The organism is Gellertiella hungarica (assembly GCF_014197145.1).
GTDB lineage: Bacteria > Pseudomonadota > Alphaproteobacteria > Rhizobiales > Rhizobiaceae > Gellertiella > Gellertiella hungarica.
Window position 1 is genome coordinate 1 of the sequence record NZ_JACIEZ010000011.1, and the last position, 56,266, is coordinate 56,266.

Annotated in this window: 52 protein-coding genes and 3 tRNA genes (1 of these 55 cut by a window edge); 38 read left to right on the forward strand and 17 right to left on the reverse strand. The window is 62.6% G+C overall.

What is annotated here, in order from left to right:
* Nucleotides 1-50 precede the first annotated feature (50 nt).
* Entirely contained in the window at nt 51-926 is an 876-nt protein-coding gene (locus tag GGR23_RS19180; protein ID WP_183367940.1) for a DUF6538 domain-containing protein, read from the reverse strand.
* A 94-nt stretch (nt 927-1,020) separates the two neighbouring features.
* Nucleotides 1,021-1,096 (reverse strand) — tRNA-Val (locus GGR23_RS19185).
* 542 nt (nt 1,097-1,638) lie between these two features.
* On the opposite strand from GGR23_RS19185, the gene GGR23_RS19190 reads away from it, so the two are divergent.
* The 26 genes from GGR23_RS19190 (at nt 1,639) to dnaE (ending at nt 29,357) form a co-directional block, all read left to right on the forward strand.
* Nucleotides 1,639-1,715 (forward strand) — tRNA-Asp (locus GGR23_RS19190).
* A gap of 47 nt (nt 1,716-1,762) precedes the next feature.
* Nucleotides 1,763-1,839, forward strand: a tRNA-Asp gene (locus tag GGR23_RS19195).
* Nucleotides 1,840-2,228: 389 nt separating this feature from the next.
* Nucleotides 2,229-2,594, forward strand: a complete 366-nt coding sequence (locus GGR23_RS19200; RefSeq protein ID WP_183367941.1) for an NADH-quinone oxidoreductase subunit A — start codon at nt 2,229-2,231, stop codon at nt 2,592-2,594.
* Nucleotides 2,585-3,160 (forward strand): NuoB/complex I 20 kDa subunit family protein, encoded by a 576-nt coding sequence (locus GGR23_RS19205; RefSeq protein ID WP_183367942.1) that lies wholly within the window; start codon nt 2,585-2,587, stop codon nt 3,158-3,160. The genes GGR23_RS19200 and GGR23_RS19205 overlap by 10 nt, the downstream gene beginning before the upstream one ends.
* 15 nt (nt 3,161-3,175) lie before the next feature.
* On the forward strand, nt 3,176-3,781 hold the full coding sequence (locus GGR23_RS19210; protein WP_183367943.1) for an NADH-quinone oxidoreductase subunit C: 606 nt from the start codon (nt 3,176-3,178) through the stop codon (nt 3,779-3,781).
* A 72-nt stretch (nt 3,782-3,853) separates the two neighbouring features.
* A complete protein-coding gene (locus tag GGR23_RS19215) occupies nt 3,854-5,044 on the forward strand; it encodes an NADH-quinone oxidoreductase subunit D (protein ID WP_183367944.1) in 1,191 nt (396 codons plus the stop codon).
* Nucleotides 5,044-5,337, forward strand: coding sequence for a hypothetical protein (locus GGR23_RS19220; RefSeq protein ID WP_183367945.1), 294 nt, complete (start codon nt 5,044-5,046; stop codon nt 5,335-5,337). Before GGR23_RS19215 ends, GGR23_RS19220 begins: the two co-directional genes overlap by 1 nt.
* A 16-nt stretch (nt 5,338-5,353) precedes the next feature.
* Nucleotides 5,354-6,253, forward strand: coding sequence for an NADH-quinone oxidoreductase subunit NuoE (gene nuoE / locus GGR23_RS19225; protein ID WP_183367946.1), 900 nt, complete (start codon nt 5,354-5,356; stop codon nt 6,251-6,253).
* A gap of 12 nt (nt 6,254-6,265) precedes the next feature.
* Complete coding sequence (gene nuoF / locus GGR23_RS19230; RefSeq protein WP_183367947.1) at nt 6,266-7,570, forward strand: NADH-quinone oxidoreductase subunit NuoF; 1,305 nt, start codon at nt 6,266-6,268, stop codon at nt 7,568-7,570.
* A 7-nt stretch (nt 7,571-7,577) separates the two neighbouring features.
* Nucleotides 7,578-8,261, forward strand: coding sequence for an NADH-quinone oxidoreductase subunit E (locus tag GGR23_RS19235; protein ID WP_183367948.1), 684 nt, complete (start codon nt 7,578-7,580; stop codon nt 8,259-8,261).
* A gap of 193 nt (nt 8,262-8,454) precedes the next feature.
* The gene (nuoG, locus tag GGR23_RS19240; RefSeq protein ID WP_183367949.1) at nt 8,455-10,536 is read left to right on the forward strand and encodes an NADH-quinone oxidoreductase subunit NuoG; all 2,082 of its coding nucleotides are present in this window, start codon (nt 8,455-8,457) and stop codon (nt 10,534-10,536) included.
* A gap of 12 nt (nt 10,537-10,548) precedes the next feature.
* Nucleotides 10,549-11,592 carry an NADH-quinone oxidoreductase subunit NuoH gene (gene nuoH, locus GGR23_RS19245; RefSeq protein ID WP_183367950.1) on the forward strand — a complete coding sequence of 348 codons (1,044 nt, stop codon included), beginning with the start codon at nt 10,549-10,551 and terminating at the stop codon, nt 11,590-11,592.
* A 40-nt stretch (nt 11,593-11,632) separates the two neighbouring features.
* On the forward strand, nt 11,633-12,124 hold the full coding sequence (gene nuoI, locus GGR23_RS19250) for an NADH-quinone oxidoreductase subunit NuoI (protein ID WP_183367951.1): 492 nt from the start codon (nt 11,633-11,635) through the stop codon (nt 12,122-12,124).
* A gap of 147 nt (nt 12,125-12,271) precedes the next feature.
* Nucleotides 12,272-12,886, forward strand: coding sequence for an NADH-quinone oxidoreductase subunit J (locus GGR23_RS19255; RefSeq protein ID WP_183367952.1), 615 nt, complete (start codon nt 12,272-12,274; stop codon nt 12,884-12,886).
* A gap of 28 nt (nt 12,887-12,914) precedes the next feature.
* Nucleotides 12,915-13,223 (forward strand): NADH-quinone oxidoreductase subunit NuoK, encoded by a 309-nt coding sequence (nuoK, locus tag GGR23_RS19260; RefSeq protein ID WP_183367953.1) that lies wholly within the window; start codon nt 12,915-12,917, stop codon nt 13,221-13,223.
* Nucleotides 13,224-13,229: 6 nt separating this feature from the next.
* Nucleotides 13,230-15,236, forward strand: a complete 2,007-nt coding sequence (nuoL, locus tag GGR23_RS19265) for an NADH-quinone oxidoreductase subunit L (RefSeq protein ID WP_183367954.1) — start codon at nt 13,230-13,232, stop codon at nt 15,234-15,236.
* On the forward strand, nt 15,236-16,747 hold the full coding sequence (locus GGR23_RS19270; protein ID WP_183367955.1) for an NADH-quinone oxidoreductase subunit M: 1,512 nt from the start codon (nt 15,236-15,238) through the stop codon (nt 16,745-16,747). The genes nuoL and GGR23_RS19270 overlap by 1 nt, the downstream gene beginning before the upstream one ends.
* A 17-nt stretch (nt 16,748-16,764) precedes the next feature.
* Complete coding sequence (gene nuoN / locus GGR23_RS19275) at nt 16,765-18,207, forward strand: NADH-quinone oxidoreductase subunit NuoN (protein WP_183367956.1); 1,443 nt, start codon at nt 16,765-16,767, stop codon at nt 18,205-18,207.
* The gene (locus tag GGR23_RS19280) at nt 18,204-18,971 is read left to right on the forward strand and encodes a biotin--[acetyl-CoA-carboxylase] ligase (protein WP_183367957.1); all 768 of its coding nucleotides are present in this window, start codon (nt 18,204-18,206) and stop codon (nt 18,969-18,971) included. Before nuoN ends, GGR23_RS19280 begins: the two co-directional genes overlap by 4 nt.
* A gap of 16 nt (nt 18,972-18,987) precedes the next feature.
* Nucleotides 18,988-20,661, forward strand: coding sequence for a ribonuclease J (locus GGR23_RS19285; RefSeq protein ID WP_183367958.1), 1,674 nt, complete (start codon nt 18,988-18,990; stop codon nt 20,659-20,661).
* Between the two features lie 92 nt (nt 20,662-20,753).
* On the forward strand, nt 20,754-21,158 hold the full coding sequence (mce, locus tag GGR23_RS19290) for a methylmalonyl-CoA epimerase (protein ID WP_183367959.1): 405 nt from the start codon (nt 20,754-20,756) through the stop codon (nt 21,156-21,158).
* Nucleotides 21,159-21,283: 125 nt separating this feature from the next.
* Nucleotides 21,284-21,553 (forward strand): DUF1467 family protein, encoded by a 270-nt coding sequence (locus GGR23_RS19295; protein ID WP_183367960.1) that lies wholly within the window; start codon nt 21,284-21,286, stop codon nt 21,551-21,553.
* A gap of 474 nt (nt 21,554-22,027) precedes the next feature.
* Complete coding sequence (gene proS, locus GGR23_RS19300; RefSeq protein ID WP_183367961.1) at nt 22,028-23,350, forward strand: proline--tRNA ligase; 1,323 nt, start codon at nt 22,028-22,030, stop codon at nt 23,348-23,350.
* A gap of 21 nt (nt 23,351-23,371) precedes the next feature.
* Nucleotides 23,372-24,679, forward strand: coding sequence for a lipoprotein-releasing ABC transporter permease subunit (locus GGR23_RS19305; protein ID WP_183367962.1), 1,308 nt, complete (start codon nt 23,372-23,374; stop codon nt 24,677-24,679).
* 15 nt (nt 24,680-24,694) lie between these two features.
* Nucleotides 24,695-25,378: an ABC transporter ATP-binding protein gene (locus GGR23_RS19310; RefSeq protein ID WP_183367963.1), complete on the forward strand. Its 684-nt coding sequence runs from the start codon at nt 24,695-24,697 to the stop codon at nt 25,376-25,378.
* A gap of 472 nt (nt 25,379-25,850) precedes the next feature.
* Nucleotides 25,851-29,357: a DNA polymerase III subunit alpha gene (gene dnaE / locus GGR23_RS19315; RefSeq protein WP_183367964.1), complete on the forward strand. Its 3,507-nt coding sequence runs from the start codon at nt 25,851-25,853 to the stop codon at nt 29,355-29,357.
* Nucleotides 29,358-29,448: 91 nt separating this feature from the next.
* Here dnaE and GGR23_RS19320 read toward each other — a convergent pair whose 3' ends face one another.
* From GGR23_RS19320 to GGR23_RS19335, 4 genes are all read right to left on the reverse strand, one after another.
* Complete coding sequence (locus GGR23_RS19320; protein ID WP_183367965.1) at nt 29,449-30,675, reverse strand: L,D-transpeptidase family protein; 1,227 nt, start codon at nt 30,673-30,675, stop codon at nt 29,449-29,451.
* Nucleotides 30,676-30,874: 199 nt separating this feature from the next.
* Entirely contained in the window at nt 30,875-32,182 is a 1,308-nt protein-coding gene (locus GGR23_RS19325; RefSeq protein WP_183367966.1) for a DNA polymerase IV, read from the reverse strand.
* A 100-nt stretch (nt 32,183-32,282) separates the two neighbouring features.
* Entirely contained in the window at nt 32,283-32,933 is a 651-nt protein-coding gene (locus GGR23_RS19330) for a hypothetical protein (protein WP_183367967.1), read from the reverse strand.
* Nucleotides 32,933-33,232, reverse strand: coding sequence for a DUF3572 domain-containing protein (locus GGR23_RS19335; protein ID WP_183367968.1), 300 nt, complete (start codon nt 33,230-33,232; stop codon nt 32,933-32,935). The genes GGR23_RS19330 and GGR23_RS19335 overlap by 1 nt, the downstream gene beginning before the upstream one ends.
* Nucleotides 33,233-33,357: 125 nt before the next feature.
* On the opposite strand from GGR23_RS19335, the gene GGR23_RS19340 reads away from it, so the two are divergent.
* On the forward strand, nt 33,358-33,729 hold the full coding sequence (locus tag GGR23_RS19340; RefSeq protein ID WP_183367969.1) for a response regulator: 372 nt from the start codon (nt 33,358-33,360) through the stop codon (nt 33,727-33,729).
* A 15-nt stretch (nt 33,730-33,744) separates the two neighbouring features.
* On the forward strand, nt 33,745-35,112 hold the full coding sequence (locus tag GGR23_RS19345; protein WP_183367970.1) for a PleD family two-component system response regulator: 1,368 nt from the start codon (nt 33,745-33,747) through the stop codon (nt 35,110-35,112).
* Nucleotides 35,113-35,657: 545 nt separating this feature from the next.
* On the opposite strand, the gene rpmG is transcribed toward GGR23_RS19345, so the two are convergent.
* The 6 genes from rpmG to topA form a co-directional block, all read right to left on the reverse strand.
* Nucleotides 35,658-35,825, reverse strand: a complete 168-nt coding sequence (gene rpmG / locus GGR23_RS19350) for a 50S ribosomal protein L33 (protein WP_034795357.1) — start codon at nt 35,823-35,825, stop codon at nt 35,658-35,660.
* 94 nt (nt 35,826-35,919) lie between these two features.
* Nucleotides 35,920-37,104, reverse strand: a complete 1,185-nt coding sequence (locus tag GGR23_RS19355) for an MFS transporter (protein WP_183367971.1) — start codon at nt 37,102-37,104, stop codon at nt 35,920-35,922.
* A gap of 10 nt (nt 37,105-37,114) precedes the next feature.
* On the reverse strand, nt 37,115-37,789 hold the full coding sequence (locus GGR23_RS19360; protein ID WP_183367972.1) for an NUDIX hydrolase: 675 nt from the start codon (nt 37,787-37,789) through the stop codon (nt 37,115-37,117).
* Nucleotides 37,790-37,826: 37 nt separating this feature from the next.
* Nucleotides 37,827-38,282 (reverse strand): DUF983 domain-containing protein, encoded by a 456-nt coding sequence (locus GGR23_RS19365; RefSeq protein WP_183367973.1) that lies wholly within the window; start codon nt 38,280-38,282, stop codon nt 37,827-37,829.
* 30 nt (nt 38,283-38,312) lie between these two features.
* Nucleotides 38,313-40,583 (reverse strand): ribonuclease R, encoded by a 2,271-nt coding sequence (rnr, locus tag GGR23_RS19370; protein ID WP_210297027.1) that lies wholly within the window; start codon nt 40,581-40,583, stop codon nt 38,313-38,315.
* Nucleotides 40,584-40,672: 89 nt separating this feature from the next.
* Nucleotides 40,673-43,348 carry a type I DNA topoisomerase gene (topA, locus tag GGR23_RS19375; protein ID WP_183367975.1) on the reverse strand — a complete coding sequence of 892 codons (2,676 nt, stop codon included), beginning with the start codon at nt 43,346-43,348 and terminating at the stop codon, nt 40,673-40,675.
* Between the two features lie 252 nt (nt 43,349-43,600).
* On the opposite strand from topA, the gene GGR23_RS19380 reads away from it, so the two are divergent.
* Complete coding sequence (locus GGR23_RS19380; RefSeq protein WP_183367976.1) at nt 43,601-43,783, forward strand: hypothetical protein; 183 nt, start codon at nt 43,601-43,603, stop codon at nt 43,781-43,783.
* 9 nt (nt 43,784-43,792) lie between these two features.
* Here the strand turns inward: GGR23_RS19380 and dprA are convergent, their stop codons facing one another.
* The 4 genes from dprA to GGR23_RS19400 are packed head-to-tail and all read right to left on the reverse strand — an operon-like array spanning nt 43,793 to nt 47,828.
* Nucleotides 43,793-44,953, reverse strand: a complete 1,161-nt coding sequence (gene dprA, locus GGR23_RS19385; protein WP_183367977.1) for a DNA-processing protein DprA — start codon at nt 44,951-44,953, stop codon at nt 43,793-43,795.
* Nucleotides 44,950-45,567, reverse strand: a complete 618-nt coding sequence (gene plsY / locus GGR23_RS19390) for a glycerol-3-phosphate 1-O-acyltransferase PlsY (RefSeq protein ID WP_343066706.1) — start codon at nt 45,565-45,567, stop codon at nt 44,950-44,952. Before plsY ends, dprA begins: the two co-directional genes overlap by 4 nt.
* Before the next feature lie 18 nt (nt 45,568-45,585).
* Nucleotides 45,586-46,890: a dihydroorotase gene (locus GGR23_RS19395; protein WP_183367978.1), complete on the reverse strand. Its 1,305-nt coding sequence runs from the start codon at nt 46,888-46,890 to the stop codon at nt 45,586-45,588.
* A complete protein-coding gene (locus GGR23_RS19400; protein ID WP_183367979.1) occupies nt 46,887-47,828 on the reverse strand; it encodes an aspartate carbamoyltransferase catalytic subunit in 942 nt (313 codons plus the stop codon). Before GGR23_RS19400 ends, GGR23_RS19395 begins: the two co-directional genes overlap by 4 nt.
* Before the next feature lie 200 nt (nt 47,829-48,028).
* Here GGR23_RS19400 and GGR23_RS19405 point away from each other — a divergent pair, with 200 nt between their 5' ends.
* From GGR23_RS19405 to GGR23_RS19420, 4 genes are all read left to right on the forward strand, one after another.
* Nucleotides 48,029-49,669, forward strand: a complete 1,641-nt coding sequence (locus GGR23_RS19405; protein ID WP_183367980.1) for an acyl-CoA dehydrogenase family protein — start codon at nt 48,029-48,031, stop codon at nt 49,667-49,669.
* A 106-nt stretch (nt 49,670-49,775) separates the two neighbouring features.
* Nucleotides 49,776-50,402, forward strand: a complete 627-nt coding sequence (locus GGR23_RS19410) for a TetR/AcrR family transcriptional regulator (RefSeq protein WP_183367981.1) — start codon at nt 49,776-49,778, stop codon at nt 50,400-50,402.
* A gap of 131 nt (nt 50,403-50,533) precedes the next feature.
* A complete protein-coding gene (locus GGR23_RS19415) occupies nt 50,534-50,683 on the forward strand; it encodes a hypothetical protein (protein ID WP_183367982.1) in 150 nt (49 codons plus the stop codon).
* On the forward strand, nt 50,680-51,006 hold the full coding sequence (locus tag GGR23_RS19420) for a DUF6105 family protein (RefSeq protein WP_183367983.1): 327 nt from the start codon (nt 50,680-50,682) through the stop codon (nt 51,004-51,006). Before GGR23_RS19415 ends, GGR23_RS19420 begins: the two co-directional genes overlap by 4 nt.
* Here the strand turns inward: GGR23_RS19420 and ruvX are convergent.
* Nucleotides 50,964-51,437, reverse strand: coding sequence for a Holliday junction resolvase RuvX (gene ruvX / locus GGR23_RS19425; RefSeq protein WP_183367984.1), 474 nt, complete (start codon nt 51,435-51,437; stop codon nt 50,964-50,966). The two genes, GGR23_RS19420 and ruvX, sit on opposite strands and share 43 nt — an antisense overlap.
* A 110-nt stretch (nt 51,438-51,547) precedes the next feature.
* On the opposite strand from ruvX, the gene GGR23_RS19430 reads away from it, so the two are divergent.
* The 5 genes from GGR23_RS19430 to gatB all read left to right on the forward strand — a co-directional run.
* Complete coding sequence (locus tag GGR23_RS19430; RefSeq protein WP_183367985.1) at nt 51,548-52,252, forward strand: metal-dependent hydrolase; 705 nt, start codon at nt 51,548-51,550, stop codon at nt 52,250-52,252.
* 69 nt (nt 52,253-52,321) lie between these two features.
* Complete coding sequence (gene gatC, locus GGR23_RS19435; protein WP_183367986.1) at nt 52,322-52,609, forward strand: Asp-tRNA(Asn)/Glu-tRNA(Gln) amidotransferase subunit GatC; 288 nt, start codon at nt 52,322-52,324, stop codon at nt 52,607-52,609.
* Between the two features lie 58 nt (nt 52,610-52,667).
* The gene (gatA, locus tag GGR23_RS19440) at nt 52,668-54,149 is read left to right on the forward strand and encodes an Asp-tRNA(Asn)/Glu-tRNA(Gln) amidotransferase subunit GatA (RefSeq protein ID WP_183367987.1); all 1,482 of its coding nucleotides are present in this window, start codon (nt 52,668-52,670) and stop codon (nt 54,147-54,149) included.
* A gap of 169 nt (nt 54,150-54,318) precedes the next feature.
* Entirely contained in the window at nt 54,319-54,828 is a 510-nt protein-coding gene (locus GGR23_RS19445) for a GNAT family N-acetyltransferase (protein WP_183367988.1), read from the forward strand.
* An 81-nt stretch (nt 54,829-54,909) separates the two neighbouring features.
* Nucleotides 54,910-56,266: the 5' portion of an Asp-tRNA(Asn)/Glu-tRNA(Gln) amidotransferase subunit GatB gene (gatB, locus tag GGR23_RS19450; protein WP_183367989.1), read on the forward strand. The gene runs 149 nt beyond the window's last position; 1,357 of the gene's 1,506 nt are visible here — the first part of the coding sequence; it begins with the start codon at nt 54,910-54,912; its stop codon lies beyond the right edge, outside the window.

A 56,266-nucleotide genomic window follows, 5' to 3' on the forward strand; every position in this document is an offset into this window, starting at 1 on the left:
CTTCTCGAAAGTCATGACACGGTTCCTTCTCTGAGTTGCGCAGAATGATCTTAGCATCTCGCGCGACGGGTTCGGAGGGCCGTCCACATCATCAATTTACCCGCGTCTTGAAGGTGTTCCATCCACTGCTTGCCCTCAATCGCTCTAACCGAAAGGGCATTCGTGTCATTGCGCCATTTGCAGAATGATGCGCAATTGTCGCGGTATTTCTTCACGGTTCTCGGGGGCAGGGGTTTGGCGTTCTTCCCCCGCGCTCTTCGTTCCACCTCGTCATCAATAATTCGGTCGAACGAAACCGGCTCTTGAACTTCTTCCGGCGTGTCATCGAAATCGGCCAATAGCGGATGCTCTGGCTTACCGTTAAAAACGCCGTCATTGCGCTCTGCTTGTCGGGCTAGCGCCTCATAGGACGATACACAAAGCGCCATAGCTAATTCACGCCATTCCGGGGAACCGCGCTTAGCATCTGTCAAACCTGCGAGTTGGGCGCGTGCCAAGCGGAATCCGACAAGCTCTTCCAACTGCTCATTCGATAGCTTCCCAGCATAACCTTCCCGGAAGCCCACAACGTCTTCAGCCCCAAGGTCGAACTGCGCATACCGATGATCAAAGGCGCGAAACTCGGTATCGACGCTGATCTGACTAAGGTAATCGCGATGGGCGATTTGCTGAGCGGTCAAAGGGTAGGGCGCTGGCTTAGGTTTTGTGTTTGTGGCTTCGGCTAGCTTATGGCGGGCAATACCGATCTGCCTTTGAAGAGAGGCAACAGCCGCCGCGTGGTTCCTTTGGGCTTCGCGTTTGTCGCCGCCCAACTGAATCTCAAGCTCCGTTTTCCCATCAAGATAGGGCCGAAGCTCTTTCGGAACCACGATTCGCGCCGAATAACGGCCGTTGCGTTCTTTCCAGTGCCGAAGCTTGCCCGCCATGAGAGACCCATTTTTTTGTGACGCGTTTTGTGACGCAAGTATGGGCAAAAAGCCTTGCGGTGCAAGGGATATCAATCAAATCAATGGGAAGGAATGGTGGGCGATGAGAGACTCGAACTCCCGACATCTTCGGTGTAAACGAAGCGCTCTACCAACTGAGCTAATCGCCCGTCCGGGTGGCCGTTTCGGCCCCGCCGTTGCGGTGGCCGTGATCTATGCGGATCGGAGAAAAACCGCAAGAGCGTTTTTGCTGTTTTTGCGAAATTTTTTCATCGGCCAGGCCAAAGCCCCTGATTTTCAGGCCTTCCGCGCGGTGCGAAAAAAATCGCCTGCCGGGTCCTGGACCCTTTGCACCGCGAAGAGCGCAGCGATGCGGCGAATCTCCGCCGGTGTTTCGATTCACGGGGGAGGGAGGCCGTGTTCGAGTCGGTCTCACGTTGTCTCTGTCGCCCCGGCGGGCACAGATGCGAACCCGGATTCTTTTTTGCGCGGTGACCTGTCTCGTATGCGGTGGAGGATGATCCCGGTTCACAGGGTGTTTGGGCTTTTGACCCGGCCGGGTCGTCACAGGATTTTCACATGCCCGTCGATTATGTGCTTGAAACCTGCTTGACACCCACGAACGAACCCCTTAGTTAGCCGCTCATCGAACGGCGCGGGCCGGTCGTGACCGGAGGGAAGCGCTTGTTTCCTTGCGGTGTTCCAGAAAAGTGCGGGTGTAGCTCAGTCGGTTAGAGTGCCGGCCTGTCACGCCGGAGGTCGCGGGTTCGAGCCCCGTCACTCGCGCCACTTTTGGAAAGCCCGGTTGAGCCCCTCCAGGCTCTCCTACAAGATGCGCGGGTGTAGCTCAGTCGGTTAGAGTGCCGGCCTGTCACGCCGGAGGTCGCGGGTTCGAGCCCCGTCACTCGCGCCACTTCTTTTCCCCATGCAAGATGTTGCCATTACCACTTTTCGCCCTTGTGTGGCGGGGGTCGATCCTTACATGTCGACTAAATTCCGCTGGATTTTGAATGTCTTGTGTGCGTTGCACAAGCGTTAACGCCAGCGCCTTCGGTGCCGCAATGGAACGCTTTAAACGCAGCCTTCACCGTGCGTCGTAAGGTCTTAGAATTTAGCAGCATTTTCTCACGGCACGGATTCCCTAAATCGTGATAATCCGGTAGTGGTTGAAAAGCGCGCGCAAGCCTTGCGCTCCCGCGCGTGCTGCGCTAACGACAACCGCATTGTTATATTCTAATCGGCTTGCCGGCTCGTTCGAGTCGCTGGTGCCCGCAGGCACGAAGGCAAGCAGGGATGGACAAAATGACTGGTCTTCTCAGTTCCTACGTTCCGATCGCCATCTTCATAGGCATATCGCTGGTTATCGGCCTTGCCCTGCTGATCGCGCCGTTCGCCGTCGCATACAAGGCGCCCGATTCGGAAAAGCTCTCCGCTTACGAATGCGGCTTCAATGCCTTTGACGATGCGCGCATGAAGTTCGACATCCGCTTCTATCTGGTGTCGATCCTGTTCATCATCTTCGACCTCGAGGTGGCGTTCCTGTTCCCCTGGGCTGTATCCTTCAGCGCCATCGGCTGGTTCGGCTTCTGGTCCATGATGGTGTTCCTGGGCGTGCTGACCATCGGCTTTATCTATGAGTGGAAGAAGGGAGCTCTCGAATGGGAGTGATGGATGGAACCCTGGTTGCCCCGCAGCCCAAGGGCATTCTCGACCCTCGCACCGGCAAGCCTGTCGGCAGCGAAGATGCGTTTTTCGGCGAGATCAACAACGAGCTCGCCGACAAGGGCTTTCTGGTCACCTCCACGGACGAGCTGATCAACTGGGCCCGTACGGGCTCGTTGATGTGGATGACCTTCGGCCTGGCCTGCTGCGCCGTTGAAATGATGCAGATGTCCATGCCGCGCTACGATGCCGAGCGCTTCGGCTTTGCGCCGCGCGCTTCGCCGCGCCAGTCGGACGTGATGATCGTTGCCGGCACGCTGACCAACAAGATGGCGCCCGCGCTCCGCAAGGTCTATGACCAGATGCCCGAGCCGCGCTATGTGATCTCGATGGGCTCCTGCGCAAACGGCGGCGGCTATTACCATTATTCCTATTCCGTCGTGCGCGGCTGCGACCGCGTCGTGCCGGTGGATATCTATGTGCCGGGCTGTCCGCCCACGGCTGAGGCGCTCCTGTACGGCGTGCTTCTGCTGCAGAAGAAGATCCGCCGCACCGGCACGATCGAACGGTAAGGGCAGGGACGATCGATGAGCATTGAAGTGCTGAATACGCTCGCAACGGGGCTGCAGGAAGCAAAAGGCAACCTGATTGCTTCGGCAGACGTGAAGTACGGCGAACTGACGCTGGTCTCCACGCCCGAGAACCTGATTGCACTGCTGACGTTCCTCAGGGATGACGTGCGCTATGCGTTCGTCAACCTGATCGATGTCTGCGGGGTTGACTGGCCGGAGCGCGAAGAGCGCTTCGAGGTCGTCTACCATCTGCTTTCGCCGAAGCTGAACCAGCGGGTCCGCATCAAGGTTTCCGTTGCCGAGGACCAGCCGGTTCCCTCTGCGACGCCGGTCTTTCCGGGCGCAGACTGGTTCGAGCGCGAGACCTGGGACATGTACGGCATTCCCTTCACGGGGCATCCGGACCTGCGCCGCATTCTGACGGACTACGGTTTCGAGGGTCACCCGCTTCGCAAGGACTTCCCGCTGACCGGCTACGTCGAGGTTCGCTACGACGATGCGGCAAAGCGCGTGGTTTACGAACCGGTCGAACTGAAGCAGGAATTCCGTAACTTCGACTTCCTCAGCCCCTGGGAAGGCACCGACTACGTGCTGCCGGGTGACGAGAAGGCGGCGAAGTGACGATTGGCGGGAAGGGTGCCCCGACGGGCGCTCTTTATACGAACAAGATGACAAAGCGCGGGGCGCGTTGACATGAACGAACATAATGTCCGCAACTTCAACATCAATTTCGGGCCGCAGCATCCGGCTGCGCACGGCGTTCTGCGTCTTGTGCTGGAGCTTGACGGCGAAATTGTGGAGCGCGTGGACCCCCATATCGGGCTACTGCATCGCGGCACGGAAAAGCTGATCGAGGCGAAGACCTATCTTCAGGCGCTGCCCTATTTCGACCGCCTCGACTACGTGGCGCCGATGAACCAGGAGCATGCCTATTCGCTGGCGGTGGAGAAGCTGCTCGGCATCCAGATCCCCATCCGCGGCCAGCTGATCCGCGTGATGTACTCGGAGATCGGCCGCATTCTCTCGCATCTCCTGAACGTCACCACGCAGGCCATGGACGTCGGTGCTCTGACGCCGCCGCTGTGGGGCTTCGAGGAACGCGAAAAGCTGATGGTCTTCTACGAGCGCGCATCCGGTGCGCGCATGCATGCGGCCTATTTCCGTCCGGGCGGTGTCCATCAGGACCTTCCGCACGAGCTGGTCGAGGATATCGGCAAGTGGTGCGATCCCTTCCTGAAGACCCTGCAGGACATCGACGATCTGCTGACGCCGAACCGCATCTTCAAGCAGCGGAACGTCGATATCGGCGTCGTTGACCTGAAGGATGCATGGGCATGGGGCTTTTCGGGCGTGATGGTGCGGGGCTCGGGTGCTGCCTGGGACCTGCGCAAGTCGCAGCCCTATGAATGCTATGCCGATCTGGACTTCGACATCCCCGTGGGCAAGAACGGCGACTGCTACGACCGCTACCTGATCCGCATGATCGAAATGCGGGAATCGGTGAAGATCATCAAGCAGTGCGTCAATCGCCTGCTCGGCGACGCGAAGGTCGGCCCGGTTTCGTCGCTGGACGGCAAGGTCGTACCGCCGAAGCGCGGCGAGATGAAGCGGTCGATGGAATCGCTGATCCATCACTTCAAGCTCTACACCGAAGGCTACCACGTGCCCGAGGGCGAGGTTTATGCGGCAGTCGAGGCGCCGAAGGGCGAATTCGGCGTCTACCTCGTCTCCGACGGCACCAACAAGCCCTACCGCTGCAAGATCCGCGCCCCGGGCTATGCCCATCTGCAGGCGATGGATTTCCTGTGCCGCGGTCACCAGCTGGCGGACGTGTCCGCCGTACTTGGTTCGCTCGACATCGTGTTCGGCGAGGTGGACCGCTGATGCACCGGCTCCGCTCCGTCACGATCGGCCTCTGTCTTCTCGCCGCGCCTGCCTTTGCGCAGACGGCGGGCAGCAGCGATGGTGCCGTTCCCGACGATCAGGCCTCTGGCGGATCGACGGCAACGCCCGGCCAGGTCGCGACCATGTCGGAGCTCGTGCAGGATGGTTACGAGATCAAGGCGGCGGTGCCCTCGGGTACCGACAAGCTGATCATCTTTATGCAGAATGACAAGTCGGCCTATGCCTGCGAATTCACCAATCTGGCGAATACGCGGTGTGGATCCATAAATTGACAAGGCGTGAGGAAGAATGTCCGTTCGTCGACTAGCCGAAGACCAGTTCCAGCCCGCGACTTTCGCGTTCAACGCGGAAAACGCCGCCTGGGCTGAGGCCACCATCAAGAAATATCCGGAAGGCCGGGAACAATCGGCGGTCATTCCGCTGCTGATGCGCGCCCAGGAACAGGACGGCTGGGTGACCCGTGCTGCGATCGAGACCATCGCCGACATGCTCGGCATGGCCTATATCCGCGTGCTCGAGGTGGCCACCTTCTATACCCAGTTCCAGCTGAAGCCGGTCGGCACCCGCGCCCACGTGCAGGTCTGCGGCACGACGCCCTGCATGCTGCGCGGCGCGGAAGACCTCATCCGGGTCTGCAAGTCGAAGATCCATCCGGAACCCTTCCACACCAACGCCGACGGCACGCTGTCGTGGGAAGAGGTGGAATGTGCTGGCGCTTGCGTCAACGCGCCGATGGTGACGATCTTCAAGGACACCTACGAGGACCTGACGCCGACCCAGCTCGAGCACATCATCGATCGTTTCGAGGCCGGCCGTGGCGCGGACATCCGTCCGGGGCCGCAGAACGACCGCATCTATTCCGCACCGCAGGGCGGGCTCACCTCGCTGACCGAGGACACGGGCAAGCCGCCGCTGCAGGAAGCGCTTCTTGGCAAGTGGCAGTCCGCACCGGCGGCAGCCGTTTCCGTGCCCCCCGCCAATGCCGGCAAGCCGGACAGCTCGGCGGTGGAGACCAATCCGGCGCTGAAGACGCCCGCCGATGGCGAGACCGCCACGTCGGACGGCGCACCGGTGAAGCGGGCCCGAAAGAGCAAGTCGACCGAGGAGCTGCCCGCAAGCAGCGAGGCCCCCGTCGCCGACAAGCCGAAGGCCACCCGCAAGAAGAAGTCCGAAGACGAGCAGGCGTAACAAGAGGTAAGCATGTTAAAAGATCAGGATCGTATCTTTACCAACATCTATGGCCTCAAGGACAAGTCCCTGAAGGGCGCTATGGCGCGTGGCCACTGGGACGGTACCAAGCAACTGCTCGAGATGGGCCGTGACTGGATCATCAACGAGGTCAAGAATTCCGGCCTGCGCGGCCGTGGCGGTGCAGGCTTCCCGACGGGTCTGAAGTGGTCCTTCATGCCGAAGGAAAGCGACGGGCGTCCGCATTACCTGGTGGTCAATGCCGACGAGTCCGAACCCGGCACCTGCAAGGACCGCGAGATCATGCGCCATGATCCGCACACCCTCATCGAAGGCTGCGTCATCGCGTCCTTCGCGATGGGCGCGCATCATGCCTATATCTACGTGCGCGGCGAATTCATGCGCGAGCGCGAGGCGCTGCAGGCAGCGATCGACGAGTGCTACGAAGCCGGTCTGCTCGGCAAGAACAACAAGCTCGGCTACGATATCGACATCGTGGTTCACCACGGTGCCGGGGCCTATATCTGCGGCGAAGAAACCGCGCTGCTGGAAAGCCTCGAGGGCAAGAAGGGCCAGCCGCGCCTGAAGCCGCCGTTCCCGGCGAACATGGGTCTCTATGGCTGCCCGACAACCGTCAACAACGTCGAATCGATTGCCGTCACCCCGACCATCCTGCGTCGTGGTGCCGGCTGGTACGCCAGCTTCGGCCGTGCGAACAACACCGGCACCAAGCTCTTCTCCATCTCGGGCCACGTCAATCGCCCGTGCACGGTGGAAGAATCCATGTCGATCACCTTCGAGGAACTGATCGAGAAGCACTGCGGCGGCATCCGCGGCGGCTGGGACAACCTGCTGGCCGTGATCCCCGGTGGTTCTTCGGTTCCTTGCGTGCCGGGCGAACAGATCCGCAACGCCATCATGGATTATGACGGTCTGCGCGAGCTCGGCTCCGGTCTCGGCACTGCAGCCGTCATCGTCATGGACAAGTCGACGGATATCGTGAAGGCCATCTGGCGTCTGTCGGCCTTCTACAAGCACGAGAGCTGCGGCCAGTGCACCCCCTGCCGCGAAGGCACGGGCTGGATGATGCGCGTGATGGATCGCATGGTGAAGGGCAATGCCCAGAAGCGCGAGATCGACATGCTCTTCCAGGTGACGAAGCAGGTCGAAGGGCACACCATCTGTGCGCTCGGCGATGCGGCTGCCTGGCCGATCCAGGGTCTCATCAAGCATTTCCGTCCGGTGATGGAAGCGCGGATCGACGAATATACGCGCAACGCCGTGGCCCACGGCGTCGTGATGGAAGCGGCGGAGTAAGTCGGACATGGTCACGGACCGGGCGGACAAGGCTGGGATGGCAGGCGGGGAGGGCGAAGCTCTCAACGCAATGCTGTCCGGCGTTCCGCCCCTGGTCCTGCCGCCGCTGTTTGCGCCCTCCGCCGGAGCCTTCGCCGCAGCGACAGTCATGGGTCTCGGTTTTGCGAACCAGATGGCCGGGGCCTATCTCGGTTTCCTCAAGGGAGCCGTCGAGACGACCCGCCTGATGGCCGAGGTGATGGGGGCTCCCGAGCCGCAGGGCAACCTGCCCGAGGAAGTGCCTGTAGAAGCGTCCAAGGCCGTCGAAAAGCCTGCGAAGACAGCGACGATCCACGCGCTTCAGCCGCGCGCGGCAAAAACGGCAGTCGGTGCTTCGCAGCCGGCAGCGCGCAAGGCTCCGGCAAAGCCCGCTTCGGATAAGAAGGCAAAGCCGGCGAGCGGCAAGGTGACGGCAAAGCCGCCCGTGCGTGCCGATGAGCGGCCGGCGGCAACAGTCCGTGATCTGCGTTCCCTGCCCGGCATCGGCCCGAAGCTGGAAGCGATGCTGAAGGCGAGGGGCCTCGGCACGCTCGAAGCGATTGCGGCGCTGACGCCGGATGCAGCGGCCGCTTTGGACCGCGAACTCGGCCTCGACGGCCGGATCGAACGGGACCGGTGGATTGAAAAGGCCGCCGCTCTCGCGAGGGGATGAAATGGAAGCGGCCTTTCGGGGCCAGTAAGGACAGGCGGCAGGCCCGGAGCGACCGGACCGGCCGGGAACCGGGGACGGTTCAGGACAAGAAATGGTACCGGCTCGGGTCGGGGGCGAAAGCCCGCGGCGCGGGCCTGCTCGAAGATTGCGGCCAGGCCCGGCGGCAACGGCAAACAGGACTGAAGTTGAGACAATGGCAAAGCTGAAAGTTGACGGTAAAGAGATCGAGGTTCCGGATCATTTCACGCTTCTGCAAGCGTGCGAGGAAGCCGGTGCCGAAGTCCCGCGCTTCTGTTTTCATGAACGCCTCTCCGTGGCGGGTAACTGCCGCATGTGCCTTGTCGAGGTGAAGGGCGGACCGCCGAAGCCGGCAGCCTCCTGCGCCATGGGCGTGCGCGACATCCGCGGCGGCCCGAACGGCGAGCTGCCCGAGGTCTACACCAACACGCCCATGGTCAAGAAGGCCCGCGAAGGCGTGATGGAATTCCTGCTGATCAACCATCCGCTGGATTGTCCGATCTGCGACCAGGGCGGCGAATGCGACCTGCAGGACCAGGCCATGGCCTTCGGCATCGACAGCTCGCGCTACACGGAAGACAAGCGCGCCGTCGAGGACAAGTATATCGGGCCGCTGGTCAAGACCGAGATGAACCGCTGCATCCACTGCACGCGCTGCGTCCGCTTCACCACCGAAGTGGCCGGCATTGCCGAGCTCGGCCTCATCGGCCGCGGCGAAGATGCGGAAATCACCACCTATCTCGAGCAAGCGATGACCTCGGAGCTGCAGGGCAACGTCGTCGATCTCTGCCCGGTCGGAGCGCTCACCTCCAAGCCCTTCGCCTTCACGGCGCGCCCGTGGGAACTGGGCAAGACCGAGAGCATCGACGTGATGGACGCCCTCGGCTCCGCGATCCGCGTGGATACCCGCGGCCGCGAAGTCATGCGCATCATGCCGCGCGTCAACGAGCAGATCAACGAGGAGTGGATCTCCGACAAGTCGCGCTTCATCTGGGACGGGCTGAAGACCCAGCGTCTGGACCGCCCCTATGTGCGCCGCGACGGCCGCCTGCAGCCGGCAAGCTGGGCCGATGCCTTCGGCGCGATCAAGGCCGCCGTTTCCGCAACGACGGGTGACAAGATCGGCGCCATCGCCGGCGATCTGGCCTCCGTCGAGGAAATGTATGCGCTGCGCGAACTCATCCGCTCGCTCGGTTCCGAAAACCTCGACTGCCGCCAGGATGGTGCTGCGCTTTATCCGGTCCTCGGCCGCTCCACCTATCTGTTCAATGCGACCATCGAGGGCATCGAGCAGGCTGACGCATTGCTGATCGTCGGGGCAAATCCGCGCTTCGAGGCAGCCGTGCTGAACGCCCGCATCCGCAAGCGCTGGCGCCGTGGCGGCTTCCCGATCGGTGTGATCGGCGAAGGTGGCGAACTGCGTTATGACTACGATTACCTTGGCGCAGGCACCGACACGCTTTCGGATTTCGTCGCCGGAAACGGCAGCTTCGTCGAGAAGCTGAAGGCTGCCTCGCGGCCGCTGATCATCGTGGGCCAGGGCGCACTGACCGGCGTGAATGGCGCCGAGGTGCTTGCAAACGCTGCCAAGCTGGCCGTGGATGTCGGGACTATTACGGAAGGCTGGAACGGCTTCTCCGTCCTTCACACCGCTGCCTCGCGCGTCGGCGCCCTCGATCTCGGCTTCGTGCCGGGTGAGGGAGGCAAGAATGCCGCGGCGATGGTCGCGTCCATGGACGTGCTGTTCCTTCTCGGTGCGGACGAAGTCGATTTCTCGGCAAAGGGTGCGAAGTTCACGGTCTATATCGGCTCGCATGGTGACAATGGCGCCATGAATGCCGACGTCATCCTGCCGGCCGCCGCCTACACGGAAAAGTCGGGTACCTGGGTGAACACCGAAGGCCGGGTGCAGATGGGCAACCGTGCCAACTTCCCGCCGGGCGATGCCCGCGAGGACTGGGCGATCATCCGTGCGTTGTCCGATACGCTCGGCAAGCGCCTGCCGTTCGATTCGCTTCCCGCGCTTCGCAAGGCGCTCTACGCCGCGCATCCGCACTTCGCCGAGATCGACGAGATCGCTGCCGGCAATCCGGAAGACGTCATCGCGCTTTCGAAAAAAGCAGGGAAGATGTCTTCCTCCGGGTTTACCCCGGCGGTCAAAGACTTCTATTTGACGAACCCGATCGCACGCGCCTCCAAGGTGATGGCCGAGTGCTCGGCATTGGCCCGCAACAATTTCAAGGCTGCGGCAGAGTAAGGGCAGAAAAGCATGGATACCTTCGTTTCTACCTATGTCTGGCCGGCGGTCATCATGGTCGCCCAGTCGCTCCTGCTGCTGGTCTGCCTGCTGCTGCTGATCGCCTACTTCCTGCTGGCCGACCGCAAGATCTGGGCTGCCGTGCAGCTGCGCCGCGGGCCGAACGTCGTCGGCCCCTGGGGTCTCTTCCAGTCCTTCGCCGACCTTCTGAAGTTCGTGTTCAAGGAGCCCGTCATTCCGGCAGGTGCCAACAAGGGCGTGTTCCTGCTCGCCCCGCTCGTTGCGGTCACGCTGGCGCTCGCCACCTGGGCGGTCGTGCCGCTGAATGCCGGCTGGGTGATGGCCAACATCAATGTCGGCATCCTCTACGTTTTCGCCATTTCCTCGCTGGAGGTCTACGGCATCATCATGGGCGGATGGGCTTCGAACTCGAAGTATCCGTTCCTGGGCGCGCTGCGTTCCGCCGCGCAGATGGTCTCCTACGAAGTCTCCATCGGCTTCGTGATCGTGACCGTTCTTCTGTGCGTCGGCTCGCTCAACCTGACAGACATCGTGATGGCGCAGCATGACGGTCTCGGCACGCGCCTCGGGCTGCCGGCCTCGTTCCTTGACTGGCACTGGCTGTCGCTGTTCCCGATGTTCATCATCTTCTTCATCTCGGCACTGGCCGAGACGAACCGCCCGCCCTTCGATCTTCCGGAAGCGGAATCGGAGCTGGTGGCCGGCTTCATGGTGGAATACGGCTCCACCCCGTACATGATGTTCATGCTGGGCGAATACTCGGCCATCGTGCTGATGTGCGCCCTCACGACGATCCTCTTCCTGGGCGGCTGGCTGCCCCCGGTCGACGTGTGGTTCCTGAACTGGGTGCCGGGTATCGTCTGGTTCCTGATCAAGGCCTCGCTGGTCTTCTTCATGTTCGCCATGGTGAAGGCATTCGTGCCGCGCTACCGCTACGACCAGCTGATGCGGCTGGGCTGGAAGGTGTTCCTGCCCATTTCGCTCGCCATGGTCATCATCACTGCATTCGTTCTGAAGTTCATGGGCTGGGCATGAAGATGCCCGCTTGCCTGAACTCAAGACTTGGAGGTTTTCGATGGCTGCTCTAGGACGCGCTATCAACTCATTGTTCCTGAAGGAGTTCGTCGGCGCCTTCGTGCTGTCGATGCGCTACTTCTTCAAGCCCAAGGCGACGGTGAACTATCCCTTCGAGAAGGGACCGGTTTCCCCGCGCTTCCGTGGCGAACACGCACTGCGCCGCTATCCCAACGGCGAAGAGCGCTGCATTGCCTGCAAGCTGTGCGAGGCGATCTGTCCCGCTCAGGCCATCACCATCGAGGCCGGCCCGCGCCGCAATGACGGCACCCGCCGTACGGTGCGCTACGACATCGACATGGTGAAGTGCATCTATTGCGGCTTCTGCCAGGAGGCATGCCCCGTCGACGCGATCGTGGAAGGCCCGAACTTCGAGTTCGCGACCGAGACCCGCGAGGAGCTCTACTTCGACAAGCAGCGCCTGCTCGACAACGGCGACCGCTGGGAGCGGGAAATCGCCCGCAATATCGCAAAGGACGCTCCCTACCGCTGAGGCAGGTGGCTTCCAGGCGGCTCTGACCCAGGGTTCAGGGCCGCATCCTAGTCAATAAAGAGGGATGCGCCGGATGGCCGGTGCATGCCCGGCGGGCGAGGGGACCATGGTCTCCGGCACCCGGGGGAAGATGAAAAAGGCACCAACATGGGTCTTCAGGCTCTTTTTTTCTATCTTTTCGCCTTTGTCGCGATTGCGTCGGCGTTCATGGTCATCTGGGCGCGGAACCCGGTCCACTCGGTCCTGTTCCTCATCCTGACCTTCTTCAATGCGGCGGGCCTCTTCCTGCTCACGGGCGCTGAATTCCTGGCGATGATCCTGCTGGTGGTCTATGTCGGCGCGGTGGCGGTTCTCTTCCTCTTCGTGGTGATGATGCTCGACATCGACTTCACGAAGCTGCGGTCCACGGCGCTGGAATATGCCCCGGTCGGTGCCCTGATCGGCCTTATCCTTGCGGCGGAGCTGATCGTGGTCATCGGTGGCAGCGTGATCTCGCCGGAGATCGGCAAGTCGATCGCCAATCCGATCCCGGATCTCGCCACCCGCACCAATACGGCCGCGCTCGGCGACCAGCTCTATACAACCTATGTCTACTTCTTCCAGATCGCAGGCCTGGTACTGCTCGTCGCGATGATCGGTGCCATCGTTCTCACGCTGCGCCATCGCACGAACATCAAGCGGCAGGACATCGCCACCCAGGTCGCCCGCACGCCGGAAACCGCCGTCGAGGTGGTGAAGGTCAAGCCGGGGCAGGGGCTCTGAGGAGCGGAAAGGTCAAGGAAACAAGCACATGGAAATCGGTCTTTCCCATTATCTCACCGTCAGCGCCATTCTCTTCACGCTCGGCGTTTTCGGCATCTTCCTGAACCGGAAGAACGTGATCATCATTCTGATGTCGGTGGAACTCATCCTTCTGTCCGTGAACATCAACATGGTGGCCTTCTCCTCCTTCCTGAATGACCTGACGGGTCAGGTCTTCGCCCTCTTCATCCTGACCGTCGCCGCCGCCGAAGCGGCGATCGGCCTTGCAATTCTCGTGGTCTTCTATCGCAACCGCGGATCCATCGCGGTGGAAGACATCAATATGATGAAAGGCTAACGGCTCATGCTTCTCTACAAGGCTATTGTCTTTCTTCCGCTGATCGGCGCGATCATTGCCGGCCTGTTCGGCCGCGCGATCGGTGCCAAGGCCTCCGAATATGTCACCACCGGCCTTATGATGGTCGTGGCGGTGCTGTCCTGGATCGTCTTCATCAATGTGGGCTTCGGCGCCCATGGCGAAGGCGAGGGCATGATCAAGGTCGACGTGCTGCGCTGGATCCAGTCGGGCGGCATCGACGTCGCCTGGTCGCTGCGCATCGACACGCTGACCGCCGTGATGCTGGTGGTGGTGAACTCCGTTTCGTGCCTCGTCCACCTCTACTCGATCGGCTACATGCATACCGATCCGCATCGTCCGCGCTTCTTCTCCTACCTGTCGCTGTTCACCTTCGCGATGCTGATGCTGGTGACGTCCGACAATCTGCTGCAGATGTTCTTCGGCTGGGAAGGCGTGGGTCTGGCGTCCTACCTGCTGATCGGCTTCTGGTTCAAGAAGCCCTCGGCAACTGCCGCCGCCATGAAGGCCTTCATCGTCAACCGCGTCGGCGACTTCGGCTTCGTGCTGGGCATTTCCGGCGTATTCGTGCTGTTCGGTTCGATCAACTTCGACACCATCTTCTCGGCTGCTGCCACCTATGTCCCGGCAGAAGGCGCCGCGAATGCATCCGACGTGGTGATCAACCTCTTCGGCATGCAGCTGGACAAGGCGCATGCGCTCACCGCGGTCTGCCTGCTGCTGTTCATGGGCGCCATGGGCAAGTCGGCGCAGTTCCTGCTCCACACCTGGCTGCCGGACGCCATGGAAGGCCCGACCCCGGTTTCGGCGCTGATCCATGCCGCGACCATGGTTACCGCCGGTGTCTTCCTCGTGGCCCGCATGTCGCCGATCTTCGAACACAGCCATGACGCGCTCACCGTCGTGACGCTGATCGGAGCAATCACAGCCTTCTTCGCGGCCACCGTCGGCCTGGTGCAGAACGACATCAAGCGCGTCATCGCCTATTCGACCTGCTCGCAGCTCGGCTACATGTTCGTGTCGCTCGGTGTGGGTGCCTATGGTGCCGCCGTGTTCCACCTGTTTACCCACGCCTTCTTCAAGGCGCTGCTGTTCCTCGGTGCCGGCTCGGTCATCCATGCGATGCACCACGAGCAGGACATGCGCTTCATGGGCGGCCTTCGCTCCAAGATCCCGGTCACCTTCTGGACCATGGTCATCGGCACGCTCGCCATCACCGGCGTCGGCATTCCCGGCACGGAGTTCGGCTTCGCGGGCTTCCTCTCGAAGGATGCCATCATCGAAAGCGCCTTCGCGTCCGAGCTGCCGGTTGCCCGCTTTGCCTTCTGGCTGCTGGTGATTGCCGCTCTGTTCACGAGCTTCTACTCCTGGCGCTTGATCTTCCTGACCTTCTTCGGCCATACCCGTGCGGATCACCACACCTTCGATCACGCCCACGAGAGCCCGAAGGTCATGCTGCTGCCGCTCTTCATCCTGTCCGCGGGTGCGATCCTCGCCGGCATGGTGTTCTACGGCTACTTCGTCGGCGAGGAGCAGGCGGAGTTCTGGAGGGGCGCTCTCTTCTACGGTCCGGAAAACCACATTCTCGAGGAAGCGCACCATGTGCCGTTCATCGTGAAGGCCTCGCCCTTCATCGTGATGGTCATCGGCTTCCTGCTGGCCTGGTACATGTACATCAAGTCGCCCTCCACGCCGAAGGTGCTCGCGACCCAGCATCGCGCGCTCTACAACTTCCTTCTCAACAAGTGGTACTTCGACGAGCTCTATGACCTCCTCTTCGTCCGCTCCGCCAAGGCTCTTGGCCGGTTCTTCTGGAAGAAGGGCGATGTGGGCTTCATCGATGCCTACGGTCCGAACGGCGTTGCCGCCCGGGTGGTCGACGTGACCAACCGCATGGTTCGCCTGCAGTCGGGCTACCTCTACCACTATGCCTTCGCAATGCTTGTCGGCATTGCGGCCCTCGTTACCTGGATGATGCTCGGGAGTTCCTTCTGATGACCGATTGGCCCATTCTCTCAACGGTCACGTTCCTGCCGCTCGTCGGCGTGGTGCTGCTGCTTCTCATGCGGGAAGACGGCGCGAACGGTCGCCGCAATATCCTGAACATCTCGCTGCTGACGACGGTGGCGACGTTCCTGCTGTCGCTGCTCATCTGGTACGGGTTCGACAGCAGCAACCCCGGCTTCCAGATGGTGGAAGAGCATGCTTGGCTCGGCACCGGCATCGGCTACCGCGTCGGCGTCGATGGCATCTCGATGCTGTTCGTCATCCTGTCCACCTTCCTCATGCCCTTCTGCGTTCTCGCGAGCTGGAACTCGATCGAGCATCGCCTGAAGGAATACATGATCGCCTTCCTCATCCTGGAAGTGCTGATGGTCGGCGTGTTCGTGTCGCTCGACATCGTTCTCTTCTACGTGTTCTTCGAAGCCGGCCTCATCCCGATGTTCATCATCATCGGCGTCTGGGGCGGCAAGGATCGCGTCTACGCCTCCTACAAGTTCTTCCTCTACACGCTGCTCGGTTCGGTGCTGATGCTGCTTGCCATCATGGCCATGTACTGGGATGCCGGTACCACGGACATCACCAAGCTGCTGGCGCATGACTTCCCGGCGCATATGCAGACCTGGCTCTGGCTTGCCTTCTTCGCCTCCTTTGCCGTGAAGATGCCGATGTGGCCGGTCCATACCTGGCTTCCCGACGCCCACGTGCAGGCACCGACGGCAGGCTCGGTCATTCTGGCAGGCATCCTGCTGAAGCTCGGCGGCTACGGCCTCCTGCGCTTCTCGCTGCCGATGTTCCCGCTCGCCTCGGATTTCTTCGCGCCGATGGTCTTCGCGCTGTCCGTCATTGCGATCATCTACACCTCGCTGGTGGCGATGATGCAGGAAGACATCAAGAAGCTCATTGCCTACTCGTCCGTCGCGCACATGGGCTACGTGACCATGGGCATCTTCGCGGCGAACCAGCAGGGCGTGCAGGGTGCGATCTTCCAGATGATCAGCCACGGCTTCGTCTCCGGCGCGCTCTTCCTCTGCGTCGGCGTGATCTACGACCGCACCCATACCCGCGAAATCGCGGCCTATGGCGGCCTCGTCAACAACATGCCGAAATACGCGCTCGCCTTCATGGTCTTCACCATGGCCAATGTGGGCCTGCCGGGCACCTCGGGCTTCATCGGCGAATTCCTGACGCTGGTGGGTGCCTTCCGCGCCAATACCTTCGTCGCGCTCTTCGCCGCGACCGGCGTCATCCTTTCGGCAGCCTATGCGCTGTGGCTCTACCGCCGCGTCGTGTTCGGTGCGCTCGAAAAGGAAAGCCTGAAGAGCCTGCTCGATCTTTCCGCCCGCGAGAAGCTGGTTCTCTACCCGCTGATCGCTGCAACCATCTTCTTCGGCGTCTATCCGGCGCCCATCTTTGACGCCACCGCCGCTTCGGTCGACCAGCTGGTCAACCATTATGCGGCGGCGGTCGAGGCCGCCCACAAGGTGGCGGCTCTGGTGAATTGAGGACAGGACTTCTGGACATGATTGCTGAAACACTCACCGCTAGTCTGCATCTCACCTCACCGGAACTGATCCTCGGCATCGGCGCTCTGGTGCTGCTGATGATCGGCGTCTTTGCCGGACCGAAGTCTGCCGGACTGGTCAATACCCTGGCCATCCTCCTGCTGGTCGGCGTGATGGGCTGGATCTATGTCACGCCGCTCGAGGGACTTGCCTTCGGCGGGGTGTTCAAGGCCGACGCCTTCGCCCGCTACATGAAGATTGCCGCGCTCTTTGCAGCGGCGGTCTCGCTCTTCATGGCCGCCGTGCGCGCAAAGGCGGAGCAGCTCGACCAGTTCGAGTTTCCTGTCCTCGTCGTCCTGGCGACGCTCGGCATGATGCTGATGATCTCGGCCAACAACCTGATCTCGGTCTACATGGGGCTCGAGCTCCAGTCGCTGGCGCTCTACGTCCTTGCCGCGATCAACCGCGACAATGTCCGCTCCACGGAGGCCGGCCTCAAGTACTTCGTGCTGGGTGCGCTGTCTTCCGGCATGATGCTTTACGGCATGTCGCTGGTCTATGGCTTCACCGGCAACACCGGCTTCACCGAAATTGCGGCGGCCCTCTCGTCCGAAACCCGCTCGCTGGGCTTTGTCTTCGGTCTCGTCTTCGTGCTGTCCGGCTTTGCCTTCAAGATCTCTGCCGTGCCGTTCCACATGTGGACGCCCGACGTCTATGAAGGTGCGCCGACCCCGGTCACCGCCTTCTTTGCCGGCGCACCGAAGATCGCGGCCATCGCCATGCTCACCCGCATCGTGCTGTCCGCCTTCGATCCGGTCTTCCACGACTGGCAGCAGGTCATCGTCTTCATCTCGATCGCCTCGATGATCCTCGGCTCCTTCGCAGCCATCGGGCAGAAGAACATCAAGCGACTGATGGCCTATTCCTCGATCGGCCACATGGGCTATGCGCTTGTTGGCCTTGCCGCGCACAATCAGACCGGTGTGTCCGGCCTGGTCATCTACATGACGATCTATATCGCCATGACGCTCGGCACCTTCGCCATCATCATGTCCATGCGGAACGCAGAAGGTCAGCCCTCGGAGAACATCGACGATCTCGCCGGTCTGTCCTCCAGCAATCCCTTCATGGCGCTCATCCTGACGCTGCTGATGTTCTCGCTCGCCGGTATTCCGCCGCTCGCAGGCTTCTTCGCGAAGTACTTTGTCTTCGTGGCTGCCATCGAGGCAAAGCTCTATGCGCTTGCGATCATCGGCGTGCTGGCATCCGTCGTGGGTGCCTACTACTACCTTCGCGTCATCAAGGTGATGTGGTTCGATCAGCCGAGGGGCGGCTTTGCCCCCGCGTCTGCCGGCCTCAAGCTGGTCTACGGCCTCTCCGGCCTGTTCGTCACGGCCTACGTACTGTTCGGCGGCATGCTGGGCACTGCGGCTGACGTAGCGGCAAAAGCACTGTTTTGACAGGCTTTCACGGATATCGACGGGACCCGCTCGGCGGGTTCCGTCATGAAGCGCTCGCGGAGGTCGGCTCGACCAACTCGGAGTGCATGGCACGCGCGCGGGAAGGCGATCCCGGCAAGCTGTGGATCACGGCGGACCGCCAGACGGGCGGTCGTGGCCGCCGCGGGCGCAGCTGGGTCTCCGAGCCCGGAAATCTCTACGCTTCCCTGCTTCTCATCGACCCTGCGCCCCTGCCGGCCCTTGCATCCCTGCCACTGGCCGTCGCCGTCGCCGTCCACGAGGCGGTTCGTCGGGCGATGAAGCCGGGCGGCGAGGCGCTGGAGATCAAGTGGCCGAACGACCTTCTCATCGGACGCAAGAAGACGAGCGGCATTCTTCTCGAGGGCGAAAAGCTTGCCGACGGGCGCTACGCGCTTGTCATCGGCATCGGGGTCAATATTGCCTTCAAGCCGGAGGGCACGCCTTATCCGGCGACTTGCCTTGCGGATCACGGCATCCATATCTCCCCCGCAGAGCTGTTTGCCTATCTTTTCGAGTCCATGGCCTCTATGCTGGCGATCTGGGATCAGGGCGCGGGGATAGCCGCAGTCGTGTCGCGATGGCGCGAGCATGCATGCGGCATCGGCGAACGGATAACGGTCAACCTGCCCGACCGGTCCCTGGCCGGCGTTTTCGCCGGCATCGGTGCGGATGGCGTGTTGATGCTCGATACCGGGGCGGGCGGCACGATACCGGTCGCGGCCGGTGATGTATTTTTCGGATGACAGGATTGAAACGCGGATGAGTGGTCAGGACGAACTGGTTTTCGTGCCTCTGGGCGGCGTTGGCGAAATCGGCATGAATCTCGCGCTTTATGGCTATGGCCCGGCGGCTAACCGCAGCTGGATCATGGTAGATTGCGGCGTGACCTTTGCCGGACCGGATCTTCCCGGCGTCGATCTCGTCCTGCCGGATATCGGCTTCCTCGCCAAGGAGCGCAAGAACCTCAAGGGCATCGTGATTACCCACGCCCACGAGGATCACTATGGTGCCCTCAACGATCTCTGGCCTGGCCTCAACGTGCCGGTCTATGCGTCCGCCTTCACGGCAGGCCTGCTGGAAGCCAAGCGGGATTACGACGGCAAGCGTGCGGAAGTCCCGGTGACACCGTTCAAGGCCGGCGACCGTATCAATCTAGGCCCCTTCGAGATCGAGGCGATCGCCGTCAACCACTCCATTCCGGAGCCGATGGCGCTGGCAATCACCACGCCTCTCGGGACGGTGGTGCATACGGGGGACTGGAAGATCGATGCCAATCCCTCTCTCGGGCCGCTGACAGACGAAAAGCGCCTCCGCGAAATCGGCGACAAGGGTGTGCTGGCGCTTCTCTGCGACAGCACGAATGCGCAACGCGAAGGCGTCTCGCCCTCCGAGGAGGAGGTCTCCAAAAGCCTCCAGCAACTGATCGAGACGGCGGAAGGGCGCGTGGCAATCACCACGTTCTCCTCGAATGTCGGTCGCATCCGCTCGGTCGCCAAGGCGGCCGAGGCGGCGGGCCGCGAGGTCCTGTTGCTGGGCAGCTCGCTGAAGCGGGTTGTCAACGTGGCGGCGGATATCGGCCTGATGGAAGGCGTGAAGCCGTTCATCGCCGAAGACGAGTATGGCTATATCCCGCGCGACAAGATCGTCGTGATCCTCACCGGCAGCCAGGGTGAGGCGAGGGCAGCCCTTGCCAAGCTTTCCCGCGACGAGATGCGTCATGTCGCGCTTGCCGCCGGCGATACGGTTGTTTTCTCCTCGCGCGCCATTCCCGGCAACGAGAAAGCCCTGCAGGACATTCGCAACGCACTGATCGAACAGGGCGTGAGGATCGTGACGGACAGCGAGGCTCTGGTGCATGTCTCCGGCCACCCCCGTCGCAGCGAGCTGGTGCAGATGTACGAATGGGTACGGCCGCGGATTCTCGTGCCGGTCCATGGCGAAGCCGCACATCTGACGGCCCAGGCGGAACTGGCAAGAAGCTTTGGCATCCCCGAAGTGCCGAAGGTGCGCAACGGTGATGTCCTGCGCCTCGCGCCCGGTCCCGCCGAAGTGATCGGCGAAGTGCCGCATGGCCGTATCTTCAAGGACGGCAAGCTGATCGGCGAGTTCGACGAACTCGGGATCGGCGAGCGGCGGAAGCTCTCCTATGTCGGGCATGTCGCCGTGAACGTCCTGCTGGATTCGCGCTACGATTTCCTGGACGATCCGGAAGTGGTCTCGACCGGTCTGCCCCTCTACGACGACGAGGGCGAGGAGCTGGACGACAGCCTGTATGATGCCGTCGTCGGTGCCATAGAGAGCATCCCCCGTGCCCGCCGCAAGGATCTGGAAATGGTGCGGGAATCTGTTCGCCGTGCGGTGCGCGCCGCCACCAACGAGATGTGGGGCAAGAAGCCCATGGTCACCGTCTTCCTGACCAAAGTCTCACTTTGACGGCGGCGATGGCGCGGCTAAAGAGAGGCGGTTGCAATCCGCCTCACCGTGCAGCCGTTTGCGGGTGAGGCGCCGTTTCAGGAGGGTCCATCATGCTCGGCCGCGTCAATCATGTCGCCATTGCAGTTCCGGATATGGAAAAGGGTATTGCCGCCTATCGCGATACGCTGGGGGCGACGGTATCCGAGGTCCAGAAGCTGCCGGAGCATGGGGTCAGCGTCGTTTTCGTCGAGCTTCCGAACACCAAGGTGGAGCTGCTCGAGCCTCTCGGCGAGAATTCTCCGATTGCGGCCTTCCTGGAAAAGAACCCTTCGGGCGGCATGCACCACATCTGCTACGAAGTCGAGGACATCCTGGCGGCCCGAGACCAGCTGAAGGCAACGGGCGCCCGCGTGCTGGGTGACGGAACGCCGAAAATCGGGGCGCACGGTAAGCCCGTGCTGTTTCTCCATCCCAAGGATTTCTTCGGCACACTCATCGAACTCGAGCAGGTGTGACGGCCTGGTGACCCGTTGCGGTTGCGCCCAAATGGCGCAGCCATGCGATTGGGGCGCGGTGCCACTTTACCGCCGCCTTCGCTCGCCATAGGAAGGGGCGTCAGCGCCAATCGGGGAGGACGCCCATGAACTTCTTTTCGATGTTCGCCATCTACTTCGTCGTATGGTGGATAACGCTCTTTGCCTGCCTTCCGGTCGGCTTGCGCACCCAGGCCGAGGCGAACGAAATCGTGCCAGGCTCGGTGGAAAGCGCTCCCCACCGTTTTCAGGCAAAGAAGGTCCTGCTGCTGACCACTGTCATCTCGGCAATCATCTGTGCGGTCTGGTGGATTGCGGTGAGCCGCTTCGGCTTCAGCCTCGACTCTCTACCCGTGCCGATGCCGGGCAACGGCTGATCGCGAACCGGAGGATCTTGCGGAAGGGCAAAAAAAAACAAGGCGCGGAGCGCCTTGTTGCGAAGTTTCGCGTGACCTTTTCACCGTTTCCGGGGCTGCGATAAACGCGCCTAAGATCCAATCCTCCCAAGACTTGACCGCGAGATAGGCAGGGATTGAACTCCCTTGCCTGTTTTGTGGGCAGAAACTAGCCCAAGGTTCGGCGTTTGTCGACACCTATTTCTACATTTTTGCATCACTCCAAGAAAATTTTCCGGTTGACAAATTTCTGCCATACAGGCGAGCGAACGCTCGTGCGTCTGCCGCAATTGCGCCTTCCGGAAGCGGCTTGAGGCATTTCTCCCCGACAATTCTGTGCGCACGCCGCAGGCGGGTTTTCTTCCCTGCGCGAAGCGGTTATGAACACAGCCAGTTCCCTCACGGTCGCGCCGATTCCGCCTCAAGGCCGGGGTCGCCATTTTCCTGGAAGTCGTCATGCGCCTGTCTCGCTATTACCTGCCCATCCTGAAAGAAAATCCCAAGGAGGCGGAGATCGTCTCGCATCGCCTGATGCTGCGCACGGGCATGATTCGCCAGCAGTCCCAGGGCATCTACAGCTGGCTGCCGCTCGGCAAGCGGGTGCTGGACAAGGTGAACCGCATTATTCGCGAGGAGCAGGACCGTTCGGGTGCCATCGAGCTCCTGATGCCGACGCTGCAGTCGGCGGAGCTGTGGCAGGAATCCGGGCGCTACGATGCCTATGGCAAGGAAATGCTGCGCATCAAGGACCGTCAGGACCGGCCGATGCTCTATGGCCCCACGAACGAGGAGATGATCACGGACATCTTCCGCTCGACGGTGAAGTCCTACAAGAGCCTGCCGCTGAACCTCTACCACATCCAGCTGAAGTTCCGCGACGAGATCCGTCCGCGCTTCGGCACCATGCGCTCGCGCGAATTCCTGATGAAGGACGCCTATTCCTTCGACCTCACGCGCGAGGGAGCCGAGCACTCCTACAACAAGATGTTCACCGCCTATCTGCGCACCTTCGCCCGCATGGGCCTGCGTGCGATCCCGATGCGCGCCGACACCGGCCCGATCGGCGGCAACCTCAGCCACGAGTTCATCATCCTCGCCGATACGGGCGAGTCGGAGGTCTTCTGCCACCGCGACTTCGTCAACTTCGACATTCCCGCAGAAGACACCGATTTCGACGATGTGGGCGGTCTGAAGAAGATCTTCGATCAGTGGACCTCGGTCTATGCCGCCACTTCCGAAATGCATGACGAGGCTGCCTTCGATGCCATCCCGGAGGGTGAGCGCCTGTCGGCCCGCGGCATCGAGGTCGGTCACATCTTCTATTTCGGCACCAAGTATTCCGAAGCCATGGGCGCGAAGGTGCAGGGTCCCGATGGCAAGGAACACATTGTCCACATGGGTTCCTACGGCATTGGCCCGACGCGCCTTGTTCCCGCCATCATCGAAGCCTCCCATGACGAGAACGGCATCATCTGGCCGGCATCCGTCGCGCCCTTCGATGTCGTCGTGATCAACATGAAGGCCGGCGACGAAGCCTGCGACAAGGCCTGCGAGGAGATCTATGCGGCGCTGACCCGGGCGGGCAAGGACGTGCTTTATGACGACACGGACGACCGTGCCGGCCAGAAGTTCGCAACCGCAGACCTGATCGGCGTTCCGACCCAGATCATCGTCGGCCCGCGCTCCATCGCCCAGGGCGAGGTCGAGGTAAAGGACCGGAAAACCGGCGCACGCGACACGATGACCGTCGAGGCTGCCATCAACCGTGTGAACGGCTGAGCTTAGGGATCGGGAGAAGACATGGCCGGAAAGGAAGCGGAAGCGGCAACGGCCCCATCGGCAGCAAGCCCGATGGGACGGCCGTTCTCGGTATTCGAGCGCATGGTGGCGTGGCGCTATCTCAGGGCCCGCCGCAAGGAGGCATACATCTCCGTTATCGCCGGCTTCTCCTTCATCGGGATCATGCTGGGCGTGGCGACCCTCATCATCGTCATGGCGGTGATGAACGGTTTCCGCAACGAGCTCATCAACCGCATCCTCGGCATGAACGGCCACCTGATCGTCGCTCCGGTGGATAGCCCGCTGGACAACTATCCCGATCTGGCAAAGAAGTTTGCAGCGATCCCCGGGGTGACGATGGCCCTGCCGCTGGTGGAAGGCCAGACGCTTGCCTCCGGCAAGGGCGGGGCGGGCACCGGCGCGCTGGTCCGCGGCCTCCGTGCGGAAGACATCACGAAGCTGAAGTCCGTCTCCGGCAACATCAAGTCCGGCGATATGGTCGGTTTCGCCTCCGGCGAAGGGGTTCTCATCGGCACCCGCATGGCCGCTCAGCTGGGGATCGGGGCGGGAGACGAGATAACCCTCATTTCTCCCGAGGGCGACGTGACCCCGCTCGGCGTCAACCCGCGCGTGAAAAGCTACAAGGTTTCCGGCCTGTTCGAAGTCGGCATGTCGGAATATGACAGCAGCATCATCTTCATGCCGCTCGAGGAAGCCCAGCTCTATTTCAATGCAGAAGGCATCGTCCAGTCGATCGAGCTTTTCGTGGACCATCCCGATGCCGTCGACGAAATCCGGCCGAAGGTCGAGGCCGCGGCCGGCCGGCAGATCTTCATCACCGACTGGCGGCAGCGCAACCAGACCTTCTTCTCCGCCCTCCAGGTCGAGCGGAACGTGATGTTCATGATCCTGACGCTGATCGTCATCGTCGCGGCGCTGAACATCATCTCCGGCCTCATCATGCTGGTGAAGGACAAGGGGCGCGACATCGCGATCCTGCGCACGATGGGCGCGACATCTGCTTCGGTGCTGCGGATCTTCTTTATGACCGGGGCGGCCATCGGGGTCGCCGGGACCTTTGCAGGCGTCGTTCTCGGCGTCGTGGTGTGTCTCAACATCGAGAGCATCCGCCAGTTCTTCAGCTGGGTTTCGGGCACGCAGCTCTTCAACCCCGAGCTCTATTTCCTGAGCCAGCTTCCGGCAGACATGAACGGCGGGGAGACCATTGCCGTCATCTGCATGGCGCTCGGCCTTTCCTTCATCGCCACGATCATCCCCGCATGGCGCGCCTCGCGGCTGGATCCGGTCCAGGCGCTCCGGTACGAATAAGAAGAGTTGGACGCGATGGCCTCCAGGATTGCATTGCAGCTTTCAGGTGTCGAGCGCAGCTACGGGCAGGGGGAGACCACTCTCCAGATCCTGAAGGGCGTCGATTTCACCCTGCGCTCCGGCGAGATCGTGGCGCTCGTGGCCCCCTCGGGCACGGGCAAATCCACGCTCCTGCATGTCGCCGGCTTGCTCGAGCACCCGGACGCCGGAGAAATCCGCATTGCCGGCGAGCCCTGCAACGGTCTTTCCGACGAGCGGCGCACCGCCATCCGCCGTGCCGAGATCGGTTTCGTCTACCAGTTCCATCACCTGCTTCCCGAGTTTTCCGCCATCGAGAACATCATGATGCCGCAACTCATCAGCGGTCTGTCCAAGGCGGAGGCCCGCGAACGGTCGAAGGCCCTGCTGGATTACATGCGGATCGGGCACCGGGCCGAACACCGGCCTGCAGAGCTTTCGGGCGGTGAACAGCAGCGCGTCGCAATTGCACGCGCCGTCGCCAATGCGCCCATGGTGCTTCTTGCAGACGAGCCGACGGGCAACCTCGATCCCGAGACGGCCCATTATGTCTTCGAGGCGCTGGAGGCCCTTGTGCGCCAGTCGGGCCTTGCGGCGCTCATTGCGACCCATAACATGGAGCTCGCGGGGCGCATGGATCGCCGCGTGACGATCTCCGGCGGCAAGGTCGTGGATCTCTGATATCCCCTATCGGCCCGAGCCTGCGATGCGCTGCCTGACGGCATGCGTTAACGCCTTTTCCTCTCCGTAAGCCCTTTCTTAACCGCATCGCGGCCTTCGGCCGCTAACGACTATATTTGGCTTGACCAACGAACAAAAAGAGAACAAAATAAAAACATAAACGAAATGGAGAGCCGACATGAGCGAATACATCCGTGATGCCGCAGCCTTTGCTTCCATTGTTACCTTCGTCGCCAGCCTGTCCCTGTTCGTCATGGCGATGTAATTGAAGCGGCGGAGACCGCGCCCGCCCGCTTGCCTCAAGTGGCCCGGGCTCCGCCGCTTCAACCCCATAACGGGCAGAGAGCCCATGCAATCTCAGAGAACGCCACCACGGTTCCGCCGGGGTGGATAGTCGCCCGGGGGCACTGGACTCCGGTTGCCTGAAGTCGGAATATCCCGCGATTCCAAAAGTCAGGCAGGCAAGAGAGACATGGCAGAGATTTCCTCGAGCGGCGAGGGCAACGGTGCCGGGGCTCCGCAGGCCCCGAAGTTCATTCATCTTCGTGTGCATTCCGCCTATTCCCTGCTGGAAGGGGCGCTGCCGCTGAAGAAGATCCTTGCGAAGGCAGTGGCCGACAATCAGCCCGCCATCGCCATCACCGACACCAACAATCTTTTCGTCGCGCTGGAGTTTGCCGAGAAGGCAACCGGCGACGGCATCCAGCCCATCATCGGGTGCCAGCTCTCCGTGGACATGGAAGACGGCCTCGACATCGAGCGCCGCGGCTCGCAGGCGCATCTTGCAAAAATGGCCTCGCTTGTTCTGCTTGCCGCAACTGCGGAAGGTTACGAGCGTCTCGTCGATCTCGTCAGTCGTGCCTATCTGGGCGGCGAGGGCGGCGACAAGCCGGTGCACATCAAGCTTTCCTGGCTCGACGAATACGGAACCGAGGGGCTGATCGCCCTGACCGGTGCGTCAAGCGGCCCCGTCGACGGGCTGCTGAAGGAAGGCCATGCATCCAGTGCGGAGCAGCGCCTGCTGCGTCTCAAGGCGCTCTTCGGCGACCGGCTCTATGTGGAGCTGCAGCGGCAGGCCCGCTATGACCGCAAGCACGAGCGCAGGATGCTGGAGCTTGCCTATCGCCATGATCTGCCGATCGTCGCCACCAACGAGGCCTTTTTTCCCACGGTCGACGACTACGATGCCCACGATGCCCTGATGGCGGTGGCGCATGGCGCGATCGTCTCCGATGACAGCCGCTTCCGCCTGACACCCGATCACTATCTGAAGAGCCAGGAGGCGATGGCAAAGCTGTTTGCCGATCTGCCCGAGGCCATCGACAACACCATCGAGATCGCGCGGCGGTGCTCCTTCGTCCTCAAGACCCGCAAACCGATCCTGCCGCGCTTTACCGGTGCGACGGATGATCCCGAGGAAGCCGAGCGCGCGGAATCGGCCGAACTGCGCCGTCAGGCGGTAGAGGGCCTGGAAGAGCGCATGGCGCGCCTCGGCATTGCGGAGGGATACACCGAGCAGGATTACCGGGACCGCCTCGAGTTCGAGCTCTCCGTCATCGAGCGGATGAAGTTCCCGGGCTACTTCCTGATCGTTTCGGACTTCATCAAGTGGGCAAAGCAGCACGATATTCCCGTCGGCCCGGGCCGCGGCTCGGGTGCCGGTTCGCTCGTTGCCTATGCACTGACGATCACGGACGTGGATCCGCTGCGCTTCTCGCTCCTCTTCGAGCGCTTCCTCAATCCGGAGCGCGTTTCGATGCCGGACTTCGACATCGACTTCTGCCAGGACCGCCGCGAAGAGGTGATCCGCTACGTGCAGCAGAAATATGGGCGCGACCAGGTGGCCCAGATCATCACCTTCGGATCGCTGCAGGCCCGTGCTGCGCTGCGCGACGTGGGCCGCGTGCTGGAAATGCCCTATGGCCAGGTGGACAAGATCTGCAAGCTGGTGCCGAACAATCCCGCCAACCCGACGCCGCTCTACAAGGCCATCGAGGAGGAGCCGAAGCTGCGGGAGGAGGCGGAGAAGGAGCCTGTCGTCGCCCGGCTGCTCGATATCGCCCAGAAAATCGAGGGGCTCTACCGTCACGCCTCCACCCATGCGGCGGGGATCGTGATCGGCGACCGCCCGCTTTCCAAGCTCGTGCCGATGTATCGCGATCCGCGGTCCGACATGCCGGTCACCCAGTTCAACATGAAGTGGGTGGAGCAGGCCGGTCTGGTGAAATTCGACTTTCTCGGCCTGAAAACCCTGACCGTCATCAAGACGGCGGTGGACTTCATCCGCAAGCGGGGGATCGAGGTCGATATCCCGAGCGTCCCGCTGGACGACAAGAAGACCTACGAGATGCTGTCGCGCGGCGAGACCGTCGGCGTGTTCCAGGTGGAAAGTGTCGGCATGCGCAAGGCCCTCATCGGCATGCGACCCGACCGCATCGAGGACGTGATCGCGCTGGTGGCGCTCTATCGCCCGGGTCCGATGGAGAACATCCCGGTCTACAATGCCCGCAAGCACGGCGAGGAGGAGATCGAGTCGATCCACCCGATGATCGACCACCTGCTGGCGGAAACGCAGGGCGTTATCGTCTACCAGGAACAGGTGATGCAGATCGCCCAGGTTCTCTCGGGCTACTCCCTCGGCGAGGCGGATCTTCTGCGCCGCGCGATGGGCAAGAAGATCAAGGAGGAGATGGACAAGCAGCGCGCCCGCTTCGTCGAGGGCGCGATGAAGAACGGCGTCTCCAAGGCGCAGGCCGACAACATCTTCGACCTCCTGGCGAAATTCGCGAATTACGGCTTCAACAAGTCGCATGCCGCCGCCTATGCGATCGTGTCCTATCACACCGCCTTCCTGAAGGCCCATTATCCGGTCGAGTTCCTTGCCGCGTCCATGACGCTCGACATGTCGAACACGGACAAGATCAACGACTTCCGGCAGGATGCGAAGCGCCTGGGAATCACGGTCATCCCGCCGTCGGTGCAGACGTCGTTCCGCCATTTCGAAACGGGGGAGAACCGGATCTACTATTCGCTGGCGGCGATCAAGGGCGTGGGCGAGTCGGCGGTCGATCACATCGTGGCGGTGCGGGGCGACAAGCCCTTTGCCTCCATCGAGGATTTCTGCCTCCGGATCGATCCCAAGCAGATCAACCGCCGTGTGTTCGAAAGCCTTATCTCCGCCGGTGCCTTCGATTGCTTCGGCATCGACCGAGCGGTGCTGATTGCCGGTCTCGACCGGATCATCGGCTATGCCCAGCGCGCGCAGGAGAACAAGGTCAGCGGCCAGTCCGACATGTTCGGGGCAGGGGCGGCGACCGGACCCGAGAAAATCACCTTCCCGCAGACCACGCCCTGGCTGCCGTCCGAGAAGCTCCATCGGGAATACCAGGTGCTGGGCTTCTATCTGTCGGCGCATCCGCTGGATGCCTATTCGGCCACGCTCGCCAAGATGCGCGTGCAGACGTTTGCCGATTTCTCCGCGGCGGTGAAGCAGGGCGCATCGTCCGGCCGCCTTGCCGGCACGGTGACCTCCCGGCAGGAGCGCAAGACCCGCACCGGCAACAAGATGGGCATCGTCACCTTCTCCGACAGCTCCGGCCAGTTCGAGGCGGTGCTCTTCTCCGAAGGGCTGAACCAGTATCGCGACCTGCTCGAGCCCGGCAAGTCGCTCGTCATCACCGTGCAGGCGGACGAACGGCCCGAGGGCATCGGCCTGCGCATCCAGACCGCGCAGTCGCTCGAGGAAAAATCCGTCCAGATGCAGAAGGCCCTGCGCGTCTTCGTGCGCGACAGCGGCCCGTTGAAGGCGGTCGCCTCGCACCTCAATGCCAAGGGTGACGGTCTGGTCTCCTTCATCGTCATCAAGGAGGATGGCCGGCGGGAGATCGAGGTGGAACTGTCGGAGAAGTACCGGATCAGTCCGGAGATTGCGGCGGCCATGCGGACGGCTCCCGGCGTGATCGACGTGGAACTCGTCTAATATTGAGAAGGGGCTGAAACAGATTCTGTTTCAGCCCCTTCCGCCGGTTTCCGGACTCTGTTTTCGAACGCGTTGAATCGGTTTGTGAAGGTCAGCCTCCGCTCTTCGGCGGATGGGTCAGCGTGATGAAATCGGTGCCTTCGGTGCCGGTCTCCTGACCAAGCCCGCCGTCCGTGATGGTGATGAGGCTTCCGGCAGTCAGTTCCGCCTCGATGCGTTCGCGCACGGCATCCGGAATGCGGATCCGGTTCATCGTCTCCTGCAGGGAGAGGGCATCGCTGGCAATGCCGAGCCTCTTCCGCGTCGCCGCAGAAAGACCATCCGGAACGGTCATCCCGTACCATTCGGCTGCGCCGGTGGCGGCATTCATGTCGCGAAGCTGCATCACATGGGTGCCGAGCGCCACTTCAGGTTCCGCGATCACAACGGGGGCGTCGAAGAGCGGCTTGAAGTTGCGGCGAACGTAGATCTGCCCTTCCGGCGGGCGCTCCTTGCCCGCTGCCTTGAAGATGGCGTCGACGACCTCTTCCGTCAGAACATTGCCCTTCACGGGCATATCCCGGGTAAGCTTGAAGGCATTGATCGCCGCAATGGTATTGCGGCCCAGCCTGCCGTCCGGCTCACCGGCGCTGAAGCCCAGGCCGTTGAGGGCGGCCTGCACATCCTTGATGGTTTCGGAAAGACCGCGGCGGGTGACGAGAATGCGCAGTGCCTTGTCTTCATCCTGCTTGGCCTCCCGAGGCGGAGCGATGGAGGCTTCGTTCAGGGCAACTTCGGTGGGCTTCAGAAAATCGGAGATCGGGCTCAGCCGCAGCTCGGCATCCGAGAGAAGCGTGTCGCCTCCGGATGGCCTTTCGGGCTTGAAGAGAAAGGGATGCAGAAGCGCCTGTGGCACCAGCGCCTCGTCGGCGATGATGACCGGGACGCCCATGTCCGTCATGCCGTAAAGTTCCTTTGCAAAGCCATGGGGCAGGCGCACGCAGCCGTGGGATGCCGGTCGCCGCGGTACGGACTTCGATTCATGGAGCGCCACGCCGGACCACGTGATCCGCTGCATGAAGGGCATCGGGGCGGAATCATAGAGATTGGATTCGTGGTACTTCTTCTTCTCGATGACCGTGAAGATACCGGTCGGGGTGGAATGCCCGGGCTTTCCCGTGGAAACATTCGACGTGGCAACCACCTTGTCGCCGTCATAGACGGCAAGGCTCTGATTGTCCCTCGAGACGACGATCGCCAGTGCTCTGGATGAGCCGGCATGGGCAGGCGCGGTGAGAAGCAGGGCCGTTCCCAGGCCCACCACAAGGCGATACAACATTCACAACCGTCCAACGCAGAACAAAAAGACGACCAGGGGATGCAAAAGGCGCGACGGCGCCGATTTCCTCCCGTTATTGTACTGAACTGTTACAGACGATTGTTAAGAATGACTTCCCGTACAGGTGGCAATACCGCAGCAGGAGGGGGATCCGGGGCGGGAATTCTTCGCTACAGGGTTAACGAACGGTTGCACTGGTTCAGGTGGGCTTCGGTGGTTCCTTGCGGCGCAGGGTGCCGAAGGTGTAGCCGGTCTCGACGGTTCCCTTTCCGAACTTCTCCCGGATCTTGTCCATGGCCGCCTCTGCGGCGGCCCGCCTTCCGGCATCGGGATCGACGAGATCGGGCGGGTCGGCGCGGTCCGGTTCCGACAGGTCGCTCACCCCTATCCCGATCAGACGGAAACGGGTTCCATCCATCTCCTTCTCCAGCAGGGAACGTCCGATGCGGAAAATCCGGTCCGCAAGCTGGGTCGGATCTTCGAGGCGCCGGTTTCGGGTGCGGCTCTTGAAGTCTGCGGTCTTGAGCTTGAGCACGACGGTCTGTCCTGACGTGCCGGTTTTCTTCAGCCGCCAGGAAACTTTCTCCGAGAGGCTCCGAAGGATCGGGACGAGGTCTTCCTCCCTCCAGAGGTCCTCGAAGAAGGTCGTTTCCGCCGACACGCTCTTGGCTTCTTCGTTCGGATGGACCGTGCGCTCGTCGATGCCGCGCGAGAGGCGCGAGAGCCGCTGGCCGATCGTGCCATAGCGACGCATCAGGTCCGTCTCGTCCATCACCTGAAGCTGGCCGACGGTGGTGATGCCATCCCTTGCAAGGGTTTCGGCGAAAGCCTTGCCGACCCCCCAGATGGTGGTCACCGGCCGTGGCTTCAGGAACTCCACCGCCTCGGCCTCGCCGATGACGGAAAAGCCTCGGGGCTTGTTCAGATCGGAAGCCACCTTTGCCAGGAACTTGCAGTAGGAGAGGCCGATGGAGACCGTGATTCCGATCTCCTGCTCCACGCGCCGGGCGAAGCGGGCAAGGACACGCGCAGGCGTATCATGGTGAAGGCGCTCCGTGCCCTTGAGCTCCAGAAAGGCCTCATCGATGGACAGCGGCTGCACGAGGGGCGTCAGCTCCTGCATCATCGCCCGCACCTGCTTGCCCACGCGGGCATATTTCTCCATGTCGGGCCTGATGACCACCGCGTCCGGACAGGCTTCCAGCGCCTTGAACATCGGCATGGCCGAGCGCACGCCGTGGATGCGCGCGATATAGCAGCACGTGGAGACGACACCGCGCTTGCCGCCGCCGACGATCACGGGCTTGTCGAGGAGATCCGGATTGTCCCGCTTCTCGACCGAGGCGTAGAAGGCGTCGCAATCGATGTGGGCGACGGTCAGCCGATCGATCTCCGCATGGCGGACCAGACGCGGGCTGCCACAGGCCCGGCAACGGCGATCCGCGTGCCGGGCAGGCTTCAGGCAGTCGCGGCAAAAGCCGGGGAGGTCGTTCGAAGCGAGCGTCATGGCCGGAACATAAGTTGAACATCGCCACGATAGCCAAGCGGAACTCTTCCGGCAATATGGCGTTACGCAGAAGCTGCGTGCAGTCCACCGCCGTTTTCGGTCAGACGGCCGAGGCGATGAAGTGGGCCTTCAGCATCTCGCCGGCATGCGGCCAGTCGTTGGCGCGCCGCACATGGTCGGCGGGCTTGGGAGCCATGCGGTGGATGACGCTGTCCGGCATCATGTGAATGAGAAGGCAGGTATCGACGTGCTCCCCGACGGAGTGGAGGTTGTGCGCCATGTCGTCGATGAAGCCGACCGGCAGCGTCCGCCCTGCGTGCAGCGCCTTCACCACGGGACCCTTCGGCGTTTCCGTGGCGATCATCGGGAAGCGCAGATGGAGCTGGTCGAGCAGCCGCCTGCGGGCTTCCGCAAAGCGGGGCGGCATGGCCGTGAGGAACACCACGTCCGCATCGCGCTCGAGCGCCTGGAGCGTGTCCACGGCCTCGGCAAAGGGCGTCTGCCAGCGCTCCTGATCCTCGAAGAAGGATTCGATCAGGCCGCTGACAACGCTGTCTTCGAGAGCAGCCTCGGTCTCAAGCGAGATGATGTTGCCGTGCAGCCGGTAGCTGCGGTGCAGGAGTTTGCTGCCGCGCGCTTCGAGATAGGCTTCGAACGGTTTCAGGAATTCGAGAACGACATCATCCACGTCGCAAACGACGAGCGGTCTGTCCTTGAGGAGAACATGATCGAGTGTGGGAAAATCGAGCATCAATATTGTCCGGAATCGAGGCCCGGGCCGGAGATCCGGTGCCAGGCGTCAGCTATCTGTTCGGGGGTGTAGCCACTCGCGGCAGCAAAGGCCACCAGCGTGGGCTCATGCTGCATGATGAAATCGAGGAGGCCGGCATGGAACCCGGGATCCGCCATGGCCGGTCTCAGGTCGTGAGGACCGAGTCCGGAAAGAGCCAGGAACCGCGACAGCATGTCCGGCTCATTCGCCAGCCATCCCAGAATGGCTACGGCCAATTCTGCGGGATCGACCTTGTCTATTTTGAGACCGCTCTGCATTTCTTGATAACAATTACCTATTTCGAAACTAAATCGGGCTAGCGTCGCACTGGGGAAGTCGTGCGCTCATCACCCTCAGGTGAAGCATGCCCTTGAAATGCCGGATCAAAAGGACAGCCGAGACGATGCCGAAGCAGGTCATGATTGTAGAGGACAATGAGCTGAATATGAAGCTCTTTCGCGACCTCATCGAAGCTTCCGGTTACGCGACCATACAGACCCGCAACGGTCTGGAAGCGCTGGACCTTGCCCGCAAGCACAAGCCCGATCTCATCCTGATGGACATCCAGCTGCCGGAGGTATCCGGGCTTGATGTGACCAAATGGCTGAAGGAAGACCCGGAGCTGCATGTCATTCCCGTCATCGCCGTGACTGCGTTCGCCATGAAGGGCGACGAGGAGCGCATTCGGCAAGGCGGCTGCGAGGCCTATGTCTCGAAGCCGATCTCCGTGCCGAAATTCATTGAAACCATCAAGACCTATCTTGGTGATGCTTGAGACAGGAAGAGATGCATGACTGCGCGTATCCTTGTCGTTGACGACATTCCCGCCAATGTCAAAGTGCTAGAGGCGCGGCTGATCGCCGAATATTTCGAAGTCCTGACCGCGAATGACGGTTTTCAGGCGCTGTCCATCTGCGACCGGACGCAGGTGGACCTCATCCTGCTCGACATCATGATGCCCGGCATGGACGGTTTCGAAGTCTGCGAGCGCCTGAAGGCGAATCCGCGCACGACGCACATCCCCGTTGTCATGGTCACCGCGCTCGATCAGCCGTCCGACCGTGTGCGCGGCCTCAAGGCCGGCGCCGACGATTTTCTGACCAAGCCCGTCAACGACCTGCAGCTTGTTTCCCGGGTAAAGAGCCTGTTGCGCCTCAAGACGCTGAGCGACGAACTTCGTATCCGTGCCGGGTCCGACCATCCGATGGACGAACTGGCACGGCTGGGCGAGGGGCGCGTGGAAGAGGCTGCCCAGGTCCTGCTCGTCGATCCCCGCGCAAGCTCCCAGGAGCGCATCATCAAGGCGCTGAAGCCGGTTGCGGAAGTGACCGCCATGCCGGACCCGCAGGCCGACGTATTCGAGGCTGCGGACAACGTTTTCGACCTCGTGATCGTCAACGGCAATCTCGATGGCTACGACCCGCTGCGGCTTTGCTCGCAGCTGCGTTCGCTGGAAAGGACCCGCTTCATTCCGCTCTTGATCATCGCGGAGCAGGGCGAGGAAAACCTGATCATCCGGGCACTGGATCTCGGCGTGAACGATTACATCGTCCGCCCGCTCGATCCCAATGAGCTCGTGGCGCGCTGCGTGACCCAGATTCGCCGCAAGCGCTACAGCGACCGGCTGCGCAACAGCATGAAGAAGAGCTTCGAACTTGCGGTCACGGATCCGCTGACGAGGCTCAGCAACCGTCGGCATCTCGACAATCACCTGAAGATGCTGTTCAACCGCGCCGCCGCCCGTGGCCGGCCGCTGTCCGTCTGCATCACCGATATCGATCGCTTCAAGGCCGTGAACGACACCTACGGCCATGATGCCGGGGATGAGGTGCTGAAGGAATTCGCGAGCCGAATCCGAGCCAGTGTGCGCGGCGCCGATCTCGCCTGCCGCTATGGCGGGGAGGAATTCGTGGTGATCATGCCCGATACGCTGCCCGACGCGGCGACTGCAATTGCAGAGCGGCTCCGCACCGCGATCGAAGGCCGCCCCTTCTCCCTGGGGACAGGCCAGCCCGCCATCAATCTGACAGCCTCGATGGGTATCGCCTCGAACCTCGCAGGCGCGGAAACGCCCGAGCAGCTGCTGAAGCAGGCTGACCAGGCCCTCTATACGGCAAAGCACAATGGCCGGAACCGGGTGGTGGCGACCGCCGCCTGAACCGGTACATCATCCTCTGCCCTGCCTATCGATATCCGGCTATCGTTTGGGGCAGGGGACCGGTTTCCGGCAGAACATGGCATTTGCCTGTTTCGTGAGCAAAAGCACGTAAAATTCGTTTAAAAATTAACTTTCGGTAATGTTTTGGCTCTGAATCACCATTATCAATTTCGGAATTTAACCATATACACAACGAAATCACGCGCTGCGTTAAGAAATAGTTGATTTTGATCCAGATTCGCGCAAGCTTCTGTCAAGACGAAACAAGCCTTCGGGCTAGTGCTACCCCATGATGCTCAGGTCCGCCGCATCTCCTGGATCGTGGGGTCGGCCGACTGGCAAGCTGTCAAAAGCGGTTCCTCGTGCCGTATGCGAGCTGGTCGGCCCCCAATTCAAACGCCGCGTCTTCCGCAAGGAAGCGCGGCGTTTTCGTTTGCCCGCCTGGGCCCCTTATCTCTTTCACTGTTGGCTATGTATTGCGCCGGCTGCCGGCCATAAAAAAAGCGCCCCGGAGGGCGCCCCTTTTGAAGCCATGATCAAGCAGATTACTTGATCTTGGTTTCCTTGAACTCGACATGCTTCTTGACGACCGGATCGTACTTCGTCTTGGTCATCTTTTCGGTCATGGTACGGCTGTTCTTGGTGGTGACGTAGAAGAAGCCGGTGTCAGCGGTGGACAGCAGCTTGATCTTGATGGTGGTGGCCTTTGCCATGGTCGTCCTGCCTTTGCAAAAAAATGAAGCCGTGGACGGCCATATGGAGCCCGCGGCGAAACTTGGCGCGAAACTACAAATCGCGCCCGAAAAGTCAAGCCCGTTTTGGGCGGAACGCCAGTCTTACGCCGGTAAAGACGACATAGAGACCGAAGAAAAGGGCAATCGCCCAGGCGAAGCCGTCATTTCCGGTCGCGTCGATGGCGGTACCGATTATCTGCGGGCCGGCCACCGTGCCCACCGCGTAGCAGAAGACGAAAGCGGCATTGGCTGCCGCCAGATCCGCGCCCTGGAGCTGGGAACCCAGATGGGACAGCCCCACCGTGTAGAGCCCGGCGATGCTGCCGCCCCAGAACAGCAGGATGATGGAGAGAAGCCGCCAGTCGTCCAGGAAAGTCGGCATCAGCAGGGCGCCGGCCAGACCGATCAGCGCCATGATGGTGAGCAGGATTCTCCGGTCGGAAACCCTGTCCGAGATCATCCCGATGGGGATCTGGAACAGCACATTGCCCACGGCCATGACCGTCAGCAGGGTGCCGGCCTGCGATTCGGTGAAGCCCGCACGGGTTGCGTAGACGGGGAACATGGATAGCCCGCCTGCCTCCACGGCCCCGAAGATGAAGACCGCAGCGGTGGCGGTGGGAACGATGAAGATATAGCGCCAGAAGTTCATTTCCGGTCCCTCGTTCAGGACCGGGCTTTCATGGCGTGCGACATAGATCGGGATTGCCGCCAGCAGGATGGCCGTGGCCCCCACGAGGAAGGGCATGATTCCGACGCTGCCGAGCTGCGAGAAGATGGCCGCACCCGCGCCGAAGCCCAGCGACAGGACGGTGGCATAGATGCCGAGCACAAGCCCGCGCCGGTGGGGCGGGGAGGCTACGTTGATCCAGAACTCCGACAGGATGAACAGAGCCGTGGTGGCGCCATGGAAGACGACGCGCAGGGGAAACCACATCCAGAACGGTTCGGCGAAATAGAAGCCCATTGCGCTCACGGCGGAAAGCACCACGGAGAAGATCATCGTCGGTGCAACGCCATAGCGATGGGCGGCCCGCGTCGTCAGCGGCGCGGCGATCATGGCTGCAACCCCCGCCATGGCCGAATTGAGCCCGATGAGCGTCGAGGAAATGCCCCGATTCTCCAGAATGATGCTCAGCAGCGGCAGGCCGAGCCCTATCGCGATCCCCACTGCAGATATCGAAGAGATCGCCGCGATGAGCGAAGGCCAGTGGATCTCTTCAGCGGGATCGGCCGACCCGCGCGTCGGTTCTGTCATGCATCATTCCTTAGAACGTTACCCGGACCATGGTCCTGCGCCGGTCGAAGAAGAACGGCACGGGCAGTCCAAATGGGAGTCCGGGATCGTTATCCATGAGAATACGCAGCTCTTCAAGGATCGATCTCGTGATTTCGGGCATCGGGATCTCGCCGACGGCGGAGAGTTCCACCCACCGCAGGTCATGCAGTTCGTTCGAGTCGCGGATACCCGCCGGATCGACCCCCGCCTCGTCGGCGAAGGTGCAGAAGAAGCGGGTATCGAAGCGCCGCACCATGCCGGGCGGAGTAATGGCGCGTGCCACGTACCGCAGCCCGTCGAGGCGCGCCCGCAAGCCGCGTTCGTCGCGCTCGCCGATGGAAATGCCGGTTTCCTCGTGAAGCTCGCGCAGCGCGGCAAGGGCAAGCGCCCGCGCACCCGTCGGGGTCTTGGAGGAACGGCTCTCGCCGACCAGTTTGTCGAGGACAGCAGGATGCATGTCCGTATCGAAGGGGAGGGCATGATCGCGCCGGTCCCTTCGCCCGCCGGGGAAGACATAGAGGTCCGGCATGAAGACGTGCCGGGCGTGCCTCTTGCCCATCAGCACCCGCCACGGGCCTGCCGAACGGTCGACGAGAATCAGCGTTGCGGCATCGCGGGGCCGAAGTGCCTTCGGCCGCGCCTTGCTCGCGTCTTCCTTTTGCATGGGGCCGCCTCCCGCATCCCGCCGCACGATGGGCTCTTCAGGGATAGTCCTTGTCGTGGCCGTGGTCCGGCTCGTTCCTGGCACCGCCGAAGCCGTGCATCCGCAGCGCCCACTGAAGGCCGATGACGCCGCCCTTCACGGGTTGCATCAGAAGCAGGGCGGAAACAAGCGTGATCGGCGTCCAGATCGCCAGGTGCAGCCAGCTCGACCATTCGGTAAAGATCATGTCGGTCATCATGAAACCGCCGACGGTGATGTGCCCGATGATGAAGATCACGAGATAGGGCGGCAGATCGTCCGCCTGCTGGTGGCTCATGTCCTCGTTGCAGGCCGCGCAATGGTCGACTGGCTTCAGGAACTTGCGGAACAGCTTGCCGCTGCCACAGGCGGGGCAGGTGTTCAGCATGCCCCGCATGACCGAGCGGGTGACCGGGCGCTCGCTTTCGGATTGCCCGCCGAAACGGGTCGTTTCGATGCTATTTTCGGCCTGCATGTCATTACTCCCTTGGTCGGAATGCCGTCCTCAGCGCCTTCCGCGCGGCGGACGGGTTCCGGGCTTCTTCGCGCCGCGGCTGCGATCCCGGGCACGGGAGGCCTTGTGGAACGAGCGGATGGCGGTGGGCATCTTGCGGCCTTCGCTGAGCATCTCGAAGCGCAGCGCGCCCGCAAGCGGCACCGCTTCGACGAGCCGCACCTCGACATCGTCACCGAGACGGTAGCCAAGGCCGGTCTTCTCGCCCGTCAGCGCCTGATGCGCCTCGTCATAGACGAAATAATCGGTGCCCAGCGTAGATATGGGCACGAAGCCATCGGCGCCATACTCGGGCAGCGTGACAAATAGTCCCGCCTTGGTCACTCCGGAGACACGCGCCTTGAACTCCTGGTTGACCCGTTCCGCCAGATGATGGGCAATCAGGCGGTCGACGGTTTCTCGTTCCGCGGCCATCGCACGGCGCTCGAAGGTGGAGATTTCCGCCGCGATATCGTCCAGCTGGCCCTCTTCCTGCGGGGTGATGCCCCCTGGGCCGAGGCCGAGGGCGCCGACCAGCGCACGGTGCACGATCAGGTCCGCATAGCGCCTGATCGGCGAGGTGAAGTGGGCATATTTCAGAAGGTTGAGGCCGAAGTGTCCGATGTTGTCGGGGCTGTAGACCGCCTGGCTCTGCGAGCGCAGCACCATTTCGTTGACCATCGTCTGGTGTGGCGTGCCCTCGGCCTTCGAGAGAATGCCGTTGAAGGAGTTGGCGCGCATGTTGCCGCCCTTGGCCATCGGAATGGAAAGAGTAGCCAGGAATTCGCGCAGAACCTCCTGCTTCGCAAGCGAAGGTGCGTCGTGGACGCGGTAGACCAGCGCCTGCTGCTTCTTTTCCAGCGTTTCGGCCGCAGCCACATTCGCCTGGATCATCATTTCCTCGATCAGCTTGTGACTGTCGAGGCGCGGCGGCACGAAGACCCGGTCCACTGTGCCGTCGGGCTTCAGCAGGATCTTACGCTCCGGCATGTCGAGCTCCAGCGGCTGACGCCGGTTCCGGCCTATGGTCATGATCCGGTAGGCTTCCCAGAGCGGCTTCAGGATGGGCTCCAGCAGCGGCCCCGTCTTGTCGTCCGGCTTGCCGTCGATCGCCGCCTGAGCCTGCTGGTAGGACAGCTTCGCCGCACTGCGCATCATGATTCGGTGGAAGGTGTGGCCCGCCTTGCGGCCTTCCTTCGAGAAGATCATCCGTACCGCCAGCGCCGGGCGGTCCTCGCCCTCGCGCAGCGAGCAGAGATCGTTGGAAATGCGCTCCGGCAGCATCGGCACCACGCGATCCGGGAAGTAGACCGAGTTGCCGCGCTTCAGCGCTTCCTTGTCCAGCTCCGAACCGGTGCGCACATACCAGGAGACATCGGCGATTGCGACCGTGACGATGACCCCGCCGGGATTGTCGGGCGATGGGTCGGGCTCAGCATAGACCGCGTCGTCATGGTCCTTCGCATCGGCCGGATCGATGGTGATCAGCGGCACCTTGCGCCAGTCTTCCCGGTGGGAGAGCGTTGCAGGCTCCGCCTCTTCGGCGGCGCGCAGAACCGATTGCGGGAAGATGTGCGGAATTCCGTGGGCGTAGATGGCGATCATCGAGATCGCCTTTTCCGAGGCAACGGACCCGATCACGTTCAGAACCCGCGCGCGGGGCAGGCCCATTCGTCCTGCCCGGGTTACCTCCACCTCGACCAAATCGCCGTCCCGTGCATCGCCGACGCCGTCCGCCTCGATCTGCATCTCCTCACCGCGGCGTTCGATGGGCATCAGACGGCCAACACCGCCCGGACGCTCGCGGAACACGCCGAGCACGGCGTTCCTGTGCCGGTCGATGAGCTTGATGATGCGGGCCGTATAGGCCGGTCCACCGCGATCCTTGGCGGGGAAGATTTTTGCCAGAACCCGGTCGCCAAGACCCGCCACGGGGCTCTTGCCCTGCTTGCGGTCCTGCGACGACTGGCGGATCAGCACGGCGGGTGCAACGCCGGCTTCCTCAGGCCATTCGGCCGGGCGGGCAAGCAGCTCGCCGTCCTTGTCGCGGGTGGTGATGTCGAGAACGGTTACCGGCGGCAGGGCGCCGGGCCTTATCAGCGACTTCCGGCTTTTCTGGAGAAGTCCATCTTCCTCAAGTTCGCGCAGCGCCGCCTTGAGCTCGACGCGGGCCTCGCCCTTCAGGCCGAAGGCCTTGGCAAGCTCCCGCTTCGAAGCCTTCTCCGGATAATCCGCGATGAAGCGGAGCAGGACATCCCGCGGCGGAACGACCCCGTGGATCAGGGCCTCGGGATTTTTCTCTGCGGCAGCCTGCCGGCCGCGCTCTGCCTTCGTGGCTGCCCTGCGTTCGCTTCTGTTCGACGGAATCTTCGTCACTCTTTCGCTTTCTTGGTCTTGGCGGCAGCCTTTGGCTTTGCCTTGGCGGCCGTCTTCTTGGCCTTCGGTGCGGCTGCCTCGTCACCGGCAGCGGCGGCCTTGGCCTTGGTCGTCTTGGCCTTGCCCTTGGCGCCCTTGCCGGTTCCGGTCTTTTCCGCCCGCTCAGCAATCAGCACCAGGGCCTGTTCCATCGTCACGGCGGCGGGATCGGTGCCGCGGGGCAGTGTGGCATTCACCTTGCCCCAGTTCACATAGGGGCCGAAGCGACCGTCGCGCACGGTAACGGACCCGCCATCGGGGTGGTCTCCCAGTTCCTTCAGCGCCGCCGGCGTGGACCGGCCACGGCCGCCGCCGGCCTTGTTCTGCTTGTCGGCCAGCACCGCAACCGCGCGGTTCAGGCCGATGGAGAACACGTCTTCAACGCTTTCGAGGTTCGCATAGGTTCCATCATGCAGCACGAAGGGCCCGTAACGACCGATGCCGGAGGAAATCATCTTGCCGGTTTCGGGATGCTGGCCGATATCACGCGGGAGCGAGAGCAGGGCGAGCGCCTTCTCGAGATCGATGTCTTCCGGTTTCCAGCCTTTCGGCAGGGAGGAGCGCTTGGCATCCTTCGCTTCGCCGCGCTGCACGTAGGGGCCGAAACGACCGCTGCGCAGCGTGATCTGTTCTCCGGTGATGGAATCGGTGCCCAGTGCCTTGGGTTCGTTGAGGCCCGAGGATTCCGCTTCCGCTCCGCCCTCGTTCGAAAGCTGGCGCGTATAGTTGCATTCCGGATAGTTGGAGCAGCCCACGAAGGCGCCGTACTTGCCGAGCTTGAGGCTGAGCTGGCCTGTGCCGCAGACCTGGCAGACGCGCGGATCGCTGCCGTCATCCCGCTTGGGGAAGACGAGCGGCGCCAGCGCCTCGTTCAGCGCATCGAGAACATTGGTGACCCGCAGTTCCTTCGTATCTTCGATCTGCGAGAAGAAATCCCTCCAGAAGTCCCGCAGGACATCCTTCCAGTTCAGCTCGCCGGCGGAAATGCGGTCCAGCTTTTCCTCGAGATCGGCCGTGAAATCGTACTCGACATATTTGTTGAAGAAGCTCTCCAGGAAGGCGGTGACCAGACGGCCCTTCGCCTGCGGAACGAGCTTGCGCTTGTCGATGGTCACGTAATCGCGGTCGCGCAGCGTGGCGAGCGTCGCCGCATAGGTGGACGGGCGGCCGATGCCGAGCTCTTCCATCTTCTTGATCAGCGAAGCTTCCGAATAGCGCGGCGGCGGCTCGGTGAAATGCTGCGTGGCGTTGATCTTCTGCTTGGCAAGCGTCTCGCGAGCATTGATCTCGGGCAGGCGGCCATCCTCGTCACCGTCCTCGGACGGTTCGCCTTCCTCGCGCTGATCGGTGTAGGCGGCGATGAAGCCGTCGAAGCGGATGACCGAGCCGACGGCGCGCAGTCCGGCCTTGCCCTCGGCGCCTTCCGCCAGGATTTCGGCCGTGGTGCGCTCGATCTCGGCGGAGGCCATCTGGCTTGCGATGCCGCGCTTCCAGATGAGATCGTAGAGCTTCAACTGATCCGCATCGAGGAAGCGGCGCACCTGGTCCGGCGTCCGGTTGAAATCGGTGGGACGGATGGCCTCGTGGGCCTCCTGGGCGTTCTTGGCCTTCGTGGAGTAGAGGCGCGGCTTTTCCGGCAGGTAGCGCTCGCCGAACTGCTGGCCGATTGCCCGACGCGCGGCGTCGATCGCCTCGGGCGCCATCTGCACACCGTCGGTACGCATGTAAGTGATGAGACCGGCCGTTTCCCCGCCGATATCGATGCCTTCGTAAAGCTTCTGCGCCACCTGCATGGTGCGCGATGCGGAGAAGCCGAGCTTCGACGATGCGGCCTGCTGGAGCGTGGATGTGGTGAAGGGCGGCGAGGGATTGCGCCGGACCGGCTTCGCCTCGACGGACTCCACGGTATAGGCAGCCCCTTCCAGAAGGCGGCGAAGCGCGTTGGCTTCATCGGCGTTGTGGATCGAGTTCTTTTGCAGCCGCTTGCCGTGGGCCTGCACCAGGCGTGCCTCGAATTCGTCGCCGCGCGGCGTCTTCAGGAGCGCGGAGATGTTCCAGTATTCTTCGGAAACGAACCGTTCGATCTCGCTCTCGCGGTCGCAGACGAGGCGAAGCGCCACGGATTGCACGCGGCCGGCGGAGCGGGCTCCGGGAAGCTTCCGCCAGAGCACCGGCGAAAGGTTGAAGCCGACGAGATAGTCGAGCGCACGGCGCGCCAGATAGGCATCGACCAGCGGCTCGTCGATATCGCGCGGCTCAGCCATGGCATCGAGCACGGCCTTCTTGGTGATGGCGTTGAACACCACCCGCTTCACCGGCTTGCCGTTCAGGACCTTCCTCTTTTTCAGAAGATCGAGCACGTGCCAGGAAATTGCTTCTCCCTCGCGGTCCGGGTCGGTTGCGAGGAAAAGGCCATCGGAGGATTTCACCGCATCGGCAATATCCTTGATGCGCTTCTGCGAGGCGCTGTCCACCTCCCAGAGCATTTCGAAATCCTGATCGGGAAGAACGGAACCGTCCTTGGCCGGAAGATCGCGCACATGGCCGAAGGAAGCCAGAACCTTGTAGCCCGGGCCGAGATACTTGTTGATCGTCTTTGCCTTCGCAGGCGACTCCACCACCACTACATTCATCGTGCTTCTCTAACCCGTCCTTGGGTATTTCCCGTTCGAGGCATTATCGGTGTGCGCTGCCGGGATCCGGCATTTCGACATGGACAGGGATTTGTCCGTGGTCAAGAGGGAACAGGAATTTAATGTATTGCAACGTTATGCAACCGATGAGCGATTAAGAACATGTTGCAATTCTAAATGAATTAATTATCGTGATCAGCGAAGGCCGAGCCCCGACGCGGCACACGGCACCGTTGGCAACAGGAAGAGAGTATGGTCCCCAAGGTCGCAAATACGCCGGATGGCAAGGGTGAGGTCAGGGAAAGGATCGCCTATGTCGAGCATATGCTCGCCCAGCTGGCCGTGGTGGCGCGGGCCGAGCGGGAGGACATGCTCGGCTATCTCATCGACATGGCCTATGAGGAGGCGAGGGACGTCAGCCGCCGCAGCCGCTGATCGGCAGCATCATCGGCGCTCGTCCAATGAAAGGGCGACCAGCCCGCCGGGAAAGCGCTGCAGGCGTCCGGCAAGATCGAGCTCCACGAGAACGAGATACACAGCAGCGGCTGCAACGCCGGTGTGTCGGATGATCTCGTCAATCTCCACGGGCGTCGGCCCGAGGGCTTGCATGATTCGACTGCGGTCACTGTCGTCGGGGGCAGGACGCATGGGTCTGTCCTCCTCGATGGGCGGTTCGCGGATATCGAGGCCGCTGAAAAGATCGCGATGGTGAAGCGGCGCAAGCGCGGCAAGGATGTCGTCCGGACCCGTGACGAGGATCGCCCCCTGCTTCAGGAGCCCGTTGGTGCCTTCGCAGCGAGGGTCGAGCGGCGAACCCGGCACGGCAAAAACGAGACGGCCCGCTTCCCCCGCCAGCCTTGCGGTGATCAGCGACCCGGAACGCATCGCCGCCTCGACGACCACGACGCCGAGGCCGATCCCCGCAATCAGACGGTTTCGTCGCGGGAAATCCCGCGCACGCGGCTCCCAGCCGAAGGGCATTTCGCTGACGGCAAGGCCGTTGCCGTTCCAGATTTCCTCGAGCAGAGGGATGTTTTCCGGAGGATAGGGACGGTCGAGTCCTCCAGCGAGGGCCGCGATCGTGCCGGTATCGAGACTGGCCCGGTGCGCTGCCTGATCGATGCCGCGCGCAAGGCCCGAGACGACGGCATAGCCGGCGCGTCCGCATTCGCGGGCCAGATGGGCGGTGAACTTGCAGCCGGCAAGAGAGGCGTTGCGGGCGCCCACCATGCCCACCGCCGGCAGCGCCGTCACCGCGGCGTTGCCCTTCGCGGCGAGGAGCGGCGGGGCTGCATCCATGTGGCGGAGTGCTTCCGGATAGTCGGGCTCGCCAAGACCGATGAAGCGGGCGCCAAAGGTGGCTGCGCGCTCCAGTTCCGCCTCCGCCTCGGCGCGGCTGGCGATGCGGATGCCGCGGGGCGCGCCGCCGCGGCTCGCAAGCTCGGGCAACGCTTCCAGTGCCTTGTCGGCGCTTCCGAAATGATTGATGAGATCGCGAAAGGTGGCAGGCCCCACATTGTCGCTTCGGATCAGCCTGAGCCAGGCGATCCTCTGTCGGTCGGAAAGCGCAATTCCCTTGGTCCTTGCGCTTCCCGTTCCGGTCATCCCTTGTCCCCGATCCTGCTTTCGGTGCCGAGTATGAGGCGCTCGATGTTCGGCTTGTGCTTCCACCACGTGATGATGGTCAGAAGCGCCATGGCAAGCGCCATTTCAGGTCTTCCTAATATCCACAGGACGACGGGAATGACAAGAGTGGCCGTGAGTGCGGAGAGAGAGGAATAGCGGCTCAGCTTCGCCATCGAGAGCCAGACGAATGCAAAAACCAGCACCATGACCGGCATCAGCCCCAGCAGGACGCCGAGATAGGTGGCAACGCCCTTGCCGCCCTTGAAGCCGAGCCAGACCGGGAAGAGGTGGCCGAGGAAGGCTGCAACGCCCGCGACGATCGCGCCGCCTTCTCCGAAGAGCGCCCGCGCGAGCAGCACCGCAATCGTGCCCTTCAGCGCATCGAGGAGCAGCGTCGCGGCGGCCAGCTTCTTGTTGCCGGTGCGAAGCACGTTGGTGGCGCCGATATTGCCGGAGCCGATGGAGCGGATGTCGCCCATGCCGGCGGCGCGGGTGAGAAGGAGGCCGAAAGGGATCGAGCCGAGGATGTAGCCGAGCGCCAGCGAGGCCGCGACGGGAACCGTACCGATGGAAAACAGCGAAAAGTCAGGCACGCGAGATCTCCGTCTTTATCAGCCAGCGCTACGATCGAGGGCAAACACGCGGCGACCGCGGACATAGGTGGCCACGGCCCGGCCGCTGAAGCGCGAATCCTCGAACGGCGTGTTCTTGGACCTCGAAAGAAGCCGATCCTTCGAGACAAGCCACGGTTCGTCAAGATCGATCAGCGTGACATGAGCGCTCGCGCCCACCTTCAGCGTTCCGGCGTCGAGGCCGAAGATCTGCGCCGGGCGGGTGGAAAGCGCATCGATGAGACGCATCAGCGGCACCTCTCCGCTGTGATGCAGGCGCAGCGCCGCGGACAGCATGGTTTCCAGTCCGACAGCCCCGTCCGCCGCATCGGCGAAGGGCAGGCGCTTGGTATCCACGTCCTGCGGATCGTGCGAGGAGACGATGATGTCGATCGTACCGTCGGCGAGGGCCTGAACCATCCCCTTGCGATCGTCCTCTGTGCGCAGCGGCGGCGACATCTTGAAGAAGGTGCGGTATTCGCCGATGTCGTTCTCGTTGAGCGTGAGATGGTTGATGGTGATGCCCGCGGTGACCTTCGCGCCGCGCTTTCGGGCCGTGCGGATCGCTTCGGCCGATTCCGGCACGGAGATCTCCGCGGCGTGGTAACGGGTCTTGGTCAGCGCCGCGAGGCGCAGGTCGCGCTCGAGCGGGAGCAGTTCGGCTTCTTTCGGAACACCGGAAAGACCAAGCCAGCTTGCATAAAGGCCTTCGTTCATCACGCCGTTGGCGCCGAGATGACGGTCGCGGGTTTCGAGGGCCACGACCGCATCGAATTCGCGCGCATAGGTCATCGCCCGGCGCAGAACCTGGCTGTCGTGAATTCCTTTCCGGCCGTTGGTGAAGCACACGGCACCGGCCTCGCGCAGCAGGCCGAACTCGGTCATCTCTTCGCCTTTAAGTCCGCGGGTGAGCGCCGCTGCCGGATACACAAGCACGTCCGCCTTGTCGCGAGCCGTCTTCTGGACAAATTCGACGAGCGCGATGTCGTCGATGACGGGGTCGGTATCGGGCATCATGATGAAGGCGGCAATGCCGCCCGCAGCCGCCGCACGCGACGCCGACTGGATCGTTTCGCGGTGCTCGGCGCCCGGTTCGCCGGTGAAGACGCGCGCGTCGACCAGGCCGGGAACGGCGAGCAGGCCGTTGCAGTCCACCACGTCCGCCCCCTCGGGCGTCCCCTGGTTCAGGGCATCGCGCCCCGCGGCCGCGATCTTGCTGTCGCGGATGACGATGGTGCCGATTTCGTCGAGCGAGCGGGAGGGGTCGATGATCCTGGCATTCGTGAGGACAGTCGTTCCGCTCATGCGCGTTCTCCCTGGTTTGCGCTGACAAGCAGCGTTTCCATCACGGCCATGCGCACCGCGACCCCCATTTCCACCTGCTGTTCGATCACGCTCTGCGGTCCGTCCGCGATGTCCGAGGCGATCTCGACACCGCGGTTCATCGGCCCGGGATGCATCACCAGCGCGTCGGGCTTGGCATGCTTCAGCTTGTCGGCATCGAGGCCGTAGTAATGGAAATACTCGCGCACCGAGGGCACGAACGAGCCGGCCATCCGCTCGCGCTGCAGGCGGAGCATCATGACGACATCCGCGCCCTTGAGGCCCTCTTCCATCGACCGGAACACCTCGACGCTCATGTCGGCGATCCCCGAAGGCAGCAGCGTCGCCGGCGCGATCACCCGCACCCGCGCGCCCATGGTGTTGAGAAGCAGGATGTTGGAGCGCGCAACGCGCGAATGCAGGACGTCGCCGCAGATCGCCACCGTGATGCCGGAGAGGCGGCCCTTGATGCGGCGGATCGTGAGCGCGTCGAGCAGCGCCTGCGTGGGATGCTCATGGGCGCCGTCGCCCGCATTGATGACGGAGCAGGAGACTTTCTGCGCGAGAAGGGCCACCGCACCCGCCGACGAGTGGCGGACGACCAGCACATCGGGGCGCATGGCATTCAGCGTCATCGCCGTATCGATCAGCGTCTCGCCCTTCTTTACGGAGGAGTTGCCGACCGACATGTTCATGACATCCGCGCCGAGCCGCTTGCCCGCCAGCTCGAAGGAGGACTGGGTGCGGGTCGAGGCCTCGAAGAAAAGATTGATCTGGGTGAGCCCCCGGAGCGTCGTGGTCTTCTTTTCCCGCTGCCGGCTGATCTTCACCGCCTCATCCGCCCTGTCCAGGAGCAGTTCGATGTCGGGGGGCGTGAGGCCCTTGATCCCGAGCAGGTGACGGTGGGGATAATGCACCATGGATGAAGACCTCCGCTGATGGTTTGCCGCTCTATAGAGCAAAGGAATCGGGAAGGAAACTGCCCGGCGCCGGCTGTCGCAACTTGTCCAGCATCCGCTTTGGCTCATGTGCCGGTCCGGACATTGCCTTTATCGCCCTGTCATGCAAAACGGGAGGGACGGTCCACTCGAGAAACGGGGTTCGCGCCCCCCGGAACGCCATGCCCGATCCTTTCGCCGCCCTCAATCAGCCGTCACCCTGGACGGGGATCAATGCCTACCGCACCGACCCGCTGATCGTGGATCTGACGGGGCTGATGCCGCGCGCGGTGCGGGAGGATTTCGACCAGACGGGCCGCTACGTGACCTCGCACGAGGCGCAGGAGCTGGCGCGGATGGCCAATCGCAGCGTGCCTGAACTTCGCACCCACGGCATGCGCGGAGAACGCCTCGATGTCGTGGATTTCCACCCCGCCTGGCACGCCCTGATGCGCCGCTCCATGGCGGCGGGCCTGCATTGTTCGGTGTGGGAGCGCGACGCGGATCCCGAGACGCGCGGCATGGGGCATCGCATTCGTGCGACCCGCTTCTTCCTCACGGCCCAGCTCGAATGCGGGCATCTGTGCCCGCTGACGATGACGAGCGCGTCCGTTGCCGCGCTGGCCGCCAATGCGGCGGTTCAGCGCGAATGGGCCCCTAAGATACTCTCGCGCAAATACGATCCCGCGAACAAGCCGGCGATGAAGAAGACCGCCGTGACCCTCGGCATGGGAATGACCGAGAAGCAGGGGGGAACGGATGTGCGCGCCAATGTTACCTCCGCCGAACGGATGGGGAAGGGCATCTACCGCCTTTCCGGCCACAAGTGGTTCATGTCCGCGCCGATGAGCGACGGATTCATCATGCTGGCGCAGACGGGCGAGGGGATGGGCTGTTTCCTGGTTCCGCGCCTGCTCGAGGACGGAACGGCCAACGGGCTGCATTTCCAGCGCCTGAAGGACAAGCTCGGCAACCGCTCCAATGCCTCCTCGGAAGTCGAGTTCACCAATGCCTACGGCTTCCTGCTCGGCGCGCCCGACGAAGGCATCCGCACCATTCTGGACATGGTGACGCTGACCCGGCTGGATTGCGCGCTGGCCTCTGCGGGCATCATGCGGGCATCGCTCGCCGAGGCGGTGCACCACGCCCGCGGACGCGCCGTCTTCGGCAAACCGCTGGTGCAGCAGCCGATCATGACCCGCGTTCTTGCCGATCTCGCGCTCGATGTCGCGGGCGCGACCGCGCTTTGCTTCCGCCTTGCCGAAGCTTTCGACAAGGCTCCCTCCAGCCCGGAGGAAGCGGCCTATGCCCGCCTGATGACGCCGGTCACCAAGTACTGGTGCTGCAAGATCGCACCTTCGCTGATCTACGAGGCCATGGAGTGCATCGGCGGCAGCGGTTATGTGGAAGAGCGACCCATCGCACGCCATTACCGCGAGGCGCCCGTCAACGCCATCTGGGAGGGCTCCGGAAATGTCATGGCCCTCGATGTGCTGCGCGTGCTGGAGCGGGGCCGCAATCTCTTCGAGCCGATCCTCGACAATATCGCCCGTCAACTGGGTGCCTCGGGCCGCAAGACGGTCGAGGTTCTGCGCGCCTCGATGGCGGTCTGCGACCGCGACGAGGGGGCTGCCCGCTTCCTGACCGAGCAGCTGGCGCTGGCCTGCGCCGCCGCCGAACTGGCCCGGATCGGTGCCGGACGCATTGCCGACGCCTTCATCGAAACGCGCCTTGCCGCGGGCTGGCGCTCCACCTACGGCATGCTCGACAGCCGCTTCGATGCAGCGACGATCGTCGACCTGCTTTACCCGCCCGCCAGCTGATCGCACTTCGCTTCGCTTCCTGTTGAAAACCGGCGCAGGCGGTTGAAAGGAAATGTTAACCTTCCTACTCACCGCGCGGTGACACGAGAACGCGCGAGGGGATTCGATGGCGGTGGCGGACATGGCGGAGCGTCCGGTGAAGGACCGGGCGGCAACGGCGGCACGCATCCTTGCTGCCGGCAAGGCAGTGCTGGCGGAAGACGGTTTCCAGCATTTCGGGATCAACGCGGTCGCCCGCCGCGCCGGCTGCGACAAGCAGCTGATCTACCGCTACTACGGCGGCCTCAACGGTCTGATGGAAGCCATAGGCGGCGATCTCGGCGACTGGGTGAAAACCCATATCCCGGAAGATTCGGGCGGCATGTTCCTGTTGACCTACGGCGATCTGATGGAACGGCTGGCACTGCTCTATCTCGATGCGCTGCGGGCCGATCCGCTGGTGCGACAGATCGCGGCCTGGGAGCTTGCCGAAGAGAGCGAGCAGGTACGGCGGCTTTCCGAAGCGCGCTCGAAGGCGCTCGCGGGCTGGCTTGAGCGGATGCGCGGCAGTCTGCAGCCGCCGAAAGGGGCCGATACCGCAACCCTCAATGCACTGGTGATCGCCGGCATCCAGCAGCTGGTGCTGGCTTCCGTTACGTCAGGCCGCTTCGCCGGAGTCAGCCTGAAGAGCGAGAAGGACTGGGACAAGGTCCGCGGGGCGCTGAAGCGGCTGGTGCACGGCGTCTACGGATAGGCGGGGCGGATTTTCCCACAGGCAAGGCTGTGGCGTTAACCATAAATGCCGGTTTCAATTGCGTGGCCGGGTGGAAAGGACGAAACTGTCTTAACGATTTGTTAACCATGGTAGGCGCGATGCCCGGAAGAATGACTCTTCTGATCCTCTCGGTGCTGTTCTTCGCGTTCCTCGCGAAGGACATCGCCGTGCCTGCGATGATCCTGACCCTCCTGGCCGCCATGCGGTCGCTGGGGTTGGCGGACATGCGGATGCTGCGCATGAAAGGAATGAGCCGATGAAGTGGTTTCTGATCTTCTGGGCAGGGCCCATCGTTCTTCTCGGCACCTGGTACGGCCTGTCCTACTACGACATGAATTTCGGCTTCTTCATGCTGACCCGGCAGACGCACGACCTGGTCTTCCAGATCTATGGCAAGATCCTCGGTCTCCCGCCGGAAATCCTGCCGGGGCTCGTTGCCCGCGCCGTGGTCGTGGACAGTCTGGTTCTTTTCGCCATCATCGCCTTTCGCCGGCGCCGTCAGATCGCCGCCTGGTGGCGCGAGAGAAGCGGCAACGGCGCTCAGGCCCTGCCGAGTGACGACAGCCTGTCCAGCGCTCCCTGAAGGATGAAGCTCGCCGCCGCCGAATCGATCCTTTCGGCCCGCTTCGCCCGCGAAACATCCATCTCCAGCAGCGCCCGCTCTGCGGCGACCGTGGACAGCCGCTCGTCCCAGTAGACGAAGGGAATGTCGGTCTTCTCGCCCATAAGGCGGACGAAGGCGCGGGTCGCCTGCACGCGCGGCCCCTCCGAGCCATCCATGTTGACCGGCAGGCCGATGACGAAGGCTGCGACCCTTTCCCTCGCGGCAAATGCCAGAAGTAGCTCCGCATCCTTGGTGAATTTCACCCGCTTCAGCACGGGCCGGGGCGAGGACACGCGGCGACCGAGATCCGAGACGGAAAGGCCGATGGTCTTGGTGCCGAGGTCGAGCCCCGCCAGCGGTTCGCCCGGCTTCAGCCGCTCGGCCAGTTCCTCGATGGTCAGAACCGTCATTGGATTTTTCTTCTCCGCTCTATCTATCGGCAGGCGAGGGGCTTGGCAGCGACCGCCCATCGCCTGATAACCTGTGACACGAACGAAGTCATCCCGAGGGAACGCTCAACATGAAGATCACCTGGCTCGGCCATTCCGCCTTTCGCCTCGACACCGCACGCGCCAACATCCTCGTCGACCCCTTCTTCTCCGGCAATCCTGCCTTTGCGGATCAGGACCGCAAGGAGGCGGTGAAGGGAATCACCCACATCGTGCTCACCCACGGCCATTCGGATCACGTGGGCGATACGCTGGAAATCGCCCGCGAGGCGGATATCCCCGTGGTCGCGAACTTCGATCTCTGCATGTGGCTGGCGATGAAGGGCCTCAAGAAATACGAGCCGGGCAATACCGGGGGCACCATCCGCCTCGACGGCTTCTCCGCCACCTTCACCAATGCCTTGCATTCTTCCGCCGCCATTACCGAGGACGGCGTTTCCCACTCGCTCGGCAATGCCAACGGCATCATGTTCCACTTCGACGACGAGCCGACCGTGTTCCACATGGGGGATACCGACATCTTCTCCGACATGGCGCTGATCAACGAACTGCACCAGCCGGACATCGGCCTCGTCCCGATCGGCGACCGCTTCACCATGGGCGGTGCGGTGGCGGCGCTCGCGTGCCAGCGCTACTTCAACTTCTCCACCATCCTGCCGTGCCACTACGGCTCGTTCCCGATCATCGACCAGACGCCGGAAACATTCATCGCAGGGATGGAGGGCGTGAAGGTGAAGATCGAGACGCCCCAGGCCGGCGGTTCCGTCCGCCTCTGACAAAACCCCGTTGCGCCGCGCGATGCGGGCCATTATAGCGGGTCTGACTGATAAAGCCGGAGAAATCTCATGTCCGTAGACCTTGCTACCGTGAAGCGCGTGGCGCGACTGGCCCGCATCGCCCTTGCCGATGACGAGGCCGAGCGCATGACCGGTGAACTGAACGGCATCCTCGGTTTCGTCGAGCAGCTTGGCGAGGTGAATGTGGATGGCGTGGAGCCGATGACCTCGGTCACCCCGATGGCGATGAAGAAGCGCCTCGACGCCGTCACCGATGGCAACAAGGCCGCCGACATCGTGGCCAATGCCCCGGCGACCGAGCAGAATTTCTTCCTTGTGCCGAAGGTCGTGGAATAAGTCCCGCCAGCCGCCTTTCGCCGCCCGCCTTCAGACCTTTTTCAAAGCGAACATTCCCATGAGCGAACTGACCAGCCTCACCATTGCAGAAGCCCGCGAGAAGCTCCGCGCCCGCGAGATCACCGCGACGGAACTGACCGATGCCTATCTCTCCGCAATCGAGGCCGCCAATCCCGCCTTCAACGCCTATGTGTCGGTAACGCCGGAGAAGGCGCGCGCCATGGCTAAGGCTTCCGACGAGCGCCTTGCGGCCGGCAAGGCGGGCGCGCTCGAAGGTATTCCGCTCGGCATCAAGGACCTCTTCGCCACCGAAGGCGACCATACGCAGGCGTGCAGCCATATCCTCGACGGCTTCAAGCCCCGCTACGAATCGACCGTCAGCCAGAACCTCTGGAACGACGGCGCCGTTCAGCTCGGGAAGCTGAACATGGACGAATTCGCCATGGGCTCGTCCAACGAGACCTCCTATTACGGGCCGGTCGTCAACCCCTGGCGTGCCACTGGATCGGACGAGAAGCTGGTTCCCGGCGGATCGTCCGGTGGTTCCGCCGCAGCCGTTGCGGCCCATCTCTGCGCGGGTGCGACCGCGACCGATACCGGCGGCTCGATCCGCCAGCCTGCAGCCTTCACCGGCACGGTCGGCATCAAGCCCACCTATGGCCGCTGCTCGCGCTGGGGCATCGCCGCCTTTGCCTCCTCGCTGGATCAGGCAGGCCCCATCGCCCGCGACGTGCGCGACTGCGCCATCATGCTGAAATCCATGGCAAGCACCGACCCGAAGGACACCACCTCGGTGGACCTGCCCGTGCCGGACTACGAGGCCTCTCTCGGTCAGTCTGTGAAGGGCATGAAGATCGGGATCCCGAAGGAATACCGCGTCGACGGCATGCCGGCCGAGGTCGAGACACTGTGGCAGCAGGGCATTGCCTGGCTGAAGGATGCCGGCGCCGAAATCGTCGATATCTCCCTTCCGCACACGAAATACGCCCTTCCGGCCTATTACATCGTCGCTCCGGCGGAAGCCTCGTCGAACCTCGCCCGCTATGACGGCGTTCGTTACGGCCTTCGCGTCGATGGCAGGGACATCGCCGACATGTACGAGAAGACCCGCGCCGCTGGCTTCGGCAAGGAAGTCAAGCGCCGCATCATGATCGGCACCTACGTGCTGTCCGCGGGCTATTACGACGCCTACTACATTCGTGCACAGAAGGTCCGCACCCTGATCAAGCGCGATTTCGAGCAGGCCTTCCATGCGGGCGTCGATGCGATCCTCACGCCGGCAACGCCGTCCTCCGCCTTCGCGATCGGCGACAAGGAGCTCGCGGCCGATCCGGTCAAGATGTACCTCAACGACATCTTCACCGTGACCGTGAACATGGCCGGCCTGCCGGGCCTGTCGGTCCCGGCCGGTCTCGATTCGAAAGGCCTGCCGCTCGGGCTGCAGCTCATCGGCAAGCCGTTCGAGGAGGAAACCCTCTTCAACACCGCGCATGTGATCGAGAAGGCCGCCGGAAAGCTCACGGCCCCCCGGTGGTGGTAACCCCCTTTCCTCGACAAACGAAAAGGCGCCGCGAGGCGCCTTTTTTCGTGTCGCGCGGATAAGACGAAAGTGGAACCTGCGCGGCAGGGGGAAAACTCCACCACAGCGCGGTCCGCCACTGGCAAATGGCACGCATCGATGTTCTACTACCATCAGGCGGGGTGGGGCGATGATCACACTCAGGAATGCGCGCGAGGAAGATTGGGAGCTGCTGGCGGAGATCGGTCTCCGGGCCTGGGATCAGGCATTGTCCCGGATCGGCGAAACCGCTCCCATGCTCGTCAGCGCCCGCCAGGCTTTCCGAAACTTTACCCTCAGCTCGTGGCTGACGATTACCGTAGTGGAAAAGAACGGCATCGCCGCCGGCTGGGCCTCCCGCGAGCGCCTCGACGAGAACATCACCGATTTCTGGATCGACCCGCCCTATCAGCGCCAGGGACTCGGCCGGGCGCTTCTGAATTCGGTCGAGGCGGAGATGATCGTCCAGGGGCTGGACAAGGCTGCCGTCCAGACTCATGCCCGCAACAATCATGCCGTCGCCTTTTTCGAGAGCCAGGGCTATCGCATCAGCTGGCTTTCCGTCGCCTACCAGCCGAAGGTGGACCGGGATGTAGAATCCGTGGGGTTGGTCAAGCAGCTGATACCGGATGATCCCGAACCCTACGGACCGGCCGGCTGAAACGCCCGCAAAGCCTTGCGCCGTGCCGATAATTCCTCTACCTCACCTGTCGATAAAGCTCCCGATTTCGAAGAGAAGTCCATGACCATTGTTGATGTTCGCACGCCCGACCCGAAGCGCTTCATTCCCGGTGCCACCGGCGACTGGGAGGTGGTGATCGGCATGGAAGTCCATGCTCAGGTCACCAGCCAGTCCAAACTGTTTTCCGGCGCCTCCACCGCTTTCGGTTCCGCTCCGAATTCCAACGTCTCGCTCGTCGATGCCGCCATGCCCGGCATGCTGCCCGTCATCAACGAGGAATGCGTGAAGCAGGCGGTCCGCACCGGACTTGGCCTGAAGGCGCAGATCAACAAGCGTTCGATCTTCGACCGCAAGAATTACTTCTATCCCGACCTGCCGCAGGGCTATCAGATCTCCCAGTTCAAGGACCCGATCGTGGGTGAGGGCAAGATCGTCATCTCCATCGGGCCGGACCGCAAGGGCCAGTTCGAGGACGTGGAGATCGGCATCGAGCGCCTGCACCTCGAGCAGGACGCCGGCAAGTCCATGCATGACCAGCACCCCACCATGTCCTTCGTCGACCTGAACCGCTCCGGCGTCGCGCTGATGGAAATCGTCTCCAAGCCGGACATGCGCTCCTCCGACGAGGCGAAGGCCTATCTCACCAAGCTGCGCACGATCCTGCGCTATCTCGGCACCTGCGACGGCAACATGGACGAAGGTTCCATGCGCGCCGACGTCAACGTGTCCGTGCGCCGTCCGGGCGGGGAATTCGGCACGCGCTGCGAGATCAAGAACGTCAACTCCATCCGTTTCGTCGGCCAGGCCATCGAATATGAAGCCCGGCGGCAGATCGGCATCCTGGAAGATGGCGGCGTGGTCGACCAGGAGACCCGGCTCTTCGATCCCGGCAAGGGCGAGACCCGCTCCATGCGCTCCAAGGAAGACGCGCATGACTATCGCTACTTCCCCGATCCGGACCTGCTGCCGCTGGAATTCGACGATGCCTTCATCGAGGACCTCCGCCAGCATCTGCCGGAACTGCCTGACGACAAGAAGGAGCGCTTCGTGCGGGAGATGGGTCTCACCATCTACGACGCCTCGGTGCTTGTGTCCGAAAAGGCGATTGCCGACTATTTCGAGGCGGTTGCCGAAGGTCGCGATGGCAAGGCCGCCGCAAACTGGGTCATCAACGACCTGCTTGGCGCCTTGAACAAAGCCGGCAAAGCCATTGAAGAGACTCCGGTTTCCCCCGCACAGCTCGGCGGCATCATCGATCTCATCAAGGCGGGCACCATCTCCGGCAAGCTCGCCAAGGATCTCTTCGAGATCGTCTGGAACGAGGGCGGGGATCCGGCCGCCATCGTCGAGGCACGGGGCATGAAGCAGGTGACCGATACGGGCGCGATCGAGAAGGCCATCGATGAGGTCATCGCGG

What these genes read in the sequence shown, in the direction of transcription:
- GGR23_RS19180 (WP_183367940.1), bottom strand. Translation starts at nt 926, where the DNA reads ATGGCGGGCAAGCTTCGGCACTGGAAAGAACGCAACGGCCGTTATTCG.
- GGR23_RS19200 (WP_183367941.1), top strand. Translation starts at nt 2,229, where the DNA reads ATGACTGGTCTTCTCAGTTCCTACGTTCCGATCGCCATCTTCATAGGC.
- GGR23_RS19205 (WP_183367942.1), top strand. Translation starts at nt 2,585, where the DNA reads ATGGGAGTGATGGATGGAACCCTGGTTGCCCCGCAGCCCAAGGGCATT.
- GGR23_RS19210 (WP_183367943.1), top strand. Translation starts at nt 3,176, where the DNA reads ATGAGCATTGAAGTGCTGAATACGCTCGCAACGGGGCTGCAGGAAGCA.
- GGR23_RS19215 (WP_183367944.1), top strand. Translation starts at nt 3,854, where the DNA reads ATGAACGAACATAATGTCCGCAACTTCAACATCAATTTCGGGCCGCAG.
- GGR23_RS19220 (WP_183367945.1), top strand. Translation starts at nt 5,044, where the DNA reads ATGCACCGGCTCCGCTCCGTCACGATCGGCCTCTGTCTTCTCGCCGCG.
- nuoE (WP_183367946.1), top strand. Translation starts at nt 5,354, where the DNA reads ATGTCCGTTCGTCGACTAGCCGAAGACCAGTTCCAGCCCGCGACTTTC.
- nuoF (WP_183367947.1), top strand. Translation starts at nt 6,266, where the DNA reads ATGTTAAAAGATCAGGATCGTATCTTTACCAACATCTATGGCCTCAAG.
- GGR23_RS19235 (WP_183367948.1), top strand. Translation starts at nt 7,578, where the DNA reads ATGGTCACGGACCGGGCGGACAAGGCTGGGATGGCAGGCGGGGAGGGC.
- nuoG (WP_183367949.1), top strand. Translation starts at nt 8,455, where the DNA reads ATGGCAAAGCTGAAAGTTGACGGTAAAGAGATCGAGGTTCCGGATCAT.
- nuoH (WP_183367950.1), top strand. Translation starts at nt 10,549, where the DNA reads ATGGATACCTTCGTTTCTACCTATGTCTGGCCGGCGGTCATCATGGTC.
- nuoI (WP_183367951.1), top strand. Translation starts at nt 11,633, where the DNA reads ATGGCTGCTCTAGGACGCGCTATCAACTCATTGTTCCTGAAGGAGTTC.
- GGR23_RS19255 (WP_183367952.1), top strand. Translation starts at nt 12,272, where the DNA reads ATGGGTCTTCAGGCTCTTTTTTTCTATCTTTTCGCCTTTGTCGCGATT.
- nuoK (WP_183367953.1), top strand. Translation starts at nt 12,915, where the DNA reads ATGGAAATCGGTCTTTCCCATTATCTCACCGTCAGCGCCATTCTCTTC.
- nuoL (WP_183367954.1), top strand. Translation starts at nt 13,230, where the DNA reads ATGCTTCTCTACAAGGCTATTGTCTTTCTTCCGCTGATCGGCGCGATC.
- GGR23_RS19270 (WP_183367955.1), top strand. Translation starts at nt 15,236, where the DNA reads ATGACCGATTGGCCCATTCTCTCAACGGTCACGTTCCTGCCGCTCGTC.
- nuoN (WP_183367956.1), top strand. Translation starts at nt 16,765, where the DNA reads ATGATTGCTGAAACACTCACCGCTAGTCTGCATCTCACCTCACCGGAA.
- GGR23_RS19285 (WP_183367958.1), top strand. Translation starts at nt 18,988, where the DNA reads ATGAGTGGTCAGGACGAACTGGTTTTCGTGCCTCTGGGCGGCGTTGGC.
- mce (WP_183367959.1), top strand. Translation starts at nt 20,754, where the DNA reads ATGCTCGGCCGCGTCAATCATGTCGCCATTGCAGTTCCGGATATGGAA.
- GGR23_RS19295 (WP_183367960.1), top strand. Translation starts at nt 21,284, where the DNA reads ATGAACTTCTTTTCGATGTTCGCCATCTACTTCGTCGTATGGTGGATA.
- proS (WP_183367961.1), top strand. Translation starts at nt 22,028, where the DNA reads ATGCGCCTGTCTCGCTATTACCTGCCCATCCTGAAAGAAAATCCCAAG.
- GGR23_RS19305 (WP_183367962.1), top strand. Translation starts at nt 23,372, where the DNA reads ATGGCCGGAAAGGAAGCGGAAGCGGCAACGGCCCCATCGGCAGCAAGC.
- GGR23_RS19310 (WP_183367963.1), top strand. Translation starts at nt 24,695, where the DNA reads ATGGCCTCCAGGATTGCATTGCAGCTTTCAGGTGTCGAGCGCAGCTAC.
- dnaE (WP_183367964.1), top strand. Translation starts at nt 25,851, where the DNA reads ATGGCAGAGATTTCCTCGAGCGGCGAGGGCAACGGTGCCGGGGCTCCG.
- GGR23_RS19320 (WP_183367965.1), bottom strand. Translation starts at nt 30,675, where the DNA reads ATGTTGTATCGCCTTGTGGTGGGCCTGGGAACGGCCCTGCTTCTCACC.
- GGR23_RS19325 (WP_183367966.1), bottom strand. Translation starts at nt 32,182, where the DNA reads ATGACGCTCGCTTCGAACGACCTCCCCGGCTTTTGCCGCGACTGCCTG.
- GGR23_RS19330 (WP_183367967.1), bottom strand. Translation starts at nt 32,933, where the DNA reads ATGCTCGATTTTCCCACACTCGATCATGTTCTCCTCAAGGACAGACCG.
- GGR23_RS19335 (WP_183367968.1), bottom strand. Translation starts at nt 33,232, where the DNA reads ATGCAGAGCGGTCTCAAAATAGACAAGGTCGATCCCGCAGAATTGGCC.
- GGR23_RS19340 (WP_183367969.1), top strand. Translation starts at nt 33,358, where the DNA reads ATGCCGAAGCAGGTCATGATTGTAGAGGACAATGAGCTGAATATGAAG.
- GGR23_RS19345 (WP_183367970.1), top strand. Translation starts at nt 33,745, where the DNA reads ATGACTGCGCGTATCCTTGTCGTTGACGACATTCCCGCCAATGTCAAA.
- rpmG (WP_034795357.1), bottom strand. Translation starts at nt 35,825, where the DNA reads ATGGCAAAGGCCACCACCATCAAGATCAAGCTGCTGTCCACCGCTGAC.
- GGR23_RS19355 (WP_183367971.1), bottom strand. Translation starts at nt 37,104, where the DNA reads ATGACAGAACCGACGCGCGGGTCGGCCGATCCCGCTGAAGAGATCCAC.
- GGR23_RS19360 (WP_183367972.1), bottom strand. Translation starts at nt 37,789, where the DNA reads ATGCAAAAGGAAGACGCGAGCAAGGCGCGGCCGAAGGCACTTCGGCCC.
- GGR23_RS19365 (WP_183367973.1), bottom strand. Translation starts at nt 38,282, where the DNA reads ATGCAGGCCGAAAATAGCATCGAAACGACCCGTTTCGGCGGGCAATCC.
- topA (WP_183367975.1), bottom strand. Translation starts at nt 43,348, where the DNA reads ATGAATGTAGTGGTGGTGGAGTCGCCTGCGAAGGCAAAGACGATCAAC.
- GGR23_RS19380 (WP_183367976.1), top strand. Translation starts at nt 43,601, where the DNA reads ATGGTCCCCAAGGTCGCAAATACGCCGGATGGCAAGGGTGAGGTCAGG.
- dprA (WP_183367977.1), bottom strand. Translation starts at nt 44,953, where the DNA reads ATGACCGGAACGGGAAGCGCAAGGACCAAGGGAATTGCGCTTTCCGAC.
- GGR23_RS19395 (WP_183367978.1), bottom strand. Translation starts at nt 46,890, where the DNA reads ATGAGCGGAACGACTGTCCTCACGAATGCCAGGATCATCGACCCCTCC.
- GGR23_RS19400 (WP_183367979.1), bottom strand. Translation starts at nt 47,828, where the DNA reads ATGGTGCATTATCCCCACCGTCACCTGCTCGGGATCAAGGGCCTCACG.
- GGR23_RS19405 (WP_183367980.1), top strand. Translation starts at nt 48,029, where the DNA reads ATGCCCGATCCTTTCGCCGCCCTCAATCAGCCGTCACCCTGGACGGGG.
- GGR23_RS19410 (WP_183367981.1), top strand. Translation starts at nt 49,776, where the DNA reads ATGGCGGTGGCGGACATGGCGGAGCGTCCGGTGAAGGACCGGGCGGCA.
- GGR23_RS19415 (WP_183367982.1), top strand. Translation starts at nt 50,534, where the DNA reads ATGACTCTTCTGATCCTCTCGGTGCTGTTCTTCGCGTTCCTCGCGAAG.
- GGR23_RS19420 (WP_183367983.1), top strand. Translation starts at nt 50,680, where the DNA reads ATGAAGTGGTTTCTGATCTTCTGGGCAGGGCCCATCGTTCTTCTCGGC.
- ruvX (WP_183367984.1), bottom strand. Translation starts at nt 51,437, where the DNA reads ATGACGGTTCTGACCATCGAGGAACTGGCCGAGCGGCTGAAGCCGGGC.
- GGR23_RS19430 (WP_183367985.1), top strand. Translation starts at nt 51,548, where the DNA reads ATGAAGATCACCTGGCTCGGCCATTCCGCCTTTCGCCTCGACACCGCA.
- gatC (WP_183367986.1), top strand. Translation starts at nt 52,322, where the DNA reads ATGTCCGTAGACCTTGCTACCGTGAAGCGCGTGGCGCGACTGGCCCGC.
- gatA (WP_183367987.1), top strand. Translation starts at nt 52,668, where the DNA reads ATGAGCGAACTGACCAGCCTCACCATTGCAGAAGCCCGCGAGAAGCTC.
- GGR23_RS19445 (WP_183367988.1), top strand. Translation starts at nt 54,319, where the DNA reads ATGATCACACTCAGGAATGCGCGCGAGGAAGATTGGGAGCTGCTGGCG.